Annotated in this window: 39 protein-coding genes (1 of these 39 only partly in view); 13 read left to right on the top strand and 26 right to left on the bottom strand. The window is 70.7% G+C overall.

Going from position 1 to position 55,871, the window contains the following annotated elements:
* Nucleotides 1-114 precede the first annotated feature (114 nt).
* Together ACZ6ZQ_RS28760 and ACZ6ZQ_RS28755 are read left to right on the top strand one after the other, a co-directional pair.
* Nucleotides 115-960, top strand: coding sequence for a TIGR04222 domain-containing membrane protein (locus ACZ6ZQ_RS28760; protein WP_469771418.1), 846 nt, complete (start codon nucleotides 115-117; stop codon nucleotides 958-960).
* An 81-nt stretch (nucleotides 961-1,041) separates the two neighbouring features.
* On the top strand, nucleotides 1,042-2,637 hold the full coding sequence (locus ACZ6ZQ_RS28755; protein ID WP_469771417.1) for an alpha/beta hydrolase: 1,596 nt from the start codon (nucleotides 1,042-1,044) through the stop codon (nucleotides 2,635-2,637).
* A 268-nt stretch (nucleotides 2,638-2,905) separates the two neighbouring features.
* Here ACZ6ZQ_RS28755 and hemQ read toward each other — a convergent pair whose 3' ends face one another.
* Nucleotides 2,906-3,619: a hydrogen peroxide-dependent heme synthase gene (gene hemQ / locus ACZ6ZQ_RS28750; RefSeq protein ID WP_469771416.1), complete on the bottom strand. Its 714-nt coding sequence runs from the start codon at nucleotides 3,617-3,619 to the stop codon at nucleotides 2,906-2,908.
* Nucleotides 3,620-3,623: 4 nt separating this feature from the next.
* Nucleotides 3,624-5,072, bottom strand: coding sequence for a protoporphyrinogen oxidase (gene hemG, locus ACZ6ZQ_RS28745; protein ID WP_469771415.1), 1,449 nt, complete (start codon nucleotides 5,070-5,072; stop codon nucleotides 3,624-3,626).
* Nucleotides 5,073-5,212: 140 nt separating this feature from the next.
* On the opposite strand from hemG, the gene ACZ6ZQ_RS28740 reads away from it, so the two are divergent.
* Complete coding sequence (locus ACZ6ZQ_RS28740) at nucleotides 5,213-6,187, top strand: DUF4349 domain-containing protein (RefSeq protein ID WP_469771414.1); 975 nt, start codon at nucleotides 5,213-5,215, stop codon at nucleotides 6,185-6,187.
* A 28-nt stretch (nucleotides 6,188-6,215) separates the two neighbouring features.
* Nucleotides 6,216-7,586, top strand: a complete 1,371-nt coding sequence (locus ACZ6ZQ_RS28735; RefSeq protein WP_469771413.1) for an FAD-dependent oxidoreductase — start codon at nucleotides 6,216-6,218, stop codon at nucleotides 7,584-7,586.
* 71 nt (nucleotides 7,587-7,657) lie between these two features.
* On the opposite strand, the gene hemE is transcribed toward ACZ6ZQ_RS28735, so the two are convergent.
* Nucleotides 7,658-8,770, bottom strand: coding sequence for a uroporphyrinogen decarboxylase (gene hemE, locus ACZ6ZQ_RS28730; protein ID WP_469771412.1), 1,113 nt, complete (start codon nucleotides 8,768-8,770; stop codon nucleotides 7,658-7,660).
* 91 nt (nucleotides 8,771-8,861) lie between these two features.
* On the opposite strand from hemE, the gene ACZ6ZQ_RS28725 reads away from it, so the two are divergent.
* The 5 genes from ACZ6ZQ_RS28725 (at nucleotide 8,862) to ACZ6ZQ_RS28705 (ending at nucleotide 16,420) form a co-directional block, all read left to right on the top strand.
* Entirely contained in the window at nucleotides 8,862-9,536 is a 675-nt protein-coding gene (locus ACZ6ZQ_RS28725; protein WP_453669115.1) for a DUF3000 domain-containing protein, read from the top strand.
* 515 nt (nucleotides 9,537-10,051) lie between these two features.
* A complete protein-coding gene (locus tag ACZ6ZQ_RS28720) occupies nucleotides 10,052-10,714 on the top strand; it encodes a helix-turn-helix transcriptional regulator (RefSeq protein ID WP_093651875.1) in 663 nt (220 codons plus the stop codon).
* Nucleotides 10,715-10,792: 78 nt separating this feature from the next.
* The gene (locus ACZ6ZQ_RS28715; RefSeq protein WP_469771411.1) at nucleotides 10,793-12,076 is read left to right on the top strand and encodes an HRDC domain-containing protein; all 1,284 of its coding nucleotides are present in this window, start codon (nucleotides 10,793-10,795) and stop codon (nucleotides 12,074-12,076) included.
* A 991-nt stretch (nucleotides 12,077-13,067) separates the two neighbouring features.
* Complete coding sequence (locus ACZ6ZQ_RS28710; RefSeq protein WP_469771410.1) at nucleotides 13,068-14,294, top strand: thiolase family protein; 1,227 nt, start codon at nucleotides 13,068-13,070, stop codon at nucleotides 14,292-14,294.
* On the top strand, nucleotides 14,291-16,420 hold the full coding sequence (locus ACZ6ZQ_RS28705; protein WP_469771409.1) for a 3-hydroxyacyl-CoA dehydrogenase NAD-binding domain-containing protein: 2,130 nt from the start codon (nucleotides 14,291-14,293) through the stop codon (nucleotides 16,418-16,420). The genes ACZ6ZQ_RS28710 and ACZ6ZQ_RS28705 overlap by 4 nt, the downstream gene beginning before the upstream one ends.
* A gap of 207 nt (nucleotides 16,421-16,627) precedes the next feature.
* On the opposite strand, the gene ACZ6ZQ_RS28700 is transcribed toward ACZ6ZQ_RS28705, so the two are convergent.
* Nucleotides 16,628-17,686, bottom strand: coding sequence for a PLL family lectin (locus ACZ6ZQ_RS28700; RefSeq protein ID WP_469771408.1), 1,059 nt, complete (start codon nucleotides 17,684-17,686; stop codon nucleotides 16,628-16,630).
* A 235-nt stretch (nucleotides 17,687-17,921) separates the two neighbouring features.
* Between ACZ6ZQ_RS28700 and ACZ6ZQ_RS28695 the strand changes: the two genes are divergently transcribed.
* Nucleotides 17,922-18,293: an NTP pyrophosphohydrolase gene (locus tag ACZ6ZQ_RS28695; protein WP_469771407.1), complete on the top strand. Its 372-nt coding sequence runs from the start codon at nucleotides 17,922-17,924 to the stop codon at nucleotides 18,291-18,293.
* Between the two features lie 128 nt (nucleotides 18,294-18,421).
* On the opposite strand, the gene ACZ6ZQ_RS28690 is transcribed toward ACZ6ZQ_RS28695, so the two are convergent.
* The 9 genes from ACZ6ZQ_RS28690 to ngcE form a co-directional block, all read right to left on the bottom strand.
* Entirely contained in the window at nucleotides 18,422-19,936 is a 1,515-nt protein-coding gene (locus ACZ6ZQ_RS28690; RefSeq protein WP_469771406.1) for an amino acid permease, read from the bottom strand.
* A 153-nt stretch (nucleotides 19,937-20,089) separates the two neighbouring features.
* Nucleotides 20,090-22,012 carry a 1-deoxy-D-xylulose-5-phosphate synthase gene (dxs, locus tag ACZ6ZQ_RS28685; RefSeq protein ID WP_469771405.1) on the bottom strand — a complete coding sequence of 641 codons (1,923 nt, stop codon included), beginning with the start codon at nucleotides 22,010-22,012 and terminating at the stop codon, nucleotides 20,090-20,092.
* A 167-nt stretch (nucleotides 22,013-22,179) separates the two neighbouring features.
* Complete coding sequence (locus ACZ6ZQ_RS28680; RefSeq protein WP_469771404.1) at nucleotides 22,180-23,475, bottom strand: sugar ABC transporter permease; 1,296 nt, start codon at nucleotides 23,473-23,475, stop codon at nucleotides 22,180-22,182.
* Nucleotides 23,472-24,260, bottom strand: a complete 789-nt coding sequence (locus tag ACZ6ZQ_RS28675; protein WP_469771403.1) for an ATP-binding cassette domain-containing protein — start codon at nucleotides 24,258-24,260, stop codon at nucleotides 23,472-23,474. Before ACZ6ZQ_RS28675 ends, ACZ6ZQ_RS28680 begins: the two co-directional genes overlap by 4 nt.
* A 187-nt stretch (nucleotides 24,261-24,447) precedes the next feature.
* Complete coding sequence (locus tag ACZ6ZQ_RS28670; protein ID WP_469771402.1) at nucleotides 24,448-25,560, bottom strand: substrate-binding domain-containing protein; 1,113 nt, start codon at nucleotides 25,558-25,560, stop codon at nucleotides 24,448-24,450.
* Between the two features lie 120 nt (nucleotides 25,561-25,680).
* The gene (locus tag ACZ6ZQ_RS28665; protein WP_469771401.1) at nucleotides 25,681-26,880 is read right to left on the bottom strand and encodes an ROK family transcriptional regulator; all 1,200 of its coding nucleotides are present in this window, start codon (nucleotides 26,878-26,880) and stop codon (nucleotides 25,681-25,683) included.
* A 182-nt stretch (nucleotides 26,881-27,062) separates the two neighbouring features.
* Entirely contained in the window at nucleotides 27,063-27,980 is a 918-nt protein-coding gene (locus tag ACZ6ZQ_RS28660) for a carbohydrate ABC transporter permease (protein ID WP_469771400.1), read from the bottom strand.
* Between the two features lie 117 nt (nucleotides 27,981-28,097).
* A complete protein-coding gene (locus ACZ6ZQ_RS28655) occupies nucleotides 28,098-29,021 on the bottom strand; it encodes a carbohydrate ABC transporter permease (protein ID WP_469771399.1) in 924 nt (307 codons plus the stop codon).
* A gap of 82 nt (nucleotides 29,022-29,103) precedes the next feature.
* Entirely contained in the window at nucleotides 29,104-30,555 is a 1,452-nt protein-coding gene (gene ngcE / locus ACZ6ZQ_RS28650; protein WP_469771398.1) for an N-acetylglucosamine/diacetylchitobiose ABC transporter substrate-binding protein, read from the bottom strand.
* Nucleotides 30,556-31,042: 487 nt separating this feature from the next.
* On the opposite strand from ngcE, the gene ACZ6ZQ_RS28645 reads away from it, so the two are divergent.
* Together ACZ6ZQ_RS28645 and ACZ6ZQ_RS28640 are read left to right on the top strand one after the other, a co-directional pair.
* Nucleotides 31,043-34,864 carry a GH92 family glycosyl hydrolase gene (locus ACZ6ZQ_RS28645; RefSeq protein WP_469771397.1) on the top strand — a complete coding sequence of 1,274 codons (3,822 nt, stop codon included), beginning with the start codon at nucleotides 31,043-31,045 and terminating at the stop codon, nucleotides 34,862-34,864.
* Nucleotides 34,865-35,036: 172 nt separating this feature from the next.
* Nucleotides 35,037-36,806 carry an NlpC/P60 family protein gene (locus ACZ6ZQ_RS28640; protein ID WP_469771396.1) on the top strand — a complete coding sequence of 590 codons (1,770 nt, stop codon included), beginning with the start codon at nucleotides 35,037-35,039 and terminating at the stop codon, nucleotides 36,804-36,806.
* Between the two features lie 143 nt (nucleotides 36,807-36,949).
* Here ACZ6ZQ_RS28640 and acnA read toward each other — a convergent pair whose 3' ends face one another.
* Entirely contained in the window at nucleotides 36,950-39,664 is a 2,715-nt protein-coding gene (gene acnA, locus ACZ6ZQ_RS28635) for an aconitate hydratase AcnA (RefSeq protein ID WP_469771395.1), read from the bottom strand.
* Between the two features lie 418 nt (nucleotides 39,665-40,082).
* On the opposite strand from acnA, the gene ACZ6ZQ_RS28630 reads away from it, so the two are divergent.
* Nucleotides 40,083-41,612 (top strand): helix-turn-helix domain-containing protein, encoded by a 1,530-nt coding sequence (locus ACZ6ZQ_RS28630; protein ID WP_469771394.1) that lies wholly within the window; start codon nucleotides 40,083-40,085, stop codon nucleotides 41,610-41,612.
* Between the two features lie 135 nt (nucleotides 41,613-41,747).
* Here the strand turns inward: ACZ6ZQ_RS28630 and ACZ6ZQ_RS28625 are convergent, their stop codons facing one another.
* From ACZ6ZQ_RS28625 to ACZ6ZQ_RS28570, 12 genes are all read right to left on the bottom strand, one after another.
* Nucleotides 41,748-44,174 carry a SpoIIE family protein phosphatase gene (locus tag ACZ6ZQ_RS28625; protein WP_469771393.1) on the bottom strand — a complete coding sequence of 809 codons (2,427 nt, stop codon included), beginning with the start codon at nucleotides 44,172-44,174 and terminating at the stop codon, nucleotides 41,748-41,750.
* Nucleotides 44,175-44,321: 147 nt separating this feature from the next.
* Entirely contained in the window at nucleotides 44,322-45,305 is a 984-nt protein-coding gene (locus ACZ6ZQ_RS28620) for an SAM-dependent methyltransferase (RefSeq protein ID WP_469771392.1), read from the bottom strand.
* Nucleotides 45,306-45,386: 81 nt separating this feature from the next.
* Nucleotides 45,387-47,021: an MFS transporter gene (locus ACZ6ZQ_RS28615; RefSeq protein ID WP_469771391.1), complete on the bottom strand. Its 1,635-nt coding sequence runs from the start codon at nucleotides 47,019-47,021 to the stop codon at nucleotides 45,387-45,389.
* Between the two features lie 128 nt (nucleotides 47,022-47,149).
* Nucleotides 47,150-48,004, bottom strand: coding sequence for an alpha/beta fold hydrolase (locus ACZ6ZQ_RS28610; protein ID WP_469771390.1), 855 nt, complete (start codon nucleotides 48,002-48,004; stop codon nucleotides 47,150-47,152).
* 213 nt (nucleotides 48,005-48,217) lie between these two features.
* Nucleotides 48,218-48,928: a GntR family transcriptional regulator gene (locus tag ACZ6ZQ_RS28605; RefSeq protein WP_469771389.1), complete on the bottom strand. Its 711-nt coding sequence runs from the start codon at nucleotides 48,926-48,928 to the stop codon at nucleotides 48,218-48,220.
* Between the two features lie 41 nt (nucleotides 48,929-48,969).
* The gene (locus tag ACZ6ZQ_RS28600; protein ID WP_469771388.1) at nucleotides 48,970-49,929 is read right to left on the bottom strand and encodes an ornithine cyclodeaminase family protein; all 960 of its coding nucleotides are present in this window, start codon (nucleotides 49,927-49,929) and stop codon (nucleotides 48,970-48,972) included.
* Nucleotides 49,926-51,071 (bottom strand): proline racemase family protein, encoded by a 1,146-nt coding sequence (locus ACZ6ZQ_RS28595; RefSeq protein WP_469771387.1) that lies wholly within the window; start codon nucleotides 51,069-51,071, stop codon nucleotides 49,926-49,928. Before ACZ6ZQ_RS28595 ends, ACZ6ZQ_RS28600 begins: the two co-directional genes overlap by 4 nt.
* Nucleotides 51,068-52,069, bottom strand: a complete 1,002-nt coding sequence (locus ACZ6ZQ_RS28590; protein ID WP_469771386.1) for a proline racemase family protein — start codon at nucleotides 52,067-52,069, stop codon at nucleotides 51,068-51,070. Before ACZ6ZQ_RS28590 ends, ACZ6ZQ_RS28595 begins: the two co-directional genes overlap by 4 nt.
* Before the next feature lie 129 nt (nucleotides 52,070-52,198).
* Entirely contained in the window at nucleotides 52,199-53,101 is a 903-nt protein-coding gene (locus tag ACZ6ZQ_RS28585; protein ID WP_469771385.1) for a dihydrodipicolinate synthase family protein, read from the bottom strand.
* 130 nt (nucleotides 53,102-53,231) lie between these two features.
* Entirely contained in the window at nucleotides 53,232-54,743 is a 1,512-nt protein-coding gene (locus ACZ6ZQ_RS28580; protein WP_469771384.1) for an FAD/NAD(P)-dependent oxidoreductase, read from the bottom strand.
* Nucleotides 54,724-55,038 carry a (2Fe-2S)-binding protein gene (locus ACZ6ZQ_RS28575; protein WP_469771383.1) on the bottom strand — a complete coding sequence of 105 codons (315 nt, stop codon included), beginning with the start codon at nucleotides 55,036-55,038 and terminating at the stop codon, nucleotides 54,724-54,726. The genes ACZ6ZQ_RS28580 and ACZ6ZQ_RS28575 overlap by 20 nt, the downstream gene beginning before the upstream one ends.
* Nucleotides 55,035-55,871, bottom strand: partial view of an NAD(P)/FAD-dependent oxidoreductase gene (locus ACZ6ZQ_RS28570; protein WP_469771382.1) — the 3' portion only. Its footprint extends 360 nt past the window's final position; only the last 837 of its 1,197 coding nucleotides appear in the window; its start codon lies off the right edge, out of view — the gene reads right to left on this strand; the stop codon is at nucleotides 55,035-55,037. Before ACZ6ZQ_RS28570 ends, ACZ6ZQ_RS28575 begins: the two co-directional genes overlap by 4 nt.

Genomic DNA, 55,871 nt, shown 5'->3' with positions numbered 1-55,871 from the left:
CTGCCGCCCGCCGTGAGCAGGCCCCGCCCCGCCACCACGGGTCCATGACACACGGTCGTCCGCATCCTGGAATTCCCATGGCGCGCAAGAGGTGATCTCGCGTAGAAATCCGCCATGTTCTGGGTCCTCTTCCTGCTGCTGGCGTGGGCCGCGGCGGGCATCAGCTGCGGCCGGCTCTGTGTCGCCGCCGCCGACGCCGCCCACGACGACCCCGGCCCCGGCTTCGGCTCCGGCTCCGGCTCCGGCTCCGGCTCCGGCCACGACGACAGCCCCGGCCCCCGCCACGAGCACGTCCATGACCACGAGTTGAGCCTGTACGAAGCCGCTTTCCTGGCCGGTGGCCCGCACCGTGTGGCCGAGCTGACGATGGTCGCGATGCACCGCGGGCGGCGGCTGCTCCTCGCGCACACCGGCTGGGCCACCGTCGTCGACCCGGAGGGCGAGGACGACCTGGAACGCTCGGTGATCGGTGCGATCGGCCCGGACGGCCAGTGCCGGATAGCGGCGATACGGCACGCCACGGCCGCCGACGACGCCGTACGTGCCCTCTCCGACCGGCTCGTCACGGCCGGTCTCGCCGTACCCGAGAGGGTCCGGGCGGGCCTGGCGGGCGCCGTGCGGGCCGTGTGGGGCGCGACCGCGCTCACCCTGGCGCTCGCGGCCGCCTCGCTGCTGACGCTCCCTCAGGACCAGGGCGAGAAGGGTCCCGTCGCGATGTGGTTCACGCTTCCGCTCGTGCTCACCCTGGGCTGTCTCGTGATCGCCCGCGTCGAGGTCCATCCGTACACCCGCTGGGCCTCCCCGGCCGGCCGACGGCTGCTGCGCGGGCTGCCCCCGCGACACGACGGCGGGGAACGGGCCTTCCTCACCGCGGTGGCCGTACACGGCGTCCGCGCGCTCGACGATCCGGCGCTGCGCGCCGCACTCGGCGACCGGCGGACGGCGCATAGGGGTCAATGACGCGACACTCGAACAGAAGTGCTTTACAAAGTGCGTCGCTCTGCTGATCTTCGTGCCACTGGCGGTGCGAAGGGGAACGCGATGAGAGCAGTAGCGCTGTACGGGGCCGTCGGCTCCCTGGTCCTGTCGGCGCTCGTCTCGGCCCCGGCGGGCGGCGTCGAAGCGGGCGCCACGCCGGAGGACGTGGGCACGGCCATGGCCGCCGTGCGCGCGTCGATCACCGGAATCTCCTTCGGGGCCTGCCCGTCCGCCGAGGAGCTCCCCCGGTACGTCGAGTGCGGCACGGTCGCCGTCCCGCTCGACTACGCAGATCCGGGGGGCCGTCAGATCCGGCTCACCGTCAGCCGGGTGAAGGCCACCGGCAAACCGGCCGAACGTCAGGGCGCGCTCGTCTACAACCCCGGCGGGCCCGGCGGTTCGGGCATGTACTTCCCGGAACTCGGCAGGACGCCGGAGTGGAAGCGGATCGCGGCGGCGTACGACATGGTCGGCTACGCCCCGCGCGGCGTGGGCCGTTCGGCCCCGCTGTCCTGCCAGGACCCCCGGGACTTCACCAAGGCGCCCACGCCGGCTCCGGTCCGGCCGTCGGCCTCGTACAAACGGGAGCAGATCGCTCGGGCGAAGGCGTACGCCGAGGGCTGCGCCCGCAATGCGGGCCCGGCCCTGCGCCACTACCACTCGCTGAACAACGCCCGCGATCTTGAGGTGCTGCGGGCGGCGCTGCAGGAGAAACAGCTCACCTTCCTCGGCGCCTCCTACGGCACGTACGTGGGCGCCCTGCACGCCACCCTCTTTCCCCGGCACGTGCGGCGGATGGTCCTCGACTCTGCGGTCGACCCCGCGCCGGAGAAGATCTGGTACGTCAACAACCTGGAGCAGTCACTGGCCTTCGAGAGCCGGTGGGCGGACTTCCGCGCCTGGGTCGCCCGGCACCACAGCAGGTACGGCCTGGGGGCGACGCCCGAGGCGGTGCTGGACAGTTACGAGAAGGTCCGGGCGCGGCTCGCGTACGAGCCTGCGGGCGGCAGGGTCGGCCCCGGCGAGCTGCAGTCGGCGTACCTCCGGGCCGGCTACTTCGACCGCTACTGGCCGCGGCGCGCGCATGCGCTCTCGGAGTATCTGAAGGGCAATCCGCAGCCACTGACCGCACAGGCCGCACCCGATCCCGACGAGGCCGTGGAGGACGAGAACGGCAACGCCGTGTACACGGCCGTCCAGTGCAACGACGCGTCCTGGCCGACGGACTGGAGGGTCTGGGACCGCGACAACACCGCGCTGGCGCGCCGGGCGCCGTTCGAGACCTGGGCGAATGCCTGGATGAATCTGCCGTGCGCGTACTGGCCGGCGCCCCGGCAGCGGCCGCTGGACCTCCGCACCGGCCCCGGCGAGCTGCCGCCGCTGCTGATCCTGGCGGCGGAGCGGGACGCGGCGACGCCGTACGCCGGGTCGCAGAGGCTGCAGCAGCGGCTGGCCGGCTCCGTGCTGATCACCGAGAAGGGCTCCGGCTCGCACGGCATCTCGGGCGGTGACAACGCCTGCGTCAACGGCCACATGGAGGCGTATCTGCTGACCGGCAGGACGCCGGTGCGGCGCGCGTCGTGCGCGCCGCACCCGCAGCCGGACCCGGTGTCGCTGGACCAGCGGGCGGTCGAGCGCAAGCCGCCGCCGGCTGTCTGATCTTCCGGGTCAAGGGGAGACGGGCCGCGTCTGCGGCCCGTCTCCAGGTCATGCGAGAAGCAGGTCAGGTGAGGAGCAGGTCAGGCGAGCCCGGCCACCAGATCGGCGACGCTCTTCCTGCGCCCTGTGCCGCATCTCCCGGGGGCCACCCCCCGGACCCCCGGCCGGGAGGCATCACGCAAGACCGGCCACCAGCTCCGCAACGCTCTTCCTGCGCCCCGTACCGCATCTCCCGGGGGCCACCCCCCGGGCCCCCGGCCGGGAGGCATCACGCAAGACCGGCCACCAGCTCCGCAACGCTCTTCCTGCGCCCTGTGTAGAACGGGACCTCTTCGCGGACGTGCATACGGGCCTCGGAGGCGCGCAGGTGGCGCATGAGGTCGACGATGCGGTACAGCTCGTCGGCCTCGAAGGCGAGGATCCACTCGTAGTCGCCGAGCGAGAACGAGGCGACCGTGTTCGCGCGCACGTCGGGGAAGCCGCGGGCCATCTTGCCGTGGTCGGCGAGCATCCGGCGGCGGTCCTCGTCGGGGAGCAGGTACCAGTCGTACGAGCGCACGAAGGGGTACACCGAGACGTAGTTCCGCGGCGTCTCGTCGGCGAGGAACGCCGGGATGTGCGCCTTGTTGAACTCGGCGGGGCGGTGCAGCGCCATGTTCGACCAGACCGGCTCCAGCGCGCGGCCGAGGCGGGTGCGGCGGAACAGGTTGTACGCCTCCTGAAGCTGGTCCGCGGTCTCCGCGTGCCACCAGATCATGAGGTCGGCGTCCGCGCGCAGGCCGGACACGTCGTACGTACCGCGAACGGTGACGTCCTTGGCCGCGAGCTGGTCGAACAGCTCCTGGACCTCGTCGGCGTAGCCGGCACGGTCCTGCGGCAGCACGTCGCGCAGCTTGAAGACTGACCACAGGGTGTAGCGGATGACCTCGTTGAGGTCCTTCGCCTTCTTACCGGCGTTCGGGATCTTTTCGGGCGCACTCATACAACTATTCTCGCCCGTCACGGGCAGTGCCCTGCACCAGGGGGGCCGTGGCGATGATCTCGTCCGCGGCGCGCTGTCCGCTGCCGATGCACGCGGGGATGCCCACGCCGTCGTACGCCGCCCCGCAGACCCGCAGCCCGGGCAGCTTCGCCACGGCGTCCCGGACCCGCCCGACGCGGGCGAGATGGCCGACGGGGTACTGCGGCAGTCCGCCGATCCAGCGGGTGACCTCGGTCGCGACGGGGCGCGCGGTGAGGCCGGTCGCCTCGCCGAGGTCCTTCAGGGACACCGAGACGAGGTCGGCGTCCTCGCGCTCCAGCTGGTCCTCCTCGCCGAAGCGGCCGACGCTGGTGCGGAGCAGGAAGAGGTCCGGGGCGCTGCGGGCCACCCAGTCCCACTTCTGGGCCGAAAAAGTGGACGCCTTGATCGTGCGGCCGTCGACGGGCGGCACGAGGAAGCCGGAGCCGGCGGGCAACTGCCCGGCGAGGTCGGCCCGCCGGAACGCGAAGGTGATCAGCGCCATCGACGCGTACTCGACGGCGGCGAGCTCGGCGGCGGCGGCCGGGGACTCGTCGGCGAGCAGCGCGGAGGCGGACCAGGCGGGGGCCGCGAGGATCACACCGTCGGCGTCGAAGTGACGCTGGTCGGTGCGGATGCGCCACCCCTCGGTGGTACGGGTCAGGCCCAGTACCGGGGCCTCGGTGTGGATCTCCCCGCCGGCGGCGCGGACCGCGTCGGCGACCGCGAGCGGGAGGGTGCCGACGCCGCCTTCGATGCCCATGAAGACGGGTCCGGTCTGCTGCTGCTCCGCGGCCCGCCGCTGCACCTCGCGCACCGCGTCCAGCAGGGAGCCGTGGGCGGCCCTGGCCGCCTCGAAGAGCGCGGGGACGGCGGCACGCATGGAGATGCGGTAGGCGTCGCCCGCGTACACGCCGCCGAGCAGCGGCTCGACGAGCCGGTCGACGACCTCGCGGCCGAGGCGCTCCGCGACGTACGCGCCGATGGCCACGTCGTCGCCGATCTCGGCCGGGGGCAGGTCGCGCTCGTGATCGATCCGGTCGAGACCCTCCGCGGACAGCAGTCCGGACAGGGCGTCGGGGCTGCCGGGCACCCCCATCACATGGCCCTTGGGCATGGGGCGCAGGGCGTCGCGTGTCCAGACGGAGGCGGTGGCGGTGGCCGGGGGCTGCAGCCGGTCGCCGAGGCCGACGGCCCGCGCGAGGGCGATCGCCTCCGGCCGGCGGGCGAGCATCGACTCGGCGCCCAGGTCGACGGGGCCGCCGGCGATCTCGCCGGCCTGGAGCTTGCCGCCGAGCCGGGTGGTCGCCTCCAGCAGGGTCACGCGCAGCCCGGTGGTCAGCAGCCGGTGTGCGGCTGCGAGGCCCGCGATACCGCCGCCGATGACGACGACATGGCCGGTGCGGGCGGCCGGGCGCTCTGAGATGGACAGCATGCCTCCACTCTCTCAAACGCCCGTCGGTGTCCCGTAACGAGTCCTGACCGTGACCGCTTCGGAACCGGAATACGGCAACCCGCTCACCTGCCTCGCGCGTCGAACCGGCACCAGCCACCAATCCCTTGGGGGGACCCGATATGCGTGCACGGCACAGGCTCGCGGCAGTGCTCCTGGCCGCCTCACTCGCCCTCGCCGGGTGCGGCTCCGACGACACGGACACCACCGCCCTTGACAGCAAGGCAGGCGGGGACGCGGCCGCGGCGGCGAAGGGCTCTGCCCCGGACTCCGGTTACGCGGGTGCCCAGCCGTCCGAAGGCAAGCAGCAGCAGCCGAAGGTTCCGGAGACCCACATCGTCAGGACCGCCGAGCTGAGTGTGGAGGTGAAGGACGCCACGAAGGCGCTCGACTCGGTCCGCAGGACGGTCGAGAGTGCCGGCGGGCACGTCGCCAACGAGTCCACCGAGCGGGTCGACGACACGCATGTGTCGTCCCGGGTGGTGCTGCGCGTGCCGCAGGACCGGTACACGGGGATTCTCGCGGACCTGGCGGGCAGCGGAAAGCTGTTGTCGCGCCGGGCGGACGCCAAGGACGTCACCGCCCAGGTGGTCGACGTGGAGAGCAGGATCGCGACGCAGCGGGCGAGTGTGGCGCGGGTGCGGGCGCTGATGGACCGGGCGACGCAGCTGAGCGATGTGGTCACGCTGGAGGGCGAGCTGAGCAGGCGTCAGGCCGAGCTGGAGTCCCTTCTGGCCCAGCAGGCGTCGCTCAAGGACCGTACGACGATGGCGACGATCACGCTGGAGCTGTCCGAGGCGGAGAAGCCGAGGGAGCCGAAGGACGAGGACGACACCGGCTTCCTGGACGCGCTGGAAGGCGGCTGGAACGCGCTGGTGACGACTGTGCGGTGGATCGGGCTGGTGCTGGGCGCGGTGGCGCCGTTCGCCGTGGTGTTCGCGGCGCTGTACGCGGTGTGGCGGTGGCTGGTCCGGCCGCGGCCGGCCAGGCGCACCGCCGCGGTCCCGGCGCCCCGGCAGGTCCCCGCGACGGGGCCGGCTCGTGCGACGGGGCCGGACCGTGCGGCGGAGCCGGACCCGGCGCCCGGGCAGGACTGAACGGCCGCTCCCACGTAGCGTGTTCCTCATGGAACGACTGGTGGTCATCGGCGGCGACGCGGCGGGCATGTCCGCCGCGTCGCAGGCCCGCAGGCTCAAGGGCCCAGAGGCGTTGGAGATCGTCGCGTTCGAGCGCTCCCACTTCTCGTCGTACTCGGCGTGCGGCATTCCGTACTGGGTCGGCGGCGATGTGACGGACCGGGGCGAGCTGATCGCCCGTACGCCCGAGGGGCACCGGGCACGCGGGATCGATCTGCGGATGCGCACCGAGGTCACGGAGATCGACATCGCGGGGCAGCGGGTGCGGTCCCGGGATCTGGAGTCGGGCGCCGAGTCGTGGACGGGCTTCGACAAGCTCGTCGTCGCGACCGGCGCCCGGCCGGTGCGGCCTCCGCTGCCGGGGATCGACGCGCCGGGCGTCCACGGGGTGCAGACCCTCGACGACGGGCAGGCGCTGCTCGACACCCTCGACCGCACCGAGGGGCGGCGGGCCGTCGTCATCGGCGCCGGCTACATCGGTGTGGAGATGGCGGAGGCGCTGCTGAAGCACGGCTTCGACGTGACCGTCGTCAACCGCGGCGCACAGCCCATGGCCACCCTCGACCCGGACATGGGCCGGCTGGTGCACGCGGCGATGGACGGGCTCGGCATCACGACGGTCGACGGCGCCGAGGTCACCAAGATCCTGACGGGCCCGAACGGACATGTCCGCGCGGTCGCCACGGAGGACGCCGAGTACCCGGCGGACGTCGTCGTGCTCGGCATCGGTGTGGAGCCGGAGACGACCCTGGCGGGCGCGGCGGGGCTGCCGCTCGGAACGTACGGGGGTCTGCTCACCGATCTCGCGATGCGCGTACGCGGCCACGACAACGTCTGGGCGGGCGGCGACTGCGTCGAGGTGCTGGACCTCGTCTCGGGCCGGGAACGCCACGTCCCGCTCGGCACGCACGCCAACAAGCACGGCCAGGTCATCGGTGCGGGAGTGGGAGGCGGCTACGCGACCTTCCCCGGTGTCGTGGGCACGGCCGTGAGCAAGGTCTGCGACCTCGAGATCGCCCGTACCGGGCTGCGTGAGAAGGACGCCCGCGAGGTGGGGCTGCGGTTCGTGACCGCGACGATCGAGTCGACGAGCCGTGCGGGCTACTACCCGGGCGCGGCCCCGATGACCGTCAAGATGCTGGCGGAGCGCCGCACCGGCCGGCTGCTGGGCGTCCAGATCGTCGGCCGCGAGGGGGCGGGGAAGCGCGTGGACATCGCGGCGGTCGCGCTGACGGCCGGGATGACGGTGGAGCAGATGACCACTCTGGACCTGGGCTATGCGCCGCCGTTCTCACCGGTGTGGGACCCGGTGCTGGTCGCGGCGCGGAAGGCGACGGCGGCGGTGCGCGCGGCCGGGTGACGGCCGAACCCGGGCACGGTGCGCTCGCCGCAGAATGTCCGGCGGCGAGCACACCCGGGCCAGGGCCTGTGTCAGCGCGCGGTCGCGGTGTGCACGTGCTCCACGAGCCGGGTCAGCGCGTCCGGGTCGGTGGTGGGCAGGACGCCGTGGCCCAGGTTGAAGACATGGCCCTCCAGTCCGGCGGCGGCGTCGAGAACCTCGCGGGTCTTGGCCTCGACCGCCTCCGTCGACGAGAACAGCACCGCCGGGTCCAGGTTCCCCTGGAGCGCCTTGCCGGGGCCGACGCGACGGGCGGCCTCGTCGAGCGGGACGCGCCAGTCGACGCCGACGACGTCCGCTCCGGCCTCGCCCATCAGGCCGAGCAGCTCGCCGGTGCCGACGCCGAAGTGGATGCGCGGGACGCCGTACGACTCGACGGCGCGGAACACCTTCGCGGAGGCGGGCATCACGGAGCGCCGGTAGTCGGCGGGGGCCAGTGCGCCGACCCAGGAGTCGAAGAGCTGCACGGCGCTCGCGCCCGCCTCGATCTGCACCTTCAGGAAGGCCGCGGTGATCTCCGCGAGCCGGTCCAGGAGGTCGGCCCAGAGCTGCGGGTCGCCGTACATCAGCGCCTTGGTGTGCTCGTGGTTGCGGGAGGGGCCGCCCTCGACGAGGTAGCTGGCGAGGGTGAAGGGCGCGCCCGCGAAGCCGATGAGCGGGGTGGCGCCGAGCTCGCCGGTGAGCATGCCGATCGCCTCGGTGACGTACGCGACGTCGTCGGGGGTCAGATCGCGCAGCCGGGCGAGGTCCTCGCGGCGGCGGATCGGTTCGGCGACGACCGGGCCGACGCCCGGCTTGATGTCGAGGTCGATCCCGATGGCCTTGAGCGGGACGACGATGTCGCTGAAGTAGATGGCGGCGTCGACCTTGTGGCGGCGTACCGGCTGCAGGGTGATCTCGGTGACCAGCTCGGGCCGCATGCACGACTCCAGCATCGGAATGCCTTCGCGCACCTTCAGGTACTCGGGCAGCGACCGCCCGGCCTGCCGCATGAACCAGACCGGCGTGTGCGGCACGGGCTCCCGTCGGCACGCCTTGAGGAAGGCGGATTCCCTGACGGCGTCGGTCTTCGTCTGCTGGCCCGAGGATGGGGTGTCCCCGGCTCGGGCGAAGCCTCGAGCCGGGGGAAGGTCGTTGGCACTCACGCCCAGAATCTTCGCATGTGCGCGCAAGGCGCTCGGCCGGGCCGGGTGTCCCTCCCTGCGCGCGGCGCGCGTTCCGCTTACTCTTCCCGGCATGGCTGCGGCTCAGGGACAGTTTTCCGATCAATCCGACGGCGCTGAGGAAACGGACAGCGCGGAGCGGAAGTCCGTCCCGCGCGCGTTCCGGCTCGCGGTCGAGGCGCTGCGCACGGCACGGCTGCGGCCGGAGATCGAGGTGGATCCGACCCGCCCGCCGCAGCGCCTCGCGCCGCACGCGTACGCCGTGGAGGCGGCGGTCGTCGACGACGGCGAGGACCTCGCGGACGGGCGGCTCGTGCTGCTGCACGACCCGGCGGGGCACGAGGCGTGGCAGGGCACGTTCCGGCTGGTGACGCTGGTCCGTGCGGAGCTGGAACCGGAGATGGCGGCGGACCCGCTGCTGCCGGAGGTCTGCTGGTCGTGGCTGACCGGCGCGCTGGAGGCGCGGGGCCTGTCGTACGGCGAGGCGAGCGGCACCGTGACCCGCGCGGGGTCTCACTACTTCGGAGGACTCGCGAACCGCCGCCCGGCGACCCAGATCGAGATCCGCGCCTCCTGGACTCCGCGCTGCGGCCACGACGGCGTCCCGGACACCGCCGCTCACATCGCGGCCTGGTGCGACCTCCTCTGCCAGATCGCGGGCCTTCCCCCGGCAAGCCCCGCGGGCGTCCCGGACGGCGCCGCGGGCGTCGTGTCCCTCCCCCAGCGCCGCGGCCCCCAGGCCCCGTAACCGCGCCGGCCCGCGCGTCCCGCGTCCGGGGCGGGGGCGGAGACGGGGACGCCCGGCCCGGTCGTCTCCGGCGCGGGAAGCCGGCCCGGCCGTTGCCGTACCCCTCACCGCTCATGGGCCGATGCCGCCTCCGCCTCCGGCACCGCCGTCGGCGCCGCCCGGCGGGGGCAGGACGGCGGCGAGGGACGGCGGTGCGGGACGGCAGCCTGGGAAGCGTGGACGGGCGCGCCCGCGCCCGACGCCCCGATTCGCCCGTGGAGCAGGCCTTGGGCCCGCCACGACCACGGCTCGCCTTCCGGCGGCACGGGGGCGGGACAGCGCCCCGGGACGTGGGAGCGCTTGCTCATAGGATGATCGATCACGCGTCCGAATTGCCGGAATTGTTACTCACCAAATCGTGATCTTTCTCTAAAGGCGCGCGGGTTTGCTGCCGAAGAGGTGGTGACCCTTCAAGCACGGTCCGCCCCGGCTTTTTCCCCGAGCCGGCCCCGTCCCCCACCTTCCCAGGAGGCCTGGTGTCCGTTCTCCTCGAGCAGCCCGCAAGCCTGGTCGCCTACCGCCCGAACAAGCCGACGGCCATGGTCGTCGTGGCCGACCCGCGCGTCCGTTCCACCGTCACCCGCCACCTGTGGGCGCTCGGGGTGCGTGACGTCATCGAGGCGTCGTCCATCGCGGAGGCCCGTCCCCGCGTCGGCAACCCGCGTGACATCTGCGTTGCCGACGTCCACCTGCCCGACGGTTCCGGGCTGACCCTGCTGTCCGAGACCCGCGCCGCGGGCTGGCCCAACGGCCTCGCCCTCTCCGCGGCCGACGACATCGGCGCGGTCCGCAACGCGCTGGCCGGCGGGGTCAAGGGCTACGTCGTCACCGGTACGCGCACGAACCTCGGCCACCCCACCCGCCCCGGAGCCGCCCCCATCGGCGCCGCGGCCGCCCGGCTGCACCGCCGTCCCCCCGGCGCTCCGAGCCACCCGGGCGGCTACCGCGAGCTCTCCGGCCGCGAGGTGGAGGTGCTCCGGCTCGTCGCCGAGGGCCAGTCGAACAAGGCGATCGGCGTCTCGATGGGCCTGTCCGCTCTGACGGTCAAGAGCCACCTCGCCCGTATCGCACGCAAGCTCGGCACGGGCGACCGGGCCGGAATGGTGGCCGTCGCGCTGCGTACCGGAATCATCCACTGACCGCTTTACACCACACCCGTGTCCGTCGACGGAACGTTCCGTCGACGGACGCGTTCCGTTCACAGATACCCTTGACATGTGACCGACGCCCAAGAGACCGCAGCAGAGCCAGACCTGCGAATCCCCGGGGGCGGCCCCCCGGACGACGGCCTCGCAGTCGAGAGGGTGCCGATCCCCCTGCTGGAGCCGCGCGAGGGCATTCCCCCGGTGGTGTCCACGCCCGAGGCCCTCGAATCCGTCATCGCCGCGTTCGCCGCCGGCAGCGGACCCGTCGCCGTGGACGCCGAGCGTGCGTCCGGTTACCGGTACGGGCAGCGCGCGTATCTCGTGCAGCTGCGCCGCGAAGGCGCGGGCACCGCGCTGATCGACCCCGTCGGCTGCCCCGACCTCTCCGGGCTCGGCGAGGCACTCGCCGGCACGGAGTGGATCCTGCACGCGGCGACCCAGGATCTGCCGTGCCTGCGCGAAATAGGCATGGTGCCGACCCGGCTCTTCGACACCGAGCTTGCCGGGCGGCTCGCGGGCTTCCCGCGGGTGGGGCTCGGCGCGATGGTCGAGTCGGTCCTCGGCTACGCGCTGGAGAAGGGCCACTCCGCCGTGGACTGGTCCACGCGGCCGCTGCCGGAGCCCTGGCTGCGGTACGCGGCGCTCGACGTGGAGCTGCTCGTCGATCTGCGGGACGCGCTGGAGAAGGAGCTGGACCGGCAGGGGAAGCTGGAGTGGGCGCGGCAGGAGTTCGACGCGATCGCGTCCGCGCCGCCCGCGCTGCCGCGCAAGGACCCGTGGCGGCGTACGTCCGGGATGCACAAGGTGCGGCGCCGGCGGCAGATGGCGGTCGTACGGGAGCTGTGGACCGCGCGCGACAAGGTGGCACAGCGGCGGGACGTGTCACCGGGCAAGGTGCTCAGTGACGGGGCGATCGTCGAGGCGGCGCTGGCGCTGCCGCCGAACGTGCATGCGCTGACCGCGCTCCCCGGCTTCGGGCACCGGATGGGCCGACGGCAGCTGGAGCAGTGGCAGGCCGCGGTGGACCGGGCACGGGCACTGGCGGACGCGGAGCTGCCGCAGCCGGGGCAGCCGGTGACGGGTCCGCCGCCGCCCCGCTCCTGGGCGGACAAGGACCCGGCGGCCGCGGCGCGGCTGTCCGCGGCGCGCGCGGCCGTGTCCTCGCTCGCGGAGGAGCTGAACCTTCCGCAGGAGAACCTGATCACCCCGGACACGGTGCGGCGCCTCTGCTGGGAGCCGCCGCAGGAGGCGACCCCGGAAGCGGTCGCCTCGGCCCTCGCCGCGCTGGGCGCGCGCGCCTGGCAGATCGAGCAGGTGACTCCCGTGCTGACCCGGGCCCTCCAGGCCACGGTCTGACGCGGGGCCCTCCGGGGGTGCGGGGGCCCTCCGGGGGTGCGGTGCGGGGTGCCTCTGGCGGGGTGCGGGGTGATGGTGTGCCCGGTGCCGTGGGCGCGGCCGGTGTGTCCGTCCTCAAGCTCCCCCTACGCCCTGCGGCGTGGGGGACCCCCAGACGGGCTTGGGTGGTCGGGGGTGTCCGGGACCGGGCGGTTGCCGTCCGGGGCCGCTCCGGGGCTCGTATCCGGGACGGCATGATTTACGGCGCGCCACCCCGTGCCGTGCAGGCACCGCGGACGTCGCGCGCCACAAATCACGCTTCAGTGTCCCGAACACGACCCCTGCACGTCCCCGGGTTGCGTACCCGTGGGGGCTGACCCCGGTGGCTGGCGTCCACCGGCCCGCGGCCGGAAAGCGGGCCGGGGCGGGGCCGTGCAGGGTCGCCCCCGCAGAAACTCGGGCGGTGGTGCCGGATGACGCCGTATCCACCGATTTCCGAGGAGGCGAGCCCGGAGGGGCCCCGCCCCACCACCCACCGGCGCACCCCAAGCCCGTCTGGGGGTCCCCCCACGCCGCAGGGCGTAGGGGGAGCTTGAGGACGGACACACCGGACGCCGTCACGGCACCGGGCAACCCCGCCAAACCCGGCCCGTCCCGGCCGCACCGCGACAAGGGGCAAGCCCGACCACCCAAGCCCGTCTGGGGGTCCCCCCACGCCGCAGGGCGTAGGGGGAGCTTGAGGACGGACACACCGGCCGCGCAACCGGTACCGGGCACACGCACAGCACGTCCGGTGTTTGAGGAAACGGACACACCGGATGCGCAACCGGTACCGGCAGCCGGACAGCCGGGCGGGCCCGGAGTGAGGGCCGGGGTCCTCGTGTGTGACGTTCGCCGCTCCCGCCGTGGGGGGTGGGCAGCATGGTTACCCACAAGTAGCATGAAGGAAGCAAGCGCGCGCTCAGGCGCGTGCCCGCAGCAGTGCCATCCCGCACCCTGGAGGAGAGCCATCGTGCCTCGTACCGTCAGGGACGTCGTCTTCGTCGACGGCGTCCGCACCCCGTTCGGCAAGGCGGGCCCGAAGGGCATCTACCACGAGACCCGCGCCGACGATCTCGTCGTGAAGGCGATCCGGGAGCTGCTGCGCCGCAACCCGGACCTCGACCCCGCGAAGATCGACGAGGTCGCCATCGCCGCGACCACGCAGATCGGCGACCAGGGTCTGACCATCGGCCGTACCGCCGGCATCCTCGCGGGTCTGCCGCAGTCCGTGCCCGGGTACTCGATCGACCGCATGTGCGCCGGCGCGCTGACCGCCGTGACCTCGGTCGCGGGCAGCGTGGCCTTCGGTGCGTACGACGTCGCCGTCGCCGGCGGTGTCGAGCACATGGGCCGCCACCCGATGGGTGAGGGCGTCGACCCGAACCCGCGCTTCGTGTCGGAGAAGCTCGTCGACGAGTCGGCCCTCTTCATGGGTATGACCGCGGAGAACCTGCACGACCGCTACCCGCACATCACCAAGCAGCGCGCCGACGAGTACGCCGTGCGCTCGCAGGAGAAGGCCGCCAAGGCGTACGCCAACGGCAAGATCCAGCAGGACCTGGTGCCGATCTCGGTACGCCGCACCAACCCCGAGGCCGGCGAGACCGGCTGGGGCCTGGTCACCGCCGACGAGCCGATGCGCCCGGGCACCACCCTGGAGAACCTCTCCGGTCTGAAGACCCCGTTCCGTGTCCACGGCCGCGTCACCGCCGGTAACGCCGCGGGTCTGAACGACGGCGCCACCGCCTCGCTCATCGCCTCCGAGGACTTCGCCCGCGAGAACAACCTCCCGGTCAAGATGCGCCTCGTCTCGTACGCCTTCGCCGGCGTCGAGCCCGAGGTCATGGGCTACGGCCCGATCCCGGCGACCGAGAAGGCTCTCGCCAAGGCCGGTCTGTCGATCGAGGACATCAACCTCTTCGAGATCAACGAGGCGTTCGCCGTCCAGGTCCTGGCCTTCCTCGACCACTACGGCATCGCCGACGACGACGCCCGCGTCAACCAGTACGGCGGCGCGATCGCCTTCGGTCACCCGCTCGCCTCCTCCGGTGTGCGTCTGATGACGCAGCTGGCGCGGCAGTTCGAGGAGCAGCCGGAGGTCCGTTACGGCCTCACCACGATGTGCGTCGGCTTCGGCATGGGCGCCACCGTGATCTGGGAGAACCCGCACCACAAGGACGCCGGAGGCACCAAGTGAGCACCACCGCTGAGCTCCTGAAGGGCGCGGCCGAGCTGTTCCCGGACGAGGTCGTCACCCAGGCGCACGTACGCCACCTCGACCTCCCCGGCGGCGCGGGCAAGTTCGCCCTCATCACGCTGGACAACGGCTTCGACCACACCAAGCCGACCACCTTCGGACCGCAGTCCCTCGCGAACCTCAACACCGCGATCGACCAGGTCGAGAAGGAGGCGTCCGAGGGCGCCGTCGTCGGTGTCGGCATCACCGGAAAGCCGTTCATCTTCGCCGTCGGCGCCGACCTCAAGGGCGTCGAGCTGCTCAAGCAGCACTCGGACGCGCTCGCCATCGGCAAGGGCGGCCACGACGTCTTCAAGCGGCTCGCCGGCCTGGCCGTCCCCACCTTCGCGTACTACAACGGCGCGGCGATGGGCGGCGGTGTCGAGGTCGGTCTGCACTGCTCGTACCGGACCGTGTCGAAGGCCCTGCCGGCCTTCTCGCTCCCCGAGGTCTTCCTCGGTCTCGTCCCCGGCTGGGGCGGCTGCACGATCCTGCCGAACCTGATCGGCGCCGACCGTGCGGTCTCGGTGATCATCGAGAACTCGCTCAACCAGAACAAGCAGCTCAAGGGCAAGCAGGTCTTCGAGCTCGGGATCGCCGACGCGATCTTCGAGGGCGCCGACTTCCTGGAGCAGTCGCTGATCTGGACCGCGAACGTGCTGAAGGGCGACGTCACCGTCGAGCGCCCCGAGATCGACCGTGGTGAGGCCTGGGACCAGGCCGTCGCCCGCGGCCGGTTCATCGCGGACTCCAAGGTGCACGGCGCGGCCCCGGCCGCGTACCGCGCCCTCGACATCATCGAGGCGTCCAAGGACGGCGACCTGCAGAAGGGCTTCGACGCCGAGGACACCGCGCTCGCCGACCTGATCATGGGTGGCGAACTGCGTTCCGGCATCTACGCCTTCAACCTGGTGCAGAAGCGCGGCAAGCGCCCCGCCGGTGCCCCGGACAAGAGCCTGGCCCGTCCGGTCACCAAGGTCGGCGTCGTCGGCGCCGGTCTGATGGCCTCTCAGCTGGCGCTGCTCTTCCTGCGCCGCCTGGAGGTGCCGGTCGTCCTCACCGACATCGACCAGGAGCGCGTCGACAAGGGTGTGGGCTACGTCCACGCCGAGATCGAGAAGCTGCTGGGCAAGGGCCGGATCAACCAGGACAAGGCCAACCGCCTCAAGGCCCTGGTCTCCGGTGTCCTGGACAAGGCCGAGGGCTTCGCGGACGCGGACTTCATCATCGAGGCCGTGTTCGAGGAGATGTCCGTCAAGCAGAAGGTGTTCGCGGAGGTCGAGGCGGTCGCCCCGGCGCACGCGATCCTCGCCACCAACACCTCCTCGCTGTCGGTGACCGAGATGGCCTCCAAGCTCCGGCACCCGGAGCGCGTGGTCGGCTTCCACTTCTTCAACCCCGTCGCGGTCCTGCCGCTGCTGGAGATCGTCCGCGGTGAGAAGACGGACGACGCCTCCCTCGCCACCGCCTTCGGTGTCGCGAAGAAGCTCAAGAAGACCGCGGTCCTCACCAAGGACGCCCCGGCGTTCGTCGTGAACCGCATCCTGACCCGCTTCATGGGCGAGATCCAGAACGTCATCGACGAGGGCACCCCGGTGGCCACGGCCGAGAAGGCGATCGAGCCGCTCGGTCTGCCGATGTCGCCGCTGGTCCTGCTGGAGCTGGTCGGCCCGGCCATCGGCCTGCACGTCTCCGAGACCCTCAACCGCGCCTTCCCGGAGCGCTTCAAGGTCTCCGAGAACCTGGCCGCGGTCGTCAAGGCCGGCAAGCGCGGCTTCTACGTCTACGACTCGGGCAAGCCCGAGCTGGACCCGGAGGTCGCCGCCCTCCTCAAGCAGGGCGACAGCGTCCTGACGGAGGAGCAGGTCCGCGACCGTGTCCTGGACGCGGTCGCGCAGGAGATCGGCCTGATGCTGGAGGAGGGTGTCGTCGCCGAGGCGCAGGACATCGACCTCTGCCTGATCACGGGCGCCGGCTGGCCCTTCCACCTGGGCGGCATCACGCCGTACCTGGACCGCGAGGGTGTCTCGCAGCGCGTGAACGGCAAGCCGTTCCTGGCGCAGGGCGTCGCGAGCGTCCCCGCGTAACACCGGCGATACGGCGGAAACGCGAGAACGCAAGAACGCGAGAACGCGAGAACGCCAAAAACACAGAACGGGCCGTACGGGATCTCTCCCGTACGGCCCGTTCTGTGTTCATCGCCGTAGCGCCGTGGCGCCGTGTGCCGCCGTATCGCCGTGGCGATGTATCGATGTATCGAGTGTCGCCGGGCCGAGGCGCTCGGACGCAGAGGGTCAGACGACCTTCCACGCCTCCATCGCCAGCCCCGTCTCAGCCTTCTGGCGGGTCACCCTCAGCGTGCCGTCCGCGCCGAACGCGGCCAGCACCACCCGGCCGTTGCCGTCGATCGCGAGGGCCGGGGCACCGACGCACGGCTCCCCCGTGGACGTCCACTCCGCGCCCGCCGACTCGTCCTCCGTCGGGTACGCGGCGAGCGCCGGCCGGCCGTCCTTGCCGCGCTGCGCGAGGATCGTGCAGTCGTGTCCGTCGACCGGGGTGCGGAGCATGGCGACCGGGCCCGTACCGCCGTCGCCGCCCAGGGCCGCCGGGGCCGTGCCCTCGCGCCAGGCGTGGACGGTGCCCGAGGCGGCGTCGCGCCACACATGGGTGAGCCGCTCACGGCCGGTGCGCTCGGAGCTGAGCGAGCTGTCCGCGGCCGAGGTCTCGATGTCCTCGGCACGCTGGAACTTCACCCCCGCGGTCTCCTGGGTCCACCGCATGACGGCGTCCGGCGTGGGCGCGAGGACCTCCATCAGCCCGTTGTCGGTGAGGGCGGCGGAGGGCACGCCCAGCATGCGGCTGCCCTTGAAGTCGGCCCACTTGTTCCACTTGCCGTTCGGGACCTGGCTGCGGCCGCAGACGCCGCCGCCCGCGTTGCGCAGGAAGACGTGGAGTGAGCCCTCCGCGTCCACGACGGCCGCCGGGAGCCCTATCTTCGCGGCCAGCTCGCGGTCCTTCGCGTACGGAGTGCCGAGCGAGTACCAGTCCCGCATCGGGCGGCCCGACTGGTACTGGATGGTCTGCACGACGTCCGTGGCGATCTCCCCGCCCGCGACGGGCGTGCGGCGCAGCCCGACGAGCTGCACATAGCCGTCGGTGCCCTGGGCGATCGCCAGATACGGAAGCACTCCGGGCGCGGGGAACAGCTCGGGGCCCGTCCAGTCGGGTCCGCCCGGCCGCGTCTCGGTCCACCGCAGCACGCCGTCGGCACCCGGCGCGTACGCGGAGAGCCGGCCGTCCTTGCCGCGCAGCAGCCAGCCGGTCGTCGGCGGCAGCGAGGGGTCCGCAGGCAACGCCGGGTTCGCCCGGAGCGCGCGACGCGGCTGCCTTCCGGTGGTCCCGGCGTCCCCGGTGTCCCCTGCGTCAGGCTTGCTCGTCCGACGCTTCGACCTCCGCGCAGACCGCAATGACATGGCCCGTTGCCCACCTTCCCTGAGCGCCGTGCAAGCGCTTGATTTACGTGACGATAACACTCGGCGGCGCGCCCGATCCGCCCGCCCGAGCCCTGCTCTGTGCCACGCTCCCGACATGCCAATTCTCTTGATCGTCGATGCCGCGAACGTGGTCGGTTCGGTCCCGGACGGCTGGTGGCGCGACCGCTTCGGTGCGACCGAGCGGCTCCGTGACGGACTCGTCCCGTTCGCCCAGGAGGGTATCCCCGGACACCCCGGTCCGGCAGAGGTCGTCCTCGTGGTCGAGGGGCGGGCCCGGGGTGTCACGTCCGTCCCGGGCGTACGCGTCGAGCCGGCGCCCGGCAGCGGCGACGACCACATCGTGTCGCTGGTCGCGGTGGCGCGGGACCGCCCCCGCGTCGTCGTCACGGCCGACCGCGGGCTGCGGGAGCGCGTGGAGGCACTCGGGGCGCAGTGCGCGGGACCGCGGACGGTACGCCCGGCCTGACGGCCGGACGCGGCCGTGGTGCCGGTGTCAGCGGCCCGCCCGGTCGCCCCAGCGGTCCGCGGGCGGTCGCGGGGGACATACGAGGCCCACGGGATCGGGCGGCAGAACCTTTCGGTACGTGGCGTCCCTCAGTACGTGGCCTCCTTGCCCAGCTTGCCGAGGCGGCTCGTCCGGTACCCGTACACGAAGTAGACGACGATGCCGATGGCCATCCAGATGGCGAACCGCAGCCACGTCTCGGTCGGCAGGTTGAGCATGAGCCAGACCGAGGCCGCGATGGACAGGATGGGGACCACCGGCACCCACGGGGTACGGAAGGCACGGTGCAGGTCGGGCCTGGTGCGGCGGAGAACGATGACGCCGAGGGCCACGACGACGAACGCGAAGAGCGTGCCGATGTTCACCAGCGCCGCGAGGGCCTCGAGACTGGTGAAGCCCGCGACGAAGGCGATGACCACACCGAGCAGGATGGTCGCCCGGTGAGGGGTGCGGAACCGCGGGTGGGTGATGGAGAAGAAGCGCGGAAGCAGTCCGTCGCGGCTCATCGCGAAGAACACCCGGGTCTGGCCCAGCAGCAGGATCATGCAGACGGTGATGAGGCCGACGATCGCACCGAGGCTGATGGCGCCGGCGAAGAAGGGCTGGCCGACGGATTTGAAGGCGTCGGCGAGCGGGGCGGTGGCCGACATCTCCGTGTAGTGCTGCATTCCGGTGACCACCAGCGTCACGGCCACGTAGAGCGCGGTGCAGATGAGCAGGGAGCCCAGGATGCCGCGCGGCATGTCCCGCTGGGGGTTCCTGGTCTCCTCCGCGGCGGTGGCCACGACGTCGAATCCGATGAAGGCGAAGAAGACGATGGAGGCCGCGGTGAAGATGCCCATGATGCCGAAGTTCGTCGGTGCGTAGCCGAACAGCACCTGGACCAGCGGTGCCTTGAGGAGTTCGCCGCCCCCGGGCTGCGGCTGGGCCGGGGGGATGAACGGCGAGTAGTTGGCCGACTTGACGAAGAACAGGCCCGCGACGATCACCAGCAGCACGACGGTGACCTTGACGGCGACGACGACCGCGGTGATCCGGGCGGACAGCTTCATCCCGAGGACCAGGATGCCGGTCAGCAGCAGGACCAGCAGGAAGGCCAGCAGGTCGAAGGTGCCTCCCGCGTCACGCCCGGACAGCGCGGCAGGCATGTCCCAGCCGAGATTGGTGCTCAGGAGGCTGCGTGCGTACCCGGCCCAGCCGACCGCCACCACGGCCGTGCCGAGGGCGAATTCCAGGACCAGGTCCCAGCCGATGATCCAGGCGGGCAGCTCGCCGATGGAGGCGTACGAGAAGGTGTAGGCCGAGCCGGCGACCGGCACGGTGGACGCGAACTCGGCGTAGCAGAGCGCCGCGAGGGCGCAGGCGATGCCGGCGGCGACGAAGGCGAGGGCGGTGGCGGGTCCGGCGTTGTCCCTGGCCGCAATGCCCGTGAGGACGAAGATGCCGGTTCCGATGATGACGCCGACGCCGAAGACGGTGAGGTCCCATGCGGACAGGGACTTCTTCAGCGCGTGCTCGGGCTCCTCGGTGTCACGGATCGACTGCTCCACCGTCTTGGTGCGGAACACCCCGGAGCTCTGACGGGGCTGTTGCTCTGTGCTCACCGGCGTACCTCCGTAGCCATGGCCGTATGCCCATGATCGAGAGGGGTGCGGTGCCTCGCCCGCCGAGCAGGTGCGTTTCACACGAAAGGACCGGCCGGAGACCCCTGGAGGTACTCCGACCGGTCCAATGTGTGCGCCGGGTGGCTCAGGCCGTCAGTCGCGCGCGGGCTCCGGGGCCGCGGCCGGGTCGTCGTCGAGGCGGCCGTCCAGCCGGGAAACCAGGCCGGTGACCTGCCGCGCGATGTCCGGTGCGGTCAGACCGATCTCGGCCATGACCTCCTTGCGGGTGGCGTGGTCGAGGAAGCGCGGCGGAATGCCGAAGTCGCGCATCGGTACGTCCACCCCCTCGTCGCGCAGCGCCTGGGAGACGGCGGCGCCGACACCGCCGACGCGGCTGTTGTCCTCGACGGTGACGACGACGCGGTGCTGCTCGGCGAGCGGGGCGAGCGCCTCGTCGACCGGCTTGACCCAGCGGGGGTCCACGACGGTCGTGGAGATGCCCTGCTTGTCGAGCAGGTCGGCGATCTCCAGGCACATCGGGGCGAGCGCGCCGACCGAGACCAGCAGCACGTCGGGCCTGACCGTGCCCGCCTTCCGCAGGACGTCCATACCGCCGATACGGCCGACGGCCGGGACGGCGGGGCCGACCACGCCCTTCGAGTAACGGACGACGGTCGGGGCGTCCTTGACCTCGACGGCCTCGCGGAGCTGGCTGCGCAGCTGCTCGGCGTCGCGCGGGGCGGCGATCCGCAGGGTCGGGACGACCTGGAGGATCGACATGTCCCACATGCCGTTGTGGGAGGCGCCGTCGTCACCGGTGACACCGGCGCGGTCGAGCACGAAGGTGACGCCGCACCGGTGCAGGGCCACATCCATGAGGACCTGGTCGAAGGCGCGGTTGAGGAACGTCGCGTAGACGGCGAAGACCGGGTGGAGCCCGCCGGTGGCGAGGCCCGCGGCGGACGTCGCGGCGTGCTGCTCGGCGATGCCGACGTCGTACACCCGCTCGGGGAAGGCCTCGGCGAACTTCTTCAGGCCGACGGGCTGGAGCATGGCCGCGGTGATCGCGACGATGTCCTCGCGCTCCTTGCCGAGCCTGACCATCTCGTCGCCGAAGACGGAGGTCCAGCTCGCCGCGGCGGTCTTGACCGGCAGGCCGGTGTCGGGGTGGATCGGGCCGATGCCGTGGAAGCGGTCCGCCTCGTCCTGCTCCGCGTGCTGGTAGCCGCGGCCCTTCTCGGTGAGGCAGTGGACGATGACCGGGCCGCCGAACCGCTTGGCGCGGGTCAGCGCGGACTCCAGCGCCTCGATGTCGTGGCCGTCGATGGGGCCGACGTACTTGAGGCCGAGGTCCTCGAACATGCCCTGCGGGGCGATGAAGTCCTTCAGGCCCTTCTTGGCGCCGTGCAGGGTCTCGTAGAGCGGCTTCCCGACGACGGGGGTGCGCTCCAGGATGTCCTTGCCGCGGGCGAGGAAGCGCTCGTAGCCGTCGGTGGTGCGCAGTGTGGCGAGGTGGTTGGCGAGGCCGCCGATCGTGGGGGCGTAGGAGCGCTCGTTGTCGTTGACGACGATGACGAGCGGGCGGTCCTTGGCGTCCGCGATGTTGTTCAGCGCCTCCCACGCCATGCCGCCGGTGAGCGCGCCGTCGCCGATGACCGCGACGACGTGGTCGTCCTTCTTCAGCACCTCGTTGGCCTTGGCGAGGCCGTCGGCCCAGCCGAGGACGGTGGAGGCGTGCGAGTTCTCGATGACGTCGTGCTCGGACTCGGCACGCGAGGGGTAGCCGGACAGGCCGCCCTTGGCGCGCAGCTTGCCGAAGTCCTGCCGGCCGGTGAGGAGCTTGTGGACGTAGCTCTGGTGCCCCGTGTCGAAGAGCACCTTGTCCTTCGGTGAGTCGAAGACGCGGTGCAGGGCGATGGTCAGCTCGACCACGCCGAGGTTGGGGCCGAGATGGCCACCGGTCTTGGACACGGCGTCCACGAGGAAGGTCCGGATCTCTGCGGCCAGCTGATCGAGCTGCTCCGGGCTGAGCCGGTCCAGATCGCGCGGTCCCCTGATACGGGTCAGCAGCGGCACCCGTGCCTCCTTGCGTGTGAGCTGATCGAGCTTGGCAACGATTTGTCGAGTCTAATGTTCCGCTCGTAGCGGCTGTCATCGGGCAGCGGGTTGTGTGTCATGCCTTCGGAGGACACGCAGAAGTGCCCGGCGCCGGTTCCGGCGCCGGGCACTGACAGGAGGTGCCGTCAGGCGCGGCCTGCGGTCTTCTGCGTCCTGCGGGTGACGGAGTCGATCACGACGGTGGCCAGCAGCACACCACCGGTGATCATGTACTGGATCGGCGTGGCGATGCCCTCCAGCGCGAGTCCGTACTGGATCGAGACGATCACCATGACGCCGAGCAGCGCGTTCCAGGTGCGGCCGCGGCCGCCGAAGAGGCTGGTGCCGCCGATGACGGCCGCCGCGATGACGTTCATCAGGAGGTCACCGGCGCCGGCGCTCTGGTTGGCGGCCGCGATCTTGGAGGCCCAGAACAGGCCGCCGATGGCGGCGAAGGTGCCCGCGATGGCGAAGACCGAGACGCGGACCGCCGTCACGTTGATACCGGCGCGGCGGGACGCCTCGACGCTGCCGCCGAGCGCGAAGATCTTCCGGCCGTACGCGGTGCGCCGCAGGACGAAGTCCGTGATGACCAGCACCGCCAGGAACAGCACCAGCGCGAGGGGCAGTCCCTTGTACTGGTTGAACATGAACGCGGCGGCGAAGGACACGACCCCGAGCAGGGCCGAGCGGAAGATGATGTCCCCGACCGGCCGGGACGGGATTCCGGCGGCCTCACGACGGCGGCTGTCGAAGAACGACGAGAGGAAGAAGACCGCCACGGCGACCGCGGCGAGGCCGTAGGCGGCCGCCACGTCCGAGAAGTAGTACGTGGTCAGCTTGCCGACCACGCCTTCACCGTCCAGGTTGATGGTGCCCTGGTCGCCGAGGAGCTGGAGCATGAAGCCCAGCCAGAAGAGCAGTCCCGCCAGGGTGACGGCGAACGCGGGTGCGCCGATCCGGGCGAAGAAGAATCCGTGCAGGGCTCCGATGGCCGCGCCGCTCGCGATGGCGACGAGGACGGCGAGCCACTCGTTCATGCCGTGAGTGACCGTCAGTACGGCGACGATCGCGCCCGACACACCGCTGACCGAGCCGACCGACAGGTCGATCTCACCGAGCAGCAGCACGAAGATGATGCCGACGGCCATCATGCCGGTGGCGACCATCGTGACCGCGATGTTGCTGAGGTTCTGCGCGGAGAGGAAGTTCGAGTTCAGGCTCTGGAAGATCACGCAGATGAGGATCAGACCGATGACGACCGGGATCGAGCCCAGGTCACCGGCGTGCAGCTTGCGCTTGAACTCCGAGACGTAGCCGGCGAAGCCCTGCTCGCGCACCAGCAGCCGGGGGTCGACCGCGGTGACCGCGTCATGGGCGGCGTCCGGGTTCACTACCTCGTGTCCGCCGCCGATGGGGGCGGAGGTCTTTTCGGTGCTCACTTCTGCGCCTCCGAGGTGCGCGCCGCACGACGGGTCACGGCGTTGTCCGTGGCGCCGGTGATGGCGGAGATGATCTCTTCCTGCGAGGTGGACTTGACGTCGAAGACGCCGTTGTTCCGGCCGAGCCGGAGCACCGCCACCTTGTCCGCGACGGCCTTCACATCGGCCATGTTGTGGCTGATGAGGATGACCGCGTGGCCACGCTCACGCAGCCGCTCCACGAGGTCGAGCACCTGTGCGGTCTGCTCGACGCCGAGGGCGGCGGTGGGCTCGTCGAGGATGACGAGCTTGGGCTCGCCGAGCATCGAACGGGCGATGGCCACGGTCTGCCGCTGACCGCCGGAGAGCGAGGCGATCGGGATACGGACGCTGGGGATGCGGATCGAGAGCGTGCTGAGCAGCTCACGGGAGCGGCGCTCCATCTCCACCTCGTCGAGGACGCCGCGCTTGCGCAGCTCCCGGCCGAGGTAGAGATTGCCGACGACGTCGATGTTGTCGCACAGCGCGAGGTCCTGGTAGACGGTCGCGATGCCCAGGTTCTGGGCGTCGTGCGGCTTGCCGATCGACACCGGGCTGCCTTCCCATTCGATGACGCCCTCATCGATGGGGTGCACGCCGGCGATCGTCTTGACCAGGGTGGACTTTCCGGCGCCGTTGTCGCCTACGAGGGCGACCACCTCGCCGCCGTGGACCTCAAGCTCTACGTCGGTGAGCGCCTGAACAGCACCGAACCGCTTGGAGACCCCGCGCAACGCCAGCACGGGCGTAGCGGACACGTGAACCATCTCCTTCGCCGCCTGACCGGCGGGGATGCCGCGCCGTAGGGGTGGCGCGGAGGTTGAGCAGAAGCGAACGACACTTGCGTCGATGGGAGAAGCGTTTCTGTCCGGTGCCCCGCCCCGATAGCGGGGGCTGGAAGGGGGCAGGGGCACCGGGCAGGCTTCGCGGGCGGTCCCTTCCGGGACCCGGGGCCTACTTCAGGCCGAGCGCGTCGCAGGCGGCCTTGTACTTCGGGGTGCAGATCTCGGCGACGGTGTAGACGCCGTCCTTGAGGACCGTGTCCTTGATGTTGTCCTTGGTCAGCGAGACGACCGGGACGAGCACCGACGGGACGCCCTTCTGGGTGGGGCTGTCGACCTTGGACTTGGCGATCGAGTCGAGCTTCTCGCCCTTGGCGAGCGCCACGGCCATCTCGGCGGCGGCAGCGGCCTCCGGCGCGTACGGCTTGTAGACGCTCATGAACTGCTCACCCGCGACGATCCGCTGCACACCGGCGAGCTCGGCGTCCTGGCCGGTGACCGGCGGGAGCTTGGAGAAGCCGGCGGCCTTCAGGGCGGTGATGATGCCGCCCGCCATGCCGTCGTTGGCGGAGTACACGCCGACGATCTTGTCCTTGCCGATGGCCGAGATCGCCGCCTCCATGTTGGCGTTGGCGTTCTCCGGCTTCCACTCCTTGGTGTCGTACTCCTTGCCGACGTTCACCTTGCCGTCGAGCTCGGCGTGGGCGCCCTTCTTGAACAGGGCGGCGTTCGGGTCGGTGATCGCGCCGTTCATCATCACGATCTGGCCGTCCTTGGCCTTGGCGCCGAGCGCGGCGAGGAGCGCCTTGCCCTGGACGTGGCCGACCTCTTCGTTGTCGAAGGAGGTGTAGGCGTCGATCGGGCCCTCGGCGAGGCGGTCGAAGGCGACGACGGGGATGCCCTCGTCCTTGGCCTTCTTCACGCTGCCGGCGATCGCCTTGGAGTCCACGGCGTCGATGATCAGCGCGTCGACCTTGTTGGTGATCATCGTGTCGACCTGCTGGGTCTGCAGCGTCGCGTCCTGCTTGGCGTTGGCGTAGACGACCTCGGCCTTGCCGTTCGTGAGCTCGCTGATCTTCTTCTCGATGAGCGGCTTGTCGAACTTCTCGTAGCGCGCGGTCTGGTTCTCGGGGAGAAGGAGACCGATCTTGATGTCGTCGCCCTTCGCGGCGCCGGTCTTGGAGCCGTTGTCCCCGGACTCCTTGGCGCTGCCACAGGCGGCGAGGGACACGGCCATCGCGGTGGCGGCCACAGCCACGGCGGCACGACGCATCTGCGTGTTCATTCAGAAACCTCCCTGACGAGGCCGCGTCCTTGCGGCCGAGGTGGCTCGAAGTCAACTCGGCCGCAACGCCAGCGTCAAGAAGTAAATTCTTAACGAGATGACAACGGTGCCGTTCGTTATCTAAGTGAAGGCAGGCGTCCCGGCCGGTACCGAACTGTCCAGAAGTGTCGAATCGCCCATTTCACTGAGTACGAGTGCCAGCGCCCCCAGCACCTCGGCCCGTCCGCCCAGCGCCCCCGGAAGGACGGAGAGCTGGCGGGCTGCGCTGGGAATCGCGTACCTGGAGACCGATTCACGGATCGGTGCGAGGACCAATTCTCCCGCTTCGGCCAGATTCCCGCCGAGCACGACCCGGCTGGGATTGAGCAGATTGCACAGATTGGCGACGCCGCTCCCGATGTGCCGTCCCACGTCGGCGATCACCCGGCGGCAGCCCGGATCGCCCTCCCGTGCGAGCTGCACGACGCGTTCCATGGTCAGATCCGGGCCGTGGCTCGGCTGGAGCAGTGGCAGGACGTACCGGGCGGCCGCGAAGGTCTCCAGGCAGCCACGGTTGCCGCAGCGGCAGACGGGACCCGACTCGTCCAGCGTGATGTGGCCGATCTCCCCGGCCGTACCACCGGGGCCCCGGTAGATCTGTCCCTCTATGACGAGACCGGCGCCGACACCGCTGGCGACCTTGATGTACGCGAGGTCCTTGACCCCGCGGCCGCTCCCCCAGACCAGCTCGCCGAGCGCGCCGAGGTTGGCGTCGTTGTCGACGTACACCGGCACCCCGAGACGGGCGCAGAGCTCCTCGCTGGGGTTGATCCCGGTCCAGCCCGGCAGGATCGAGGTGGAGCCGAGCGTTCCGGACTCGACGTCGATCGGGCCCGGGACGCCGAGGCCGACGCCGATGACCTTGTCCCGGCCGATCCCGGTGGCCTCGATCAGCCGTGTGACCAGCTGTTCCGCCCGTCCGAAGCCCTGCGCGGACGACGCGTCGACATCGAGCGGCTCGGACTCCTCGGCGAGCACCTGGTGGGCCAGGTTCCCGACCGCGACCCGCAGGTGGGTGTGGCCGAAGTCGACACCGATGACGACGCCGGCGTCCCCGCTGAGTGAGACGCTGCGGGCCCGGCGGCCGCCCGCCGAGGTGGGCGTCACCTCGACGGTTCCGCCGTCCTTCAGTTCACGAACGATGTTGGAGACCGTGGCGGCGGACAGGCCGGTGCTCCTGGCGATCTCGGCCTGGGTGAGCGAACCGGCCATACGCACGGCCCGTACGACCCGCTCGAGATTGGCCCGATGCAGAGATGTCTGCGACCCCGGAGTCTCCATCGACTCACACACTCCCGCTGTTTACTCCAACATGTGAACTCTAAGGGGAGCCTTTCGGGTCGCTTCCCGTCAAGACCTGAGCATGCGCAGAACCGCCCGCCGGCGGCTGCCGACGGGCGGTGTACGCGTCACACGAAGGGCGCGGAGGGTGCTTCGGTGCTACTGCGGAGGCTGCTTCGGTACTACTTCAGAGCTCCTGCCGTCAGACCGGCCACGACCTGGCGCTGGAAGATCACGTACGCCGCCAGCACCGGCAGCATCGCCATCACCAGGCCGGCGAACAGCCCGGACCAGTCGCCCTTGTACCCCTGGCTGACCGCAAGCTGCACCAGGCCCTGGGAGAGCACCTTGTTCTCCTGCTCGGTGTTCAGCACGGTCGGCAGCATGTACTGGTTCCACTGCCCCAGGAAGTTGAAGATCCCGACGCTGATCAGGCCCGGCTTGGCCATCGGCAGCATGACCTGGAAGAACGTCCGGGTGTGCGAGGCCCCGTCGATCAGGGCCGCCTCGGCCACCGAGGTCGGCAGCGTACGGAAGAAGGCGGTCAGGAAGAACACGGTGAACGGCAGCGAGTAGGCGATGTAGACCAGGATCAGGCCGTGGATCGTGTTCAGCAGCTGAATGTTGTTCATGACGTAGAACAGCGGGACCAGCGCGAGCATGATCGGGAAGCTCATTCCTCCGATGAAGAGGAAGTAGATGAAGCGGTTCCCCGGGAAGTCGAAGCGGGCGAGGACGTACGCCGCCATGGAGCCGAGGAGCAGCGTGCCGGCCAGCGACCCGGCCACGACCAGGATCGTGTTGAGGAAGTAGTCGCTCATGTGCGCCTGGCTCCAGGCGCGCGACCAGTTCTCGAAGTGCAGCGTGTCCGGCAGCGACCACGGCGAGCTGAAGATCGCGTTGTCGTCCTTGAAGGACGTCATGACCGCCCAGAGCAGCGGCATGACGACCATGAAGGCCCAGAGGATCAGCATGCCGTGCGAGAAGACGTTGAGGACCTTGCCCTCGCCGCGCTTCTTCTTCGCCGGAGCGGAGAGTTTGGCCACCGGCACCGGCTCGTCCGAGCGCGGGGCGGGACGGATGTCGTCTGTGACCTTCACCGGGAATCACCTCGTGCTGTCATTCCGGCCGCCTCGGCCGAGCTGCCGTTCTGCCGGGGGTCCGGGGGCCCCGCGACGGAGTCGCAAATGTATTCGTCCCCGGGAAAACACCGCATCTCAGTACTCCAGCCGCTCGCGCCGGCCCAGCTTCATCACGACGGCCGCGAAGGCCAGCGTGACGATGAGCAGGGCGACGCCGATCGTGGTCGCATAGGCCGCCGCACCGTCGCGGAACGCCGACTGGTACACGTACAGCACCATCACGGTGGTCGAGTAGTCGGGACCGCCCGGACCCGTGGTCATGATCTGCACCACCGCGAAGGACTCGGCTCCGAGCGCGAGGATGCCCATGTAGACCCAGCCGGACTGGATGGTGTCCCAGAGCAGCGGCAGCGTGATGCGGAAGAACGTGGTGATCCGGCTCGCGCCGTCCAGCAGCGCCGCCTCGTAGAAGTCCTTGGGGATGGAAGCCATGCCCGCGGAGAACAGGACGACGAAGAAGCCGACCGTCGACCAGACGAGGACCGCCATCACACACCACAGGGCGAGGTCCGGGTCGCCCAGCCAGAGCGGCTGGATGCTGTCGAGGCCGATGGCCTTGAGGGCGGAGTTGATGGCTCCGCTCTCCGGGTTGTACGCGAACTGGAAGAGCAGGGCGACGATCGCGATCGAGAGCACCTGCGGGAAGAAATAGGCGATCTTGTAGAAGGAGGAGCCGCGCACTCCGGAGACCGCGGCTCCCTTCCGGTGCCGTCCGCCGACATTGATCATGAAGGAGAAGAACAGCGCCAGGCCGATCGTCACCAGCGGCAGCAGCAGCGCGAACAACAGGCTGTGCTGAAGCGACTTCCAGAAGATGTCGTCGTCCAGAAGCCGCGCGTAGTTGTCGAAGCCGACCATCTTGAAGTCGGGACTCAGGCCGGTCCAGTCCGTGAACGAGTAGTAGATGGACTGGACGAACGGCCAGATGACGAAGACCGCGTACAACGCCAAGGGGGCCGCGAGGAACCCCACGATGAACCGGTACTTGCCGTGTTGCATGGTTACCGATCCCGACCTTCCGGAGTGTGCTGCCGCTGGTGCTGTGTACTCCCGGGGGCCCGCCCCCGGGCCCCCGGGCCGCTCACTGGTGCTTGTAGTGCTTGATGGAGGAGTCCTGGGCCGCCTTGTCGGCGAAGCCCTGGATCTTGCTGATGGCCTCGGCCGGGGTGAGCCGTCCGGCCATCATCTCGCCCAGACCGGCGACGCCGATCTGCTCCTTCTGGAGCTTGACATACCAGTCCTGCAGGCGCGGGTTGACGACATTCGTTCCGGCCTTGTCGAGCGCGGCGACTCCGGACTTCAGACCCGGCGTCAGCTCGATGCCGTCGGTGCCGCCGTTGAACGCGGTCAGCGACTTGACCTGCTTGGTGAAGTTCTTCGAGGACTCCTCGCTGAGCATGATGCGCAGCTGCTCCATGCCGCCCTCGACGTTCTTCGCCTTGGCCGGAACGATGAAGGGCTCACCACCGGACGCCCAGATGGTGCCGAACGGCATCTTGTCCGACTTGTCGAGGCCGGAGGGGGCGGAGACCGCCAGGTTGAAGTCCTTGGGCATGGTGGCGGCCGCCTCGTTCTCCACCCAGGAACCGTTGGGGATGAACAGGGCCTTGCCCTTGGTCCAGGCGGTCTGGGACTGGATGTGGTCCAGGCCCGGGGTGCCCTTGAGGATGTAGCCCTTCTTGTAGAGCTCGTAGTACGCCTCGAACGCGGCCTTGACGGCCGGGTGCTTCCAGGCGTTGGGCTCCAGGTTGTCGATGGCGTCGAGGACCTCGACGCCGCCGATCTTGGCAATGAACGGGTAGAGCGAGAACGGAAGGTAGTAAGGGTGCTTGCCCGCGTACGTCCAGCCGGCGATGCCCTGCTTCTTCGCCTTCTCGCACAGGGCGAGCATCTCGTCCCAGGTCTCGGGGTACTGGGCGTCGAGCTTGTCGAGCGCGGTCTGCGAGTACCAGACGCCGTAGACCGTGTAGGCGTAGTAGAAGATCCAGACCGGGTCGCCGTCGAACTGGCCCATCTCGACGATGCCCGGACGGAGCGTGTCGCGGACCTTCTTGTTCGGGTCGTCGATGGAGGCGGCGTCGAGCAGCGGGGTGAGGTCGGCGAGCTGCTTCTTGCCGACCAGGACACCCATGTCCATCTGCTCGGCACCGGAGTTGTCGATGAGGTCCGGCGGGGTGCCGCCGTTGAAGCGCGGCTGGAGCTCCGACTGGATCTTCTGGGTAGCCTTGTGCTTGACCTTCGGGGCCTTCGGGAAGGCCGTGTTGAACTTCTTCTCGGCGTCGATCGCGTACTGCTGGCCGAATCCTCCGTCGAAGATCACGACCTCGAGGGCGGCGGTCTCGTTGACGCCGAGCGGGTTCTCCTTGGTGACCTTGCCCTTGTCGACCTTGTCGCCACCGCTGCCGCCGTCGCCGCTGGCGCAGGCCGACAGGAAGCTCATCGCGGGAATGCCGGCCAGGCCGATTGCCGCCGATCGCTTGATCAGATCGCGACGGCCGAGACCGCCGTTCGTGTGCGCGGAGGTGGATCCCATGCTCAAGTCCTCGCCTTCTCCAGGACTCAGGCGGTGAACCGGTCGCCCGTCCTTCTCGCCTGAGGCGAAGGGCCCCGCCACCGCGGTCAATTACTGAAGCTGGGTCGTGCAGGGGTGTCGTGGGGAACGGAGAAGTGCGGGCGGCAGGCGGCGCTTTCGGCTGCCCGGCTGTCCGGCCTCCCCCCGTCCCCCTTGTCCGCCACCGTGTCACCGGCAAGTCCGGACGCCGACAGGTATAGTCCACTTCCCGCCACGTGAGCAAGATCGAAAGCAAGGTTGGGCGGCAGTCTTTCCCGAGTTGAGACCTCGCGGACACGAGACCCGCCCGGATCCGTCCGCCGGGGGATTCTCGCCGAATCGGCCGATTCCGTGTCCCACACACCGTCAACACCCTTGACACCATGCGGCACTTACCTCCCTACTGGTGCCTGCGCATTGCGCCTGACAACGTTGTCCAGCATCGCTTCGGCGGGAGGAAAGGCTCAGTATGCAGCCCAGACCCAGCCCTCGGCACAGACTCACCCGCGCGGCCGCCCTGATGGCGGCCGCTTCCCTGTTGGTGGTGACGGCGCAGTCGGCGGCCACCGCGCTCCCCTCCCCACCCACCGCCCCGTCCCAGGAATTCTCCACCTCGTTCGAAGCGGACGAAGATCAGCCCGACTGGCGCAATACCGTCGAAACAGGCCCTGACGGAAAGAAGCGGTCCGCGGGGGTCGACGGGGGATTCTCCTCCGGAATACCGGGCAATGTCACCGACAAGGTCATCGAACTGCGTGCCAGCGACGAGAACTCCGGCGCCGGGGAGACCAAGGAGAATCTGGTCGATCTCCAGCCGTCCACCAAATGGCTGGCGTTCGAGCCGACGGCCTGGGTCGAGTTCGACATGGACGCCCCGGTCAAGGTCGCCACCTACGCGCTCACGTCGGCCAACGACTTCGACATCCGCGACCCCAAGGACTGGACCCTCAAGGGCTCACCCGACGGCAAGGAATGGAAGGTCCTGGACAGTCGCGAGGGCCAGACCTTCGAGAAGCGCTTCCAGACCAGGACGTACGACATCAGTGCCGCGAACGCGGCCCCGTACGCGCACTACCGGCTGGAGATCAGCAAGAACAACGGCGCCTCGGACATCACCCAGCTGGCCGATGTCCAGTTCTCCGACGGGAACACGCAGACCCCGGCCCCGGAGGACATGCGCAGCCAGGTCGACCGCGGCCCCGGCGGCTCCCCCACGGCGAAGGCCAACGCCGGCTTCACCGGAAAGCGAGCCCTGAAGTACGCGGGCACGCACAAGCCGGACGGCCGCGCGTACTCGTACAACAAGATCTTCGATGTCGACACGGCCGTGAGGCGCGACACGGAGCTCTCGTACCGGATCTTCCCGTCGCTTCCCGAGACCGACCTCAACTACCCCGCCACGAACGTGGCCGTCGATCTCGCGTTCACCGATGGCACCTATCTGAGTGACCTCCGGGCGGCCGACTCGCACGGCGGGCTGTTGACGCCGCAGGGACAGGGCGCCGCCAAGCGGCTCTATGTGAACCAGTGGAACCAGGTGGCGTCCCGGATCGGCTCGGTCGCGGCCGGCAGGACCGTGGACCGGATCCTGGTGGCGTACGACTCGCCCAGGGGGCCGGCGAAGTTCCAGGGCTGGGTCGACGACATCCGCCTCGCGCCCACGGCGCCCGAGAAGCGGCTCGCGCATCTTTCGGACTACGCCTCGACCGTCCGCGGGACGAACTCCAGCGGCTCGTTCTCGCGCGGCAACACCTTCCCGGCGACCGCGGTGCCGCACGGCTTCAACTTCTGGACCCCGGTCACCAACGCGGGCTCGCTCAGCTGGCTGTACGAGTACGCGCGCGCGAACAACGCCGACAATCTGCCGACCGTGCAGGCGTTCAGCGCCAGCCATGAGCCGAGCCCCTGGATGGGCGACCGGCAGACCTTCCAGCTGATGCCGTCCATCGCCGAGGGCACGCCCGACCCGGCGCGCACGGCCCGCGCGCTCCCCTTCCGCCACGAGAAGGAGACGGCGCGTCCGCACTACTACGGTGTGACGTTCGAGAACGGGCTGAAGGCGGAGATCGCCCCCACCGACCATGCCGCGATGATGCGGTTCACCTATCCCGGTGAGAACGCCGCGGTGCTCTTCGACAACGTCACCGACCAGGCCGGGCTCACGCTCGACCCGGCGACGAGCTCCTTCACCGGCTACTCGGACGTCAAGAGCGGGCTGTCCACGGGCGCCACCCGGCTGTTCGTGTACGGCGTCTTCGACGCGCCCGTCACCTCGTCCGCTGCACAGGGCGTCAAGGGCCATCTGCGCTTCGACGCGGGTGCGGACCGTACGGTGACATTGCGCATTGCAACGTCACTGATCAGCATCGACCAGGCGAAGCAGAACCTCGCCGCCGAGATCCCGGCGTCGGCGACCTTCGGCGGGATCAAGGACCGGGCGCAGGACGCCTGGGACGACATCCTCGGCCGGGTCGAGGTCGAGGGAGCGACCCACGACCAGCTGGTGACCCTCTACTCGTCGCTCTACCGGCTGTACCTGTACCCCAACTCGGGCTTCGAGAAGGTCGACGGCAAGGACAAGTACGCGAGCCCGTTCTCCGCGCAGACGGGCCCCGACACCCCGACCCACACCGGCGCGAAGATCGTCGACGGCAAGGTGTACGTCAACAACGGCTTCTGGGACACCTACCGGACGACCTGGCCGGCGTACTCCTTCCTGACGCCCAGGAAGGCGGGCGAGCTGGTGGACGGATTCGTCCAGCAGTACAAGGACGGCGGCTGGATCTCCCGCTGGTCCTCCCCCGGCTACGCCGACCTGATGACGGGCACCTCGTCCGATGTCGCCTTCGCCGACGCGTACGTCAAGGGCGTGCGCGGCTTCGACGCTCAGGCGGCGTACGAGGCCGCGCTGAAGAACGCGACCGTGGCTCCGCCGAGCAAGGGAGTCGGCCGCAAGGGCATGGAGACCTCGCCGTTCCTCGGCTATGCCTCGACCCAGACCCATGAGGGCCTGTCGTGGTCGCTGGAGGGCTACCTCAACGACTACGGCCTCGCCAAGATGGCCGACGCCCTGTACGCGAAGACGAAGAAGGCGCGCTACAAGGAGGAGTCGGCGTACTTCCTCAACCGGGCCCGTAACTACGTCACCCTCTTCGACTCCAAGGCCGGTTTCTTCCAGGGCCGGAATCTGAAGGGCGACTGGCGGGTTCCCTCGGCGCAGTACGACCCGCGCGTCTGGGGCTACGACTACACCGAGACCAATGGATTCGGGTACGCCTTCACCGCCCCGCAGGACTCACGCGGCCTCGCCAATCTCTACGGCGGCCGCTCGGGCCTCGGCAAGAAGCTGGACACCTACTTCAGCACTCCGGAGACGGCCTCGCCGGAGTTCGTCGGCTCGTACGGCAGCGTCATCCATGAGATGACGGAGGCCCGCGACGTACGAATGGGCATGTACGGGCATTCCAACCAGGTCGCCCACCATGTCACCTACATGTACAACGCGGCCTCGCAGCCCTGGAAGACGCAGGAGAAGGTGCGCGAGGTCCTCTCCCGCCTCTACACCGGCAGCGAGATCGGACAGGGCTACCACGGCGACGAGGACAACGGCGAACAGTCCGCCTGGTACCTCTTCTCGGCGCTCGGCTTCTATCCGCTGGTGATGGGCAGCGGGGAGTATGCGATCGGCTCACCGCTGTTCACCAAGGCCACCGTGCACCTGGAGAACGGCCGCACCCTGGTGGTCAAGGCCCCGGCGAACAGCGCGCGGAACATCTACGTGCAGGGTCTGAAGGTCAACGGCAGTTCCTGGAACTCCACCGCGCTGCCGCACGCGCTGCTCGCGCGCGGCGGAACGCTGGAGTTCGACATGGGCGCGAAGCCGTCGCGCTGGGGTACGGGCAAGAACGCCGCTCCGGTGTCCGTCACGACGGACGACAAGGTTCCGTCGCCACGGCACGATGCGATCAGCGGGACGGGCGCGCTCTTCGACAACTCCTCCGGTACGGAGGCGGCGGTCGAGGCGGCCGTGGAGCTGCCGGTCGCGGGCGCCGCCCGCGCGGTCCAGTACACGCTCACCTCCTCGGCCCGGGACAAGGCACCCGCGGGCTGGGTGCTGCAGGGCTCCCGGGACGGTACGGCGTGGACCGATCTGGACAAGCGGTCCGGTGAGACGTTCGCCTGGGACAAGCAGACCCGTGTCTTCACGGTCGCGCGCCCCGGGACGTACGAGAAGTACCGGCTGGTGCCGGCCGGGGCGGCGACGCTCGCGGAGATCGAGCTGATCTCGTAGCCGGGACGGTGCACGACGGTACGCACAGAGGCGGGGCTGCAGCCGAGGAGGCTGCGGCCCCGCCGTATGGCCCTGTGCCCTGTGCCGCGGTCCGGCACGGGTCCGTGGGCCCGGACCACGTCGAACCGGGGGCGGTGATCGTGACCGGAGGGCCTGCCGGAAGATGACCGTCATGTCGAACACTTCGCGGCGCAGTCTGCTCGCCGCCTTCGCGGCTTCTGCCGCCTCCGTCCCCCTCAGCGGTCTGGCCGCCGCGCCCGCGCGCGCCGCCGAGTCCGCCGCCGCCTCCGTACAGCCGCTCGCGGCCCCGGCGGGGCTCGGCTCGGCGCGGTCCTCGGTGACCCTGGTCCCGCTGGACGCGTCGTTCTTCTCCCAGGTGTCGCTGACCACCCCGCTCACCGCCACCGTGCTGCCGGGCACACCCGTGCGTACCGAGGTCGCCTCCGGCGGCAAGCGGGTCGCGCTGCTGACCCACGGGGCCCGGACCGTCGTTCTGCCCGGCCCGGAGCGTACGTTCACCGAGAACAAGAAGCCCTTCGTGGACGACTTCCAGCGCCTCGCGCCCGACGTCGATCTTCAGGACGATCACCCCGACTTCTGGGGAACTTCGCCGGGCGGCGGCAGTTGGTCCACGTACGGGCCCACCGAAACCAGGACGACGGACTACTCACTGGTGCCGGGCAGCGCCGTCATCAACGTCAGCACCGAGAACAGGAGCCGCTGGGCGACGGTGCGCGACGACGAGATCAGCGACGTGGACGTGCGGGCCACGGCCACGTTCGACAAGGTGCCCACCGGTCAGGCCTGTTCGTACGCCCTTGTCTTCGGCTACGGCGGTGTGTCCGACAACTACCGGGCCCGGCTGTCCTTTCTCACGACCGGCGCGGTCGAGCTGCGGGTCGAGAAGGAGGTCGCCGACACCGTCACCCAGTTGACCTCGGTGCTCACCCTCGCCACGGGCAATCCCGCGGGCACCGCGTGGACGATCCGGGTCCGTCGCGAGGGCGCGGGCATACAGGTCAAGGCCTGGCGTGCGAGCGCCGCCGAACCGTCCGCGTGGGCCGTCGACATCAGCGATCCCACCATCGCCAAGGGCCGGGTGGGGCTGCGCGCGTTCGCCGGTACCGGCTGCACCAGCCTTCCGGTGAAACTGACCGTCAGCCGCTTCCAGGTGGACGCCGCCGACTGGGCGGTGCCCCCCAGCGTCACGCACGGCGACTGGGTGCGGGTGCTGCCCGAGCCGTTCGACGGGAACTGGACGCCGGAGCTGGAGCAGACCATCCGGGGCTGGGCCGGTTCGACGGCGCCGGACGTGCTCGCGTACGCGGCGATGTTCCTCGCCGGGGCGCCGGCCGTGACGAGCGGGGACGGCCAGACCAAGGGCAAGACGGTGCTGGGCGGGGCGGGCTACGGTTACCTGGACCCGCAGGGCTACCGCTACGAGGGCGCCGACTTCCACGAGTACATGAACCTCGGCTGGACTTTCCCCGACGGGACCTACGTCGGGCCGTCCAGCAAGCAGATCGGCAACCTCGACTGCTCGGGCTACACCCGCATGGTCTACGGCTACCACATGGGCGTGCCGATGGCCGCTGACGAGGACACTTCGGGGAACCGGATCCCGCGCAGGTCCCGGCACATGGTCGACTACGCGCCCGGCGTGCGTATCGACCGGACCGACGGGACGAACCCGCCCACCGCGACCCTGCTGCAGCCCGGCGACCTCGTGCTGTTCAACGCCGACTCGGGCGACGACGACCTGCCGATCGTCACGGTCGACCATGTCGGCATCTACCTGGGCGAGGACGCGGCCGGCAAGCGCCGCTTCCTGTCCAGCCGCAAGACGGGCAACGGACCGACCATGTCCGACCTGGGCGGTGCCTCGCTCCTGGACGGCACCGGCACCTACGCCAAGAAGCTGCACACCGTGCACCGCATCTGACGCCGCGGGGCGACCTGGCGCTGCTGCCGCAGCGGCGGTCCGCAACGGTGCTCTGACCTCGCGCTTGCGTAAGGCGCTGGACACGGCGAAGGGCCGCACCCCCGGGCGACGGGAGTGCGGCCCTTCGTACCTGGCCGGACCGCTTACTTGCGGATCAGGCTGCGCAGCACGTACTGCATGATGCCGCCGTTGCGGTAGTAGTCGGCCTCGCCGGGGGTGTCGATACGGACGACCGCGTCGAACTCGACGCCCGTGTCGGTGGTGACCTTGACCGTGCGCGGGGTGGTGCCGTCGTTCAGCTCGGTGACGCCGGTGATGGAGAAGGTCTCCTCACCCGTCAGACCGAGGGACTGGGCCGAGGCGCCCTCCGGGAACTGCAGCGGGAGGACACCCATGCCGATGAGGTTCGAGCGGTGGATGCGCTCGTACGACTCGGCGATGACGGCCTTGACGCCGAGCAGCGCGGTGCCCTTGGCGGCCCAGTCGCGGGACGAGCCGGAGCCGTACTCCTTGCCGGCCAGGACGACCAGCGGGATGCCCTGCTCGATGTAGTTGCGCGAGGCGTCGTAGATGAACGACACCGGGCCGTCCGCCTGGGTGAAGTCGCGGGTGTAGCCGCCCTCGGTGCCCGGGGCGATCTGGTTGCGCAGGCGGATGTTGGCGAACGTACCGCGGATCATGACCTCGTGGTTGCCGCGGCGCGAGCCGTAGCTGTTGAAGTCGCGGCGCTCGACGCCGTGCTCCGTGAGGTACTGGCCGGCCGGGGTGTCGGCCTTGATGGCGCCGGCCGGGGAGATGTGGTCGGTGGTGACCGAGTCGCCGAGCTTGGCGAGGACGCGGGCACCGGCGATGTCGGTGACCGGGGTGGTCTCCATCGTCATGCCCTCGAAGTACGGGGGCTTGCGGACGTAGGTGGACTGCGGGTCCCACTCGAAGGTGTTGCCGGTCGGGATCGGCAGGGCCTGCCACTGGGCGTCGCCCGCGAAGACGTCCTGGTAGGACTTGTTGAACATGTCCTCGCCGATGGCGTTGGCGACGACGTCGTTGACCTCGGCCTCGGTCGGCCAGATGTCGGTCAGGTAGACCGGGTTGCCCTCGGTGTCGGTGCCGAGCGCGTCGCGGGTGATGTCGACCTTCATGGAGCCCGCGATGGCGTAGGCGACGACCAGCGGCGGGGAGGCCAGGTAGTTCATCTTGACGTCGGGGTTGATACGGCCCTCGAAGTTCCGGTTGCCGGAGAGGACCGAGGTGACCGCCAGGTCGTGCTCGTTGACGGCCTTGGAGACCTCCTCCGGCAGCGGGCCGGAGTTGCCGATGCAGGTGGTGCAGCCGTAGCCGACGAGGTTGAAGCCGACCTTGTCGAGATACGGGGTCAGGCCCGCCTTGTCGAAGTAGTCGGTGACGACCTTCGAGCCCGGGGCGAGCGTGGTCTTGACCCACGGCTTGCGGGTCAGGCCCTTCTCCACGGCCTTCTTCGCGACGAGCGCGGCGGCGACCATGACGTACGGGTTCGAGGTGTTGGTGCAGGAGGTGATCGCGGCGACGGTGACGGCGCCGTGGTCGATCTCGTACGTGGTGCCGTCGGGGGCCGTGACCAGGGTCGGGCGGGTCGGGACGCCGTTGTGCTCGGCCGGGGCGTCGGAGGCCGGGAAGGACTCCTTGCCCGCCTCGTCGTCGTCCTCGACGTAGTTGCGCACGTCCTGCGCGAACTGCTGGGCGGCGCCTGCGAGGACGATACGGTCCTGCGGGCGCTTCGGGCCGGCGATGGAGGGGACGACCGTGGCGAGGTCGAGCTCCAGCTTCTCGGAGAAGTCGGGCTCGGCGGACGGGTCCAGCCAGAGGCCCTGCTCCTTGGCGTACGCCTCGACCAGCGCGACCTGCTGCTCGTCGCGGCCCGTCAGGCGCAGGTACTTCAGGGTCTCGTCGTCGATCGGGAAGATCGCGGCGGTGGAGCCGAACTCCGGCGACATGTTGCCGATGGTGGCGCGGTTGGCGAGGGAGGTGGCGGCGACGCCCTCACCGTAGAACTCGACGAACTTGCCGACGACACCGTGCTTGCGCAGCATCTCGGTGATGGTCAGCACCAGGTCGGTGGCGGTGGTGCCGGGCTGCAGCTCGCCGGTCAGCTTGAAGCCGACGACGCGCGGGATGAGCATCGAGACCGGCTGGCCGAGCATGGCGGCCTCGGCCTCGATACCGCCGACGCCCCAGCCCAGCACGCCGAGGCCGTTGACCATGGTGGTGTGCGAGTCGGTGCCGACGAGGGTGTCGGGGTACGCCTGACCGTTACGGACCATGACGGTGCGGGCGAGGTGCTCGATGTTGACCTGGTGGACGATGCCGGTGCCGGGCGGGACGACCTTGAACTCGTCGAAGGCGGTCTGGCCCCAGCGCAGGAACTGGTAGCGCTCCTTGTTGCGGCCGTACTCCAGCTCCACGTTCTGCGCGAAGGAGTCGGGGGTGCCGAACTTGTCGGCGATGACGGAGTGGTCGATGACCAGCTCGGCGGGGGCGAGCGGGTTGATCTTCGCCGGGTCGCCGCCGAGCTCCTTGACGGCCTCACGCATGGTGGCGAGGTCCACGACACAGGGCACGCCGGTGAAATCCTGCATGATCACGCGGGCCGGCGTGAACTGGATCTCCTGGCTCGGCTGCGCCTGCGAGTCCCAGCCGCCCAGCGCCCGGATGTGGTCGGCGGTGATGTTCGCGCCGTCCTCGGTGCGGAGCAGGTTCTCCAGCAGGACCTTGAGGCTGTAGGGGAGGCGGGCGGACCCCTCGACCTTGTCCAGCCTGAAGATCTCGTACGACTCGTCGCCCACGCGCAGCGTGCTGCGGGCGTCGAAGCTGTTCGCCGACACGACAGTCTCCTTCATCAATGTGCGCGTACTGACCGCATCCTGCCGCCTGCGTCTTCCCAGCGATCCGCTAAGGTAAGGCTTACTTAGGCCACCCTTAGCAAGCAGCCCCGGCGGACGGCGGTGCGGTACGCCTCCGTGCAGATATCTCGATGTCGAGATAACTCTAGTACATGACCGCTGAACGGTCATGCCCGGACGCCCCGGCGACAGCCCGCGCGATGCCGCAATCCGGCCGTAAGCACCCTTTCCATGGCGGCGCGACCGGGACCCGCGACAGCGCGGCGCAGCCTCGGGAGTCACCCGAATGAACCACACCTTTTGTCCGAGTTGGTCCGATGATGGACCATCAAAACAGGGTGTCACCCGGATGGTCCATCCCATTGGACGTCTCATCTCATATCTGAGATAGCCTGCCCCTATGGCAGACGACTACCTCGTACGCATCGGCAAGCTCATCCGTGACGCCCGACAGCACCGGGGCTGGACACAGACGCAGCTCGCCGAGGCACTCGGCACCAGCCAGAGCGCCGTCAATCGCATCGAGCGCGGCAATCAGAACATCAGCCTTGAGATGATTGCCCGGATCGGTGAGGCGCTCGACAGCGAGATCGTGTCGCTCGGCTACGCCGGGCCCATGCATCTGCGGGTCGTCGGCCGGCGCCGGCTCTCCGGGGCCATCGACGTCAAGACCAGCAAGAACGCCTGCGTCGCCCTGCTGTGCGGCGCACTGCTCAACAAGGGCCGCACCGTACTGCGCCGTGTCGCGCGGATCGAAGAGGTGTACCGGCTGCTGGAGGTCCTCAACTCCATCGGCGTACGGACCCGCTGGATCAACGACGGCACCGACCTCGAGATCGTCCCGCCGGCCCGCCTCGACATGGATGCGATCGACGCGGAGGCCGCACGCAGGACCCGGTCGATCATCATGTTCCTCGGTCCGCTGCTGCACCGGATGGACCAGTTCCGCCTGCCGTACGCCGGCGGCTGCGACCTCGGTACCCGCACCATCGAGCCGCACATGATCGCGCTGCGCCGCTTCGGTCTCGACATCACCGCGACCGAGGGGCTGTACCACGCCGTCGTCGAGCGGTCGACCACTCCGGACCGCCCCATCGTGCTGACCGAGCGCGGCGACACCGTGACCGAGAACGCGCTGCTCGCGGCCGCCCGCCACGACGGCGTCACCGTCATCCGCAACGCCTCCTCCAACTACATGGTCCAGGACCTGTGCTTCTTCCTGGAGACGCTGGGCGTACGCGTGGGGGGCATCGGCACGACCACACTGACCGTGCACGGCGTGGCCACCATCGACGTGGACGTCGACTACTCGCCCTCCGAGGACCCGGTCGAGGCGATGAGCCTGCTCGCCGCCGCCGTGGTCACCGAGTCCGAGCTGACCATCCGCCGGGTGCCGATCGAGTTCCTGGAGATCGAGCTCGCCGTCCTGGAGGAGATGGGCCTCGACCACGACCGCTCGGCGGAGTACACCGCGGATAACGGCCGCACGAGGCTGGTGGATCTGACCGTGCGCCCCTCCAAGCTGGAGGCGCCGATCGACAAGATCCACCCCATGCCCTTCCCGGGCCTCAACATCGACAACGTGCCGTTCTTCGCGGCGATCGCCGCCGTCGCCCAGGGCCAGACTCTCATCCACGACTGGGTCTACGACAACCGCGCGATCTACCTCACCGACCTCAACCGCCTCGGCGGCCGCCTCCAGTTGCTCGACCCGCACCGCGTCCTCGTCGAGGGCCCGACCCGCTGGCGCGCCGCCGAGATGATGTGCCCGCCGGCACTGCGCCCCGCCGTGGTCGTCCTGCTGGCGATGATGGCGGCCGAGGGTACGTCGGTGCTGCGCAACGTGTACGTCATCAACCGCGGCTACGAGGATCTGGCGGAGCGGCTGAACTCGGTGGGGGCGCAGATCGAGATCTTCCGCGACATCTGACGGAACGCCGGCCCGTGTTCCGTCGCAGCGCCGGCGAAGCAGCGGACCTCTCGTCGTGCGAAACGCCCACCCGAGGACGCCCGGCATTCGGCCCACCACCGACCAGCCGGGCACGGCGGGGGTGCGGCGACGCCGTCAGTCCGAGGGCAGTGCCTGTTCCGTCCAGACGGTCTTGCCGCCGCTGGTGTAACGCGTCCCCCAGCGCAGGACGAGCTGGGCGACGATGAACAGTCCGCGCCCGCCTTCGTCGTCGTCCCCGCTGTGGCGCGGGTGCGGCGCGGTGTGCCCGGCGTCCGCGACTTCGCACACCAGTGTGCGGTCGTGGATGAGCCTCAGGTGCAGCGGCCCCTCGGCGTACCTGACCGCATTGGTGACCAGCTCGCTGGCGATCAGCTCGGTGGAGAACACCAGCTCGTCCAGGCCCCACTCGCTCAGCCGGCCGGCGACCAGCTCCCGCGCGCGGCCGGCGGCGACCGGTTCCGCCGGCAGGTCCCAGGCGGCGACCCTGTCGCTGTCGAGCTCGCGGGTGCGGACCAGCAGGAGGGCCGTGTCATCGGTGGTCGTGCCGCCCGGAAGCAGTTCGCGGATGACACGGTCACAGAGTTCCTCCAGGGAATCCGCGCCCTCGCCGAGGACCCTCCTCAGGGTTTCCAGCCCTTTGTCGATGTCCCGGTCACGCGCCTCGACCAGACCGTCCGTGAAGAGGGCCACCAGACTGCCCACCGGCAGTTCGACCTCGAGGGACTCGAAGGGCAGCCCGCCCAGCCCCAGAGGTGGCCCGGCCGGCAGATCCGGGAAACTGACGCGTCCGTCGAGTGCCACGACCGCGGGCGGCAGATGGCCCGCGCGGGCCACCGTGCAGCTCCGCGACACGGGGTCGTAGACCGCGTAGAGGCAGGTGGCACCGAGGACGACAGTGTCGTCGCCGGGACACTCGCAGAGGGCGTCGGCGCTGTGCTCCGCCGACTGCCCCACGAGATCGTCGAGCCGTTTGAGGAGTTCGTCGGGAGGCATGTCCATGGGTGCGAGCGCGCGTACCGTCGTCCGCAGCCGTCCCATGGTGGCCGCCGCGTGGAGCCCATGGCCCACCACGTCCCCGACGACGAGCCCGACGCGCGTCCCGGACAGCGGGATGACGTCGAACCAGTCGCCGCCGACGCCGCTCAGATCGTCCGTGGGCAGATAGCGGTGGGCCACTTCGACCGCCGAGTTCGACGCCAGATGCTGGGGCAGGAGCTGGCGCTGGAGGGCCAGGGCCGCGGCGCGTTCGCGTGTGAAGCGGCGAGCGTTGTCGACGGACACCGCGGCACGGGTGACCAGCTCGTCCGCCACCGCGACGGCACCACTGTCGAAGACGTCCGACCCGCTGTCGCGTACGAAGGTGACAAGGCCCAGGGCGCTGCCCCCGGCGCGCAGCGGCGCGACCAGAGTGTTGTCCTCGACCACCAGCCCGCCCGAGGCAAGGCTGCGGTGCTGGGGCGAGCCGTCCGGGTACTGCACCGGACGCGGTGGACGGCCCCGCGCCCCCGTGGTGTCCGCTGCGCCGCCGGCTGCTGCCGAGCGGGAGGAGGCGCGGACCAGCTCGATGCCCGCCGAGCCTGCGGTGCCGGGCACCTCACCGTCCAGCACCGCCGGGGCGAGATCGACCTCGACACGGTCGGCGAACCCGGGCACCGCCACCTCGGCCAGCTCGTCCGCGGTGACGATCACGTCGAGTGTGGTTCCGACCCGGCGCCCGGCCTCGACCAGCAGATTGAGCTGCCGCTGCGTCTCGTAGCGGTCGGAGATGTCGAACGCGTCCTCGCACAGGCCGATCACACGGCCGTCCGCGTCCTGCAGCCGGTAGTAGGAACAGGACCACAGGTGTTGCCGTCCGGGGTCGCTGGGCTGCTCCGCGCGGAAGTGCAGGTCGAGGATCGGCTCTCCGGTCTCCAGTACCTGGCGCATGACCCCGTCGAGCGTATCCGGGTATCCGCGTGTCACGAATCTGCCTTCGGGGTACAGCTCGTCGGCGAGGCCGCCCCGGACTTCCGCGAGCGGCCGCCCGAGCTCCTCCTCGGACGCGGCGTTGCACCATACGAGACGGAGATCGGTGTCGTAGATGGCGAGACCCAGAGGTGACTGGGTGGCCAGACCGTGCAGCATGGCCAGCAGGGATTCCCAGTCTCTGAGCTGCTCGCGGTCGGCCGCCACGAGGACCCGCTCCGCCGGCCCGGTACCGGAGAGGGAACAGACCGCAGTGACAAGTTGCAGAAGGTGACCGTCCCGGTGGACGGCGACCTGCACGTCGCGCTCCGGGACGGGCGGGACCGGCTCCCCGACGGTCCGTCCGGCCGACGCGGATTCGGCCGCGGCCACCAGGAAGGTGCCGACGGGCCGCCCGACGATCTCGTCCGGGCGGTAGCCGAGGAGCTCCTGGGCCGCAGGACTCCAGCCGATGACCGTGTCCTGGGCGTCGAGGACGAGCGTGGCGGCTTTCGTGACGTCCAGCGGGCCACGGAAGTCGGCGTCCCCGGTCGCCTTCCTTGCGTAGGTCATGACGCCCTCATCGGCCTGCTTCATCAGGTTCCAGAATCCGCCTGATGCTGACCCTGCGCAACCGATCGGACCGGTCGTGCGCCCAAGCCCGCGTGACCATGCCGAGCCTCCGACCCGGAGGGGCTGAGACATCGCTCTCTTCCGCTCCGGTGCCGCCACGGCACCGGGTGGTCACACCCTTTCCAGGACCATCCGGAGAACGGTGGAGCGCCGCTCACGCAGGAACTTGAGCGCTGCACGTTGCTCTCTGATGATGTCGGAAACAGCGTCCTCGCCGATGAGTTCGGCGCCTCGGGCCCGGTTGGCCTGACCCCGCTCCAGCCAGCTCTGCACGGTCAGTACGCCGTCTTCCGGATCGCTGCGCACCGCAAGAACCCTGAACAGTCCGCGGCTCGCCTCGGTCAGCTCGGCGCGGTTCGGAAGGAAGCACTCGGGAAACACCTTGCGCGATGCGTGCAGACCCTCTCGGATGTTCTTCGCGCCGTCGTAGATGTCTTCCTTGAGGCCGAGGCGTCTGCCCTTGCCGTTGCCGTCCGTGCTGCTCTGCGGGTCCAGCCGCCGGGCCGGCAGGAGCAGGGACGCGAGCCATCCGCGGTCGTTCCATGCATTGGCCTGCAAGGACATCCGCCCACCGGGTACCAGCCAGGAATGGCTGCGCTCGAAGAACTCGCGGTAGCGGGCCACACGCTTCGCCCGCCACATGGTGTTGCCCGCGAAATGCTCGATGGCCTCGATGGCGATGATGGCGTCGTAGGGCGCGTCCGGCTCATGGTCGAACCAGTTCTCGGCCCGGATTTCGCAGTGCGGCCAGCCCTGGTCGCGTACCCAGGCGGCTTGGCCCGGACTCATGGTGATCCCCACCACGTGCTGAACGTGGTGCGTCTCGACCAGTCGCTGCATGAGACTGCCCCAGCCACAGCCGACGTCGAGGACGCGCCCCGCGCCCACGGCCCGCGCCGCCTCGGCGTGGTGGTCGAGTTTGCGCAGCTGAGCGGATTCGAGCGTGTCACCGGGCTCCCACATTCCGTAGGAGTAAACGAGTTCGGGGCCCAGGGTCAGCCGGTAGAAGTCGCCCAGGAAGTCGTACTGGTGACGGATCGCCTGGGACGACGTGCCTTTGTAGGCAGAGGATTTCCTCGATCCGGACAACACCATCACCTGCCTGTCGGTTCGGCGCGGAGCGGGCGGCCGGGGTGTCGGCCGGCAGCGCAATGAGCGCATAACAACCATTTCATGCTAGCCCGGGTGCAATCGTTCAGCGAGGTCACAGCCCGTGAGCAGGCTCCGGGCGGGCGGGACGAGGGCCACTCGGGGCCTGCTCGGGGCCTGCTCGGGGCCTGCTGCCCCGCCCTTGAGGCGTTCGATGTCCGAGGGGCGCACCTGGATGACGACGAGGGCGATCAGCGCGGCGACCGCGGTGAAGACCGCGGCCATGACGAACGCGGTGGACACCCCGGCGGTGAGCACCTCGTCGGCCCATGGCGGCGGCAGCTCCCCGGTACGCCGGAACCGCAGGCGTTCCAGGGGGGTCGCCCGGGCGAGGAAGTCCGGCACCTGTCTCGCCGCCTCGTCGGCGCCGGCCGCGCCGAACACCGTGACCAGGATGGACAGTCCGAGCGAGCCGCCGACCTGCTGGTGGACGTTGAGCAGGCCGGACGCCGCTCCCGATTCACGGATCGGGACATGGGAGAGGGCCATCAGGGTGAGCGACACGAACTGCATCCCCATGCCGAGGCCGAACATGAGCATCGGCCCCAGGATGCTGCCCGGATAGGTGGAGTGGACATCGGTCAGGGTCAGCCACGACAGGCCCCCGGTGGCCAGCAGTGCTCCGGTCACCATGAAGGGCTTGGGTCCGTACCGGGGCAGGAGCCGGGACGCCAGGCCCGCGCCGGTCGCGATGACCGCGCTGACGGGCAGGAACGCGAGGCCGGCCTGCACCGGGCTGAAGTCCAGGACGTTCTGGACGAACAGCGTCAGGAAGAAGAACAGGCCGAACATCGCGGCGGCGAGGCTGAGCATCATCGCGTACGTACCGGCGCGGTTGCGGTCGGCGAACATGTGCAGGGGCGTGATCGGCTGTACGGAGCGGGATTCCACGAGCAGGAAGACCGCGAGGACGACCGCCGCCGCGGCGAAGGACGCCACGGTGAGCCCGTCGCGCCAGCCGTCCTGCGCGGCCCGGATGAAGCCGTAGACCAGCAGGACCATGCCGAGCGTCGAGGTCAGTGCCCCGGTGAGGTCGAAGCGTCCGGGGTGCCGCTCGGACTCCTTGATCCGGCGCGGGGCGGCGAGGACGATGAGCAGCCCGATCGGCACATTGACGAAGAACACCCAGCGCCAGTCGAGCCATTCGACGAGCACGCCGCCCGCGAGCAGACCGATCGCGCCGCCGCCCGCGGACACGGCCGCGAAGACGCCGAACGCCCGGTTGCGTTCGGGGCCTTCCTTGAACGTCGTGCTGATGAGGGCGAGGGCGGTCGGTGAGGCGACGGCGCCACCGGCGCCCTGGAGGGCGCGGGCGGCGAGGAGCTGTCCCGAGTTCTGGGCCAGTCCACCGAGCAGTGAGGCGACGACGAACAGCAGGACGCCGAAGACGAACACCCGGCGCCGGCCCAGGATGTCGCCCGCGCGACCGCCGAGCAGCAGCAGACCGCCGAAGGTGAGGGTGTAAGCGCTGACCACCCAGGAGAGGCTCGTGGTCGAGAAGTTGAGCGATCTCTGGATGTGCGGCAGCGCGATGTTCACGATGGTGGCATCGAGGACCACCATCAGCTGGCACGAGGCGATGACCAGGAGCGCCATCCTGTGACCGCCGCCCGGCAGAGGGGCGGCGGTCCGCGGTACGGGAGTCGGCTGGGGCGAGGTCATGGCGCGGCACCCCCGCCGGAGGTCCGGCGGACGGCTCCGAAGGGTCGGTGGACGGCTTCGTCCACCGTTCAACGGTAAGCCGGGTACGGGGGCCGCCACCAGTCGACCGGACGGTGGCGTGCGGTCGGTCAGGCGGTGGTGTCCGGCTCCGGCCCGGGCTCGGCGATGAAGTCGCGCAGCACGGCGGAGAGCCGCTGCGGCTGATCCTCGGCGATCAGGGTGCGGCTGTCCTCGATCTCCACGAGCCGTCCCAGCGGCAGGAGTTCGGCGAGCCGACGGCCGTGTTCGCGGGGCATCATCCGGTCCTCGACCGCCCACACCACCAGGGCCGGGCGGTCGAACTTCCGCAGCCCTTCGGCCGCTTCGAGGAGTTCGGTCTTCCGTACGGCGAGGCCGTAGCGGCGGAAGTCGTCGCGGATCGCCTTGTCGGTGAGGAGCGGATGCAGCCAGGCGTCGACGATCTCGTCCGGCACGGGGTACTTGGTGAGCGCACCGACACCGACGGGCAGCCGGCGCAGGGGCTTGAGCGCGAGGGTGCGGGCCAGGACCGCGACGGCGCCGGGGATGCGGCAGGCCAGCAGGATCATCTTTCCGGGCACACCCGGCGGGTAGTTGTCGAAGGCCTCGCAGGAGACGAGGACGAGGCGGGCGAGCCGCTCCGGGTGGCGCGCGGCGACGGTCTGGGCGCGGCCGCAGTCGTTCTCGACGAGGGTGACGTCGCGGAGGTCGAGCCGCTCCAGGAGTTCCACGATGAGCTCGTTGACGGCGTCCGGGCCGAGCGGCGCGTCCGGACGCATGGGGATGCGGTGCGAGCCGTACGGGAGGGTCGGGGCGATGCAGCGGTGGCCGGGGGCCAGTTCGGCGATGACCTTGCGCCACACGCTCGCGTCGTGGACCAGTCCGTGAAGGAGGACGACGACAGGACCAGGGCCGCCGGTGTCCTCGTACGCGATGGTCCCGGCGGAGAGTTCGATCTCGGGCATGGAGCCTCCTCGTGTCATAACGATGTTATGGGACGGGGGTCCGCCGGGACGTAGATTTGGCAGGGGCGGCAGGGCGGCAGGGCGCGGGATGCTGCGCGGCGGCAACGGCCGACGGACTGCTCGGCCGCACGGCCGCACGGCAACTCTGTGCATGGGCAGGGCCGGTCGACCGTCGGCGCGGTGGCGCGGTGGCGCGGTGGCGCGGTGGCGCCCTCAGCGGCTGCCGAGTGTGCGCTTCGGCCGCGGCTCCACCGGCTCGTCCCTGGCCTGCGCCCACAGAGAGCGGACATGGCCGAGATGGCGGGCCATGCACGCCTCGGCGCCCGACTCGTCGCCGGCCACCATCAGATCGAGCAGCTCGTGGTGCTCCTCCGCGGACGTGATCAGCTGGCCCCGCTCGTCGAGCTTGGTGAGGCCGTAGAGCCGGGAGCGCTTGCGCAGGTCGCCGACCGTCTCGACCAGCCGGTCGTTGCCGGCCAGCCCGAGCAGGCCGAGGTGGAAACGGCGGTCGGCGTCCAGATAGCCGATCAGATTGTGGTCCCTGGCGTGCGCCACGATCTCCTCGGCGACGGGCCGGAGCTCCTCCAGCTGCTCCGCCGTCGCGATCTGTGTGACCCGGCCGATGGTCGGCACCTCGATCAGCGCGCGGAGTTCGGTGTACTGGTCGAGGTCCCGCTCGCTGACCTCGGTGACCCGGAAGCCCTTGTTACGGACCGGCTCGACCAGACCTTCGCGGGCGAGGTCGAGCATCGCCTCGCGCACCGGAGTGGCCGAGATCCCGAAGTCGGCCGCGAGGCCGGGCGCGGAGTAGACGTTGCCGGGGCGCAGTTCGCCGGCGACCAGGGCAGCGCGCAGCGCGTGGGCGACCTGGTCGCGCAGCCGCTCCTGGGCCGTGATCAGATTGATCTGCTTCAGGTCACCCATGGCACTTCCTCCGTGAATCCGCCGGAGGCCAGCGTACAATGTCACGTTGCGCTGCCCGGCTCCCCTGTCGCTGCCCTGTGGACAGCCGCCGCCACAGCGAGATCCTCCCAGGCCATGCCCACACTCTTGAAGAGCTGTGGACAACCCGCGGTCGGGGCGATCTGCCCGGTGACCAATTCGGCGAGCGTACCCGCGAGGTGTCCCGGCCCGATGGCGCCCTCCGCCTCCGGGACGAGCAGATCTCCTGCCTCGCGCAGCGCCGCCGCCCGCGACTCGACGTACACGGCGGAGCGGCGGACGAGCGCGGTGTCGGTCTCACGCGCGTCCGGTTCGTGCGAGCCGACCGCGATCACGGTGGCGTGCTCGGGGACCAGTCGCCCGTCGAACAGCGGCTCGCGTGCCGTGGTGCAGCAGATGACGAGATCGGCGCCGGCCACGTCCTGGGGGCTGCCGGTGCGGGCGTCGAGGCCGTGCGTCCGGGCGTGGGCGGCGAGCGCCTCGGCCGGTTCGCGGCGGGGCGCGACGACCGTCACGCGGGTCAACGCGCGTTCCGCGAGAGCCGCCCGCAGATGGCCGTAGGCCTGCGGCCCGGCGCCGAAGAGCACCAGATGCCGGGCATTCCGCGCCGCCAGCTGCCGCAGTGCGACGGCGGAGACGGCCGGGGTGCGCAGGGCGGTCAGCGCCGGCCCGTCCAGCAGTGCGAGCGGGACCAGGGTCTCGCCGTCGAGGAGCAGATAGCTGCCGGTGATCCGGGGCAGTCCGCGCCGGGGGTTGTCCGGCGCGACACCGGCGATCTTGACTCCGGCGTACGCTCCGGCCGCGGCGGGCATCAGCAGCAACTGGCCCGCCGGAACACTGGTGCCGGTGCGCGGCGGGCAGGTCTCCGGGTCGAGTCCGGCCCTGAGTACGGCCTCCACGGCGTCGGCCGCGCCGGTCGGCGTCAGCAGCCGGGCGATGTCGTCCGCGTCCAGGTGGAGCAGGTCCTTCGGGTGTGCGTTCACAGCAGAAAGCCTGTCGCCAGGGTGTCGTACGGGTCGCGTACGAAGGTGTGCTCGCCGGTGCGGTGCGCGGTGCCGGTGACGTCCGTGACGATGCCCTGCTCCGTACGGGAGACGACGCGGCCGGTGAAGACCGTCCCGACGACCGACTCGTGGTGCAGGGTGTCGCCGGGGCCCAGCCTGCCGTCCTCGGCGAGCAGGGCGAGGCGTGCGGAGGTTCCGGAGCCGCAGGGCGAGCGGTCGATCTGGCCGTCGGCGAAGACGGTCACATTGGCCTGGGCGGGGCCGGTGGCGGTGTCGGGCAGTTCCTCGTGCAGGATCACACCGTAGACGCCGGACAGCAGCGGGCTTTCGGGATGCCAGGTGGCGGGGTGCCCGGCCAGGGCGGCACGGATCTCCCGCCCCGCGCGCACGAGTTGCGGCAGTGAGACGCGGTCCACGTCGAGACCGAGCTGCGCGGCGGGCACGGACGCGTAGCAGGCCCCGGCGTGTACGACATCGACGTCGGCGGTGCCGAAGGCGGTGGCGACCGGGATCTTGCGGGCGGTCACGCGGGCCGGGACATTGCGGAAGGTGACGGCGGTGGTGCGGCCGTGCTCACGGTGGACCGTGGCCGCGACCCGTCCGGAGGGCACATCGATGCGCAGCTGAACGGAGCCGTCGTCGGGCGCGGCGACGCGGCCGCTGTCCACGGCCCACGCTCCGAGCGCGAGCGTGCCGTGGCCGCATGCGGTGGAGTAGCCGTCCTTGTGCCAGAACAGGACACCGAGGTGGGCACCGTCGTCGTCGGGCGGTACGACGAACCCGCCGTACATGCCGGCGTGTCCGCGTGGTTCCTGGACGAGGAGCCGCCGGATGTCGTCGAGCGGGCCGGGACGGGGTGCGGTGGCGGAGCCTCCCGCGCCGATGGCGTTGGCGCAGCGCTCGGCCACGGTGTCGCCGGGGACGGCGGGCAGCCCGTCGGTGACGATACGGAAGGGCTCACCGGCGGTGTGGTAGTCGACGGTCCGGATACGGGTGTCGGCGGGCGGTGCCGGCGCGGCCGGCGGAGCCTGCGGCGTCGGCAGGCTCGGCGGGGCCTCCGGGGCCGGCAGGGACGCCGGGGACTGCGCGGCCGGCCGAGTCCGGGGAGTCGGGGCAGTCATAGGAGGAAGCCTCCGGGGAACGGGTCGGACGGGTCCAGGAAGTACTGCGCGGTCCCGGTGATCCAGGCGCGGCCGGTGACGGTGGGGACGACGGCGGGCAGTCCGCCGACCGTGGTCTCCTCGGTGAGCCGGCCGGTGAACTCCGTACCGATGAAGGACTCGTTGACGAAGTCCCGGCCGATGGGGAGTTCGCCACGGGCGTGGAGCTGGGCCATCCGGGCGCTGGTGCCCGTGCCGCACGGGGAGCGGTCGAACCAGCCCGGGTGGATGGCCATGGCGTGCCGGGAGCGTACGGCGTCGGAGCCCGGGGCTGTGAGGTAGACGTGCTTGCAGCCGCGGATGCCGGGGTTCTCGGGGTGGACGGGCAGGTCGGTGGCGTTGACCGCGTCCATGACGGCGAGTCCGGCGGTGAGCAGGTCGTCCTTGCGGGCGCGGTCGAAGGGCAGGCCGAGGGCGTCCAGGGAGACGATGGCGTAGAAGTTGCCGCCGTATGCCATGTCATAGGTGACCGTGCCATGTCCGGGTACCTCGGCCTTGCGGTCCAGCGCGAGGCAGAAGGACGGGACGTTGGTGAGCGTGACGGACGTGGCCTGCCCGTCGTCGACCCGGACGTCCACGCTCACCAGCCCGGCCGGGGTGTCGAGCCGGACCCTCGTCACGGGTTCGGTGACGGGCACCATGCCGGTCTCGACGAGCACGGTGGCGACGCCTATCGTGCCGTGGCCGCACATCGGCAGCAGCCCTGACACCTCGATGTACAGCACGCCGTAGTCGGCGTCCGGCCGGGTGGGCGGTTGAAGGATCGCCCCGCTCATGGCGGAGTGACCGCGCGGTTCGTACATCAGCAGGGTCCGGATGTGGTCGAGGTGCTCGATGAAGTGCAGCCGGCGTTCGGCCATGGTGGCGCCGGGAATCACTCCGACGCCGCCGGTGATGACTCGGGTCGGCATGCCTTCGGTGTGCGAGTCGACGGCGTGGTAGACGTGGCGGGTACGCATGGTTCCCCTTCTCGCTGCGGTGTACTTGATGCCCTCGGTCCACTTGTGGCTCGTGATGTATGGCCCGCTGCTTGTGGCCGTTGCCTGTGGCCGCTGCGTGACTTGTGGCCGCTGCGTTGCGCGAGCCCCTTACTTGTGGCCGTCGGCGAGTGCCTTCTCGGTGGCGGCGCGCACGGTTGCCTCCTGGGACGCGGTCAGCGGGGAGCGCGGCGGGCGGGTCGGACCGCCGGGGCGGCCGGCCAGGTCCATGGACAGCTTGATGGCCTGGACGAACTCGGTCTTCGAATCCCAGCGCAGCAGCGGATGCAGGGACTTGTAGAGCGGCAGCGCGGTCTCCAGGTCGCCGGCCGCCGCGGCCCGGTAGAGCGTGGCGCACGACTCGGGCAGCGCGTTGGGGTAGCCGGCGATCCAGCCGACGGCGCCGGCCACGGCGAGTTCGAGCAGGACGTCGTCGGCGCCGATCAGCAGGTCGAGTCCCGGGGCGAGTTCGGCGATCTCGTACGCACGGCGGACATCGCCGCTGAACTCCTTGACGGCGACGATGCTGTGCTCGCTGTGGAGACGGGCGAGCAGGGCGGGGGAGAGGTCGACCTTGGTGTCGTACGGGTTGTTGTAGGCGACGACCGGCAGGCCGGCCCGTGCGACCTCGGCGTAGTGGGCGGCGACGGTGTCGTCGTCGGCGCGGTAGGCGTTGGGCGGCAGGAGGAGGACGGATCCGGCACCGGCCTCGGCGGCCTGGTCGGCCCAGCGGCGGGCTTCGGCGCTGCCGTAGGCCGCGACGCCGGGCATCACCCGGTCTCCGTCGCCCGCGGCCTCGACGGCGGTACGGACGACGCGGGCGCGCTCTTCGTCGGTGAGGGTCTGGTACTCGCCGAGGGAACCGTTGGGGACGACGCCGTCGCAGCCGTTCTCGACGAGCCAGGCGACATGGCCGGCGTAGGCGTCGTAGTCGATGGAGAGGTCGTCACGCAGGGGCAGGGCGGTGGCGACCATGATGCCGTGCCAGGGGCGCGTGCGGGGTGCGGGTGCCATAGGGACTCCTAGAGTGCGGTGTGACATTTTACTAGCCGGTGTGCTGCCGCGACAAGGGCAGACCTCGCCGCGGGAGCGGGCGCCTGACGGGGCGTCGGTGGCTGCTCGGGCGGGGCCGGCGATCCGGCGGCTATTCGGCCGGGCCGTGCGGTCCGGCCGAATCGGGCGGTCCGGCCGGGCCGTGCACCGGTGCCGGCAGGTGGACGAGGTGGTTCAGCGGCACCGGGCAGGACAGGGGGCGCCGGTCCGGGGCGGGCCCCTCGCCGGCCAGGCACGCCACGGCGGGCCCGCACATCCGTCCCTGGCACCAGCCCATTCCGGCGCGGGTCAGCAGCTTGACGGTGCGGGCGTCGTGCGCGCCGAGCTCGCCGACGGCCTCCCGGATCCGCCCGGCCGGTACCTCCTCGCAACGGCACACGGCAGTGGAGTCGTCGAGCCAGTCGGTCCAGCCCGGTCCCGGGCGGTGGGCGGCCGCCATCGCGTCGGCGAAGGCGCGCAGCCGGTCGCGGCGGGCGGTCAGTGTCCCCGTGCGGCGCCGGGGCGGCGGAGTGCCCCGGAGGGTGTGCGCGATGGATGCCGCGGCCAGTTCGCCTTCCGCCAGCGCGAGTTCGGCCCCGCCGATTCCCCCGGTCTCCCCCGCCGACCAGACACCGGGGACGGAGGTGCGCTGTTCGCCGTCGAGGTCCAGGGCGAGGGTGCCGTCGGGCGACCGGCGGGTGGCGCAGCCGAGGCCGGTGGCGAGTTCCAGCTGTGGGACGAGTCCGTGGCCGACGGCGAGCGCGTCGCACGGGATGCGCCGCCCGCTGCCGGGTACGGGCCGCCAGTCCCGGTCGAGCCTGGCGACGGTCACGGCTTCGACGCGGCTCGTGCCGTGGGCCGCGGTGACCGCGTGCCGGGTGAGCAGCCGTACGCCGTGCCTGAGCAGCGTGCCGCCGTGCACGGCGCCCTCGGTGAGCTTGCCGGGGTTGCTCACGAGGGCCTGGAGCTGACGCGCGTACGCCGTGTAGGCGGCGGCTTCGACGACTGCGGGCACCGTGGCCCCGGCGGATGCGAGCGATCCGGCGACGGCGAGCAGCAGGGGGCCGCTGCCCGCGACGACGACCCGGCTGCCGGGGAGCACGAGACCGGACTTGAGCATGGCCTGCGCACCGCCGGCGCCGACGACTCCGGGCAGGGTCCAGCCGGGGAAGGGCAGTTGGCGCTCGTATGCTCCGGTGGCCAGGAGCACCGTGCGGGCCCGGACGGTGACCGCGTGCTCGTCGGCTCCCGCGACGGCGTGCAGGTGGAAGCCGGGCGTCGCGTCCGGTTTCCGGGCGTCGGGCGCCTCCTGCGGCAGGACCGTCCAGACATGGTGTCCGGGCAGGTGCCGGATGCGGCCCGTCGCCTCATGGGCGCGGAGCCTGCGTAGCCGGTCGGTGAACGACCGCCAGCGGTGGTGCAGGGCTTCGGGGCGCGTGGCCCGGAGGCCGGGTGCGGGATGCCGGTAGTACTGCCCGCCGGGCTGCTCCCCCGCGTCGAGCAATGTCACATACAGCCCGAGATCCGCGGCGGTGACGGCGGCTGCGAGCCCGGCGGGGCCGGCTCCCACGACGGCCAGCTCGGAGCACGCCGGCGTCGCGGCGTCAGACGGCGAGGTCGTCATGGCCGGTGCCCTTCTGGGTGGTGACCGTGTCGCCCGGGCGGGCCGGGACCATACAGGCGCGTTGGTTGGGGCGGCCGTTGACGGTGGCGAGGCAGTCGTAGCAGGCTCCGATGCCGCAGAACGCTCCGCGGGGCTCGCCGGTGTCGCGGGTGGTGCGCCAGGCGAGGATGCCCGCGGACCAGAGTGCGGCGGCGATGCTCTGTCCGGGCAGCGCGCTGACCGGACGTCCGTCGAGGGTGATCTCGTACGGGGGGCCTGGCTCCGCCCGTACCAGGGAGGCGGGTGTTCTCGTCACGGCGCTGCTCCTGCCTCGTCGGGGCCTGGTACGGCGGGGTGTGGCGTGTCGAAGCGGTCCGGTCTGAACGGCCGCAGGTCCAGGGCCGGCTGTTGGCCGGACAGCGCGGCGGCGATCAGCAGTCCGGTGGCCGGGGCGAGTCCGATGCCCGCTCCTTCGTGGCCGCAGGCGTGGAAGAGCCCGGGGACGCGTGGGTCGGGCCCGATGGCGGGAAGGTGGTCGGGAAGGTAGGGCCGGAAGCCGTGGTAGGTGCGGATCACGCGTACGTCCGCCAGGGCGGGGAAGAGGGCGGCGGCCTGGCCGGCGAGCCGGCGCAGTGCGTCGGTGGACAGGCGCCGGTCGAAGCCGACGCGTTCGCGGGTCGCGCCGATCAGGACGGGGCCCGAGGGTGTGCCTTCGACGACGGCGGACGACTGGAGGGCGGCGGAGCCGCTGGCGACGTCGGCGATGTAGTCGGCGGCGTACACCTTGTGGCGTACGACGCGCGGCAGCGGCTCGGTGACCAGGACGAAGCCGCGGCGCGGGAGGACGGGCAGTTCGGTGCCTGCGAGGCGGGCGAGGGCGGCACCCCAGGTGCCGGTGGCGTTGACGACGGCGGGGGCGAGGAGTTCGCCGCCGGGGGTGCGGATGCCGCGGACGGCGCCGTGCGGTGCGGTGAGGATGCCGGTGGCCTCCTCGCCGAGTCTGACGAGGGCGCCCGATGTTTGTGCTGCTCGCAGTAGCTGGGCGGCTGCCTGGGCGGGCTGGACCTGGGCGTCCTGTGGGTAGTGGAAGCCGCCGGCGAGGCCGTGTGCGAGGTGGGGTTCGAGGTCGTGGAGCCGGTCGGCGGGGAT

This window comes from Streptomyces sp. NPDC053673, assembly GCF_055585225.1.
The sequence above is the reverse complement of the archived record's forward strand: the minus strand, read 5'-3'. Positions and strand labels throughout refer to the sequence as shown.

Coding starts and splice junctions, on each gene's coding strand:
- ACZ6ZQ_RS28630 (WP_469771394.1), top strand. CDS start 40,083: ATGGCAGACGACTACCTCGTACGCATCGGCAAGCTCATCCGTGACGCC.
- ACZ6ZQ_RS28760 (WP_469771418.1), top strand. CDS start 115: ATGTTCTGGGTCCTCTTCCTGCTGCTGGCGTGGGCCGCGGCGGGCATC.
- ACZ6ZQ_RS28590 (WP_469771386.1), bottom strand. CDS start 52,069: ATGCGTACCCGCCACGTCTACCACGCCGTCGACTCGCACACCGAAGGC.
- ACZ6ZQ_RS28670 (WP_469771402.1), bottom strand. CDS start 25,560: ATGAACACGCAGATGCGTCGTGCCGCCGTGGCTGTGGCCGCCACCGCG.
- ACZ6ZQ_RS28625 (WP_469771393.1), bottom strand. CDS start 44,174: ATGAAGCAGGCCGATGAGGGCGTCATGACCTACGCAAGGAAGGCGACC.
- ngcE (WP_469771398.1), bottom strand. CDS start 30,555: ATGGGATCCACCTCCGCGCACACGAACGGCGGTCTCGGCCGTCGCGAT.
- ACZ6ZQ_RS28645 (WP_469771397.1), top strand. CDS start 31,043: ATGCAGCCCAGACCCAGCCCTCGGCACAGACTCACCCGCGCGGCCGCC.
- ACZ6ZQ_RS28580 (WP_469771384.1), bottom strand. CDS start 54,743: ATGACGACCTCGCCGTCTGACGCCGCGACGCCGGCGTGCTCCGAGCTG.
- ACZ6ZQ_RS28585 (WP_469771385.1), bottom strand. CDS start 53,101: ATGGCACCCGCACCCCGCACGCGCCCCTGGCACGGCATCATGGTCGCC.
- ACZ6ZQ_RS28610 (WP_469771390.1), bottom strand. CDS start 48,004: ATGCCCGAGATCGAACTCTCCGCCGGGACCATCGCGTACGAGGACACC.
- ACZ6ZQ_RS28735 (WP_469771413.1), top strand. CDS start 6,216: ATGGAACGACTGGTGGTCATCGGCGGCGACGCGGCGGGCATGTCCGCC.
- ACZ6ZQ_RS28695 (WP_469771407.1), top strand. CDS start 17,922: ATGCCAATTCTCTTGATCGTCGATGCCGCGAACGTGGTCGGTTCGGTC.
- hemG (WP_469771415.1), bottom strand. CDS start 5,072: ATGCTGTCCATCTCAGAGCGCCCGGCCGCCCGCACCGGCCATGTCGTC.
- ACZ6ZQ_RS28640 (WP_469771396.1), top strand. CDS start 35,037: ATGTCGAACACTTCGCGGCGCAGTCTGCTCGCCGCCTTCGCGGCTTCT.
- ACZ6ZQ_RS28595 (WP_469771387.1), bottom strand. CDS start 51,071: ATGACTGCCCCGACTCCCCGGACTCGGCCGGCCGCGCAGTCCCCGGCG.
- ACZ6ZQ_RS28620 (WP_469771392.1), bottom strand. CDS start 45,305: ATGGTGTTGTCCGGATCGAGGAAATCCTCTGCCTACAAAGGCACGTCG.
- ACZ6ZQ_RS28755 (WP_469771417.1), top strand. CDS start 1,042: ATGAGAGCAGTAGCGCTGTACGGGGCCGTCGGCTCCCTGGTCCTGTCG.
- ACZ6ZQ_RS28615 (WP_469771391.1), bottom strand. CDS start 47,021: ATGACCTCGCCCCAGCCGACTCCCGTACCGCGGACCGCCGCCCCTCTG.
- ACZ6ZQ_RS28605 (WP_469771389.1), bottom strand. CDS start 48,928: ATGGGTGACCTGAAGCAGATCAATCTGATCACGGCCCAGGAGCGGCTG.
- ACZ6ZQ_RS28675 (WP_469771403.1), bottom strand. CDS start 24,260: ATGGTTCACGTGTCCGCTACGCCCGTGCTGGCGTTGCGCGGGGTCTCC.
- ACZ6ZQ_RS28740 (WP_469771414.1), top strand. CDS start 5,213: ATGCGTGCACGGCACAGGCTCGCGGCAGTGCTCCTGGCCGCCTCACTC.
- ACZ6ZQ_RS28665 (WP_469771401.1), bottom strand. CDS start 26,880: ATGGAGACTCCGGGGTCGCAGACATCTCTGCATCGGGCCAATCTCGAG.
- ACZ6ZQ_RS28725 (WP_453669115.1), top strand. CDS start 8,862: ATGGCTGCGGCTCAGGGACAGTTTTCCGATCAATCCGACGGCGCTGAG.
- ACZ6ZQ_RS28655 (WP_469771399.1), bottom strand. CDS start 29,021: ATGCAACACGGCAAGTACCGGTTCATCGTGGGGTTCCTCGCGGCCCCC.
- hemQ (WP_469771416.1), bottom strand. CDS start 3,619: ATGAGTGCGCCCGAAAAGATCCCGAACGCCGGTAAGAAGGCGAAGGAC.